The following is a 47,801-nucleotide window of genomic DNA, read 5'->3' on the forward strand; positions in this document are numbered from 1 at the left end:
CATACAGGAACAAGGATATTTCTATGACGGTGAGTACAGCGATTTTGTTATGATGCGAATTCTTCGTGAGGAATGGTAGCACAAATCCCGGTTTGTAAACCTACTCAGAATTGCTTAATCCAAAATTTAAGCAAAGCAAGGAATTAGATAGTATGATGCCTAATAACAAGCAAATTCCATAACAAAAGACAATTACATTTTCATATAACTTTATAGCAGGTGGCAAAGCAAAATGCCGCCTGTTTTTTCTGTATTAAGCCTTATCAAATCTATATTTATTTGGTAAAATAAAAGCATTGGTTCAGACCTTATAACGATACCCCCTCAAATTGAAACCCCTTTAACGATACTACCGTTAAAAAGTGAGTAGTCAACACCCCTATCGTTGACTACGATTTGACTACGAATGACTACTACATTTTGCTACGATTTGCCTTATTTTGCTGATTAGCCAAAATATATGTAGATTTAACCCTATTTTATAGACCTGTCAAAACCTTGCAAATTAGGGCAATTCACTGCATTTTAGGAGGAAAAATTTAATGACTAGCGTACTTTTTATCTGCCATGGCAACATCTGCCGCAGCACAATGGCACATTTCGTATTCCAGGACCTTGTTAATAAAGCAGGTCTTGCAGACAGTTTCTTCATAGACTCAAAAGCCACTAGCACAGAGGCTCTCGGAGAATCCACTCACTATGGCACAGTGAAGAAGCTGAGAGAAGTCGGAGTTCCTGTCCTGCCTCATACATCTACACAGATAACTAAAGCAGACTATGGGAAATTTGACTACATTATAGCCATGGACACAAACAACATCAGAAACCTCGACAGAATCTTAAAAAGTGATCCTCAAAATAAGATAAGCAAACTTCTGTCTTTTGCAGGAAAGTCAGGAGACATAGCCGATCCTTGGTATACAGGAGACTTTGATATAACCTATAGAGATGTGCTTGAAGGCTGTCAGGGACTGTTAAGTGAGTTAACCTCAAAAAATAAGATCTAACCATTGTTAAGTTTCGCTACAATATACTCCGTAGGTGTACAACCAAACTCCTTTTTGAAGCATCTGTTAAAATAGGTTGCATCAGAGAAACCGCAGGAATAGGCAATATCACCTATGCTTCTGCCTTCAAGGCTGTAAAATGCCTCAACTGCTTTTTGTAGACGATATTTAATCAGATATTGTATTGGAGTAGTTTTAATATCTCTTTAAACAAACGAAGGCAGGAACTTATACTTATATCTCCACTCTTTGCAATGTCAACTATTGTAATCGTTGTGGGATAATTATTCTCAATAAAAAGCAATATTTTTTTGATACGGAGTTCATCCTGCTTGGCTTTGTCGGTGAACTCTGTTTCATTTTCAAGCAAGTATATATGACTTTTAATAAGACTGAAAATTCTGGTCAGGTTATGACGGACTATGATTGGATAGTCGGTTTTCTCATAAGCACCATTAAGCCAAGTATCGTTAGACAGCTGTAGAATATTGTTCTGCCATGAAATGTTAGGGCTTAGCTTTATAAAGGGCAAAGCCTGTTTTTTAAGTATTGGTTTTATATAAGTTTTCCATACCATGTCCTCGCAATGAGCTGCAATTTCAGGAGAAAATATCAGAGCACGCTGATGTCCGTTAGGGGATAAAAGCTTTGCAGAGTGAAGAATTCCACTATTTAAAAAATATCCCTCACCTTTATTTAATACAAAGCTGCTGTTTGCTATTTGTACAGAGACAGAACCTTCTGTTATTATTATAATTTCAAGTTCATCATGCCAATGCCAGGGAACCTTGACCTTAGTCAGGTCATCGTCAAAAAATGCTATGGGAAAGTCCGAGGTTCCATAGGTAAGAAGTTCTCTTCCACTACTATCTGTTTTATCAACTGAATATGATAATGCCATAAATGTTTCTCCTTAAATTTGACGAAATAATCCTATAGTATATCTCAAATTTGGTGATAAAATGCTATGTACTTATTAGTATTATACGATATAATCCTAAGAGGTCAAGAAAATCATTGCCCAATTATTCTGAAATAAGTTACAAATCTTTTTTTGTGAATAATTTGGACTAAATAAATATGGAGGAAATTTATGGTTTCATTACTTTTAGTAGTTATTTATCTAATCTTTATAAGTCTCGGATTGCCTGACTCCCTACTTGGTTCAGGTTGGCCACAGATGCAGAAGGCATTTTTAGTACCTTCGTCTTATGCAGGTTATGTATCTATGACAATATCTTTTATGACAATAATTTCAGCTCTTTTGAGTCCAAGAATGATAAAGAAGTTTCATACAAAATGGATTACTATAGTGTCGATTGGTTTAACAATAATCGGACTATTAGGATTTTCTGTCTGTGGAGAATACTGGATGCTGTTTTTATTTGCAGTTCCATACGGACTTGGAGCAGGAGCTATTGATGCTTCTGTTAATCACTATGTAGCCAATAATTTTTCAGGTTCAGTTATGAATTTCCTGCATTGTTTTTATGGAGTAGGTGCAGTTATAAGCCCTTATATTATGGCACTTGCACTTAAATATGCAAGGTGGAATGAAGGCTATAGCTGTACATCCTATATTCAGATGTTAATTTTGCTTATATGTATATTTTCTCTCCCTCTTTGGAAAGCAAATGGTAAAGATGAGGAAGAAGACCATAGCGATAGTGTCGGCATAAGAGAAGCACTTAAGGTACCTGCAATCATTTTCACCTTGGTGGCATTTTATGCCTATTGTGCAGGTGAAGCTACCTGTTTTCTTTGGACACCGAGTTACTTTGCAGGCACAAAGGAAGGACTTAGTGCAGAGACGATTGCCTCATTTGGCTCATTGATTTTTGGTGGGTTAATGCTTGGAAGGCTGATTTCAGGTTTTATTTCTAATAAGATTGGCGACAGAAAACTTATCCGTATAGGAATTTTTATAGAATTACTCGGAATAATTATGGTATTTTTGCCTGCATCAAACTATATGGTTGCAGCGGTCGGCTTTGTTGTAATCGGTACAGGTATGGGACCTGTATATCCTGCCATCCAACATATGGCTCCTATAAATTTTGGCAAGAAATACAGTGCGGCGGCAATCGGACTTCAGATGGCCTCAGCTTATGTCGGAAGCACCTTTATGCCCATGGTATTTGGTGTGTTACAGGAAAAAACAGGTATAAGCATAATGCCGGTTTATCTGTTGATTTTCGCAATAATAAATTTCGTAATGCTTGAAATGGCATATTATAAACTGAGGAAGGCGGAGGTAAAATGATATGAAAATAGAACATATAGCAATGTATGTAAATGACCTTGAGGGAGTAAAGGAATTTTTTATAAAATATCTTGACGGGAAGGCTAATGACATTTATTATAATAAAAAAACCGATTTTAAGTCATATTTCATAAGCTTTGAAGATGGAGCACGGCTTGAGATTATGAATAGACCTGATATGGAAGATGTGGGCAAGGGAGTTAACAGAACAGGTTATATTCACTTAGCATTTTCTGCCGGAAGTAAAGAAAAGGTAGACGAAATTACAAATAGGCTTCATGAAGATGGATATGAAGTTTTGAGTGGTCCAAGGACTACAGGGGATGGCTATTATGAAAGCTGTATTTTGGGAATAGAGGGGAATCAGATTGAAATTACAGTTTGATAAATGTTGAAAATAAACATTTAAAGTTATTGAAATTTAGATGGAATTGTAATTTGTAATTATGGTAAGAGTTGTCAATAATTGGGAACAAGGAGGTAAAGATGAGTATAAGAGTAGGAATATTGGGATATGGCAATCTTTCTAAGGGAGTAGAAAGTGCCATAGCTCAGAATAAGGATATGGAGTTGGTTGCAGTATTTACCAGGAGAAATCCTGAAAGCATTAAAACACATAGCGGAGTGCAGGTTCTTAGTACGGCAGAACTTATGGAGTATAAGGATAAGATTGATGTATTGGTACTTGGAGGAGGAAGTGCAACAGATTTGCCGGAGCAAACCCCAGAGTATGTCAAGTATTTTAATGTGGTGGACAGTTTTGATACACATGCAAGGATACCTGAGCATTTTGCAAATGTTGATAAGGCAGCTAAGGAAGCAGGTAAGGTAGGAATTATCTCAGTAGGTTGGGATCCGGGGATGTTTTCTTTGCTTAGGATGATTTCTACATCAGTGTTGCCTGAAGGAGAGAACTATACATTTTGGGGTAAGGGTGTAAGTCAGGGACATTCTGATGCTATCAGAAGGATAGATGGAGTAAAAGATGCAAGACAGTATACCATTCCTGTGGAAGAAGCGGTAAATCGTGTAAGAAGCGGTGAGAATCCGTCTCTTTTAGTTAGGGATAAGCATACAAGAGAATGTTTTGTAGTAGTGGAAGAGGGTGCGGATAAGGCAGCTATTGAGAGTGAAATTATTAATATGCCTAATTATTTTGCAGATTACTATACTACAGTACATTTTATTTCTGAAGAGGAAATGAAGAGAGATCACTCAGGACTTCCACATGGTGGTTTTGTAGTTAGAAGCGGTGTGACAGGATTTGACAGGGAGCATAAGCACATAGTTGAGTACAGCCTCAAGCTGGATTCAAATCCTGAGTTTACAGGGTCAGTGATTACGGCATATGTAAGAGCGGCTTATAAACTTGCAGCAGAAGGTGTGAGCGGATGCAAGACGGTATTTGATATTGCACCTGCTTATCTTAGTGCGTTAAGTCCTGAAGAGCTAAGAAAGACAATGTTATAATAAAGACTCCTGTAAATGTGGAGATTTCTACATTTACAGGAGTCTATTTTATTCGCATAAAAATTTCAGTAAAAATTAGTTTAGTCAGGTATTGCATTATTCATTAAATATTCGCACCAGGAACTATAATTTGAACTATTCAAATGGAGTCCATCTGAGGAACATTCACGGCTCAGATATCCTTCAGCATCAGCAAAAGCCGAAAATACATTTAGATATATAAGTTTATCACCATCACATTTAGATTTTAATAGAGCATTTCTTTCAAGTACCCGTTCATTGTTATAATGATAAGGATCATTTATTTCTTTGTTTTTAGTAACCCCCAGTATGGACTGGATGTAAATCCTTGCATCCGGCTGTATTTCTCTGATTTTTTCAATAGCATCAAAAAATTCGGATTCGAATTCCGTTAAAGGTACTTGAGCTGCATCATTTACCCCTATCATAATGTAGATTTTTTTATATTGGCGAAGAAAAAGAGTTCTTTCCAAGCTAAGTCCCGTTTCTTCGTCTAAGGCGGGGTACATAAAAAATGAATTCACACTTATTCCGGTCTTTGCAAAATAAGATGAGTTAGTAAAGTTTCCGAATGCCCTAAGTCCTACTGTACGGCTATCTCCCAAAAAGAGGGCATCATCAAAATATGAAATATCTACAGTGCCAAGTTCAAGATTTTTGTCTTCATTTTGAGCAGGTTTATCAGAGGAAGAGGAGATGTTTTTTGATGAAACAATGGTATCTGTAGTTTCTTTTTTTTGTGATTTTTGTAAAACTATTTCTCTATTATTTATTTTTGCAGTTTCCATAATTAGTTGATAGGCTTTAATTGAGATAATTACTCCCAATTCAATTATTATAGCGATTATTAGTGCGATTAGTATAAATTTAATTTTCTTTTTCTTCTTCATATCTATTTTTTAGAATTTTCAATTAGCTCCTTACTATATTCCGGTTCTGCTCCGGTTTGACTTTCATGGTACATGGTTGCTTGATTTCTGCCGTTTTTCTTGGAAGTGTATAGTGCAATATCAGCTTTTTCTACTTCTTTATTGAGGGGCAAGCCGGCTTCTATAGGTGCAATTCCTACACTGAGAGTAAGATGGAGCCTTTTACCTGTCTCCGATTCGTCAAGCTCAGCGGATAGGGCTCTTATTTGTGCGAGAGGGTCTTTTATTGTAGAAAAGAATATTCCTATAAATTCATCTCCACCCCACCTTGCTATGAATCCGTCCTTGCCAATGCAGGCTGTGAGTTTTTCGGCTAAGAATGAAAGAGCCTCATCACCTGCAGCATGCCCCAAGGTATCATTTATAGTCTTAAAAAAGTCTATGTCAATGAGGAAAAGATGACCGCCTTCCAGTAAGTGTTGTTTTGAAAAGTATTCAAATCTTGCCATAAATGATTTGCGATTCATAATTTTTGTAAGTTCATCCATTGTAGCAAGAGATATAATACGGTTTCGGTACTGAGAAATTGTATTAATTATAACAGCAATCATGAGTAAAAGCAAAAGGGCAAGCAAACCGAGCTGTAAGAATAGCTGATTTCTATTTGCAAGCATTATGGCTTCGCCGCTTCCATACACTACCAGATACCAGTTAAAAGCTTTGATATATCTTAGTTCACAGAATTGCTTATTTATATTAAATATATCATTCTGACCTATCCATTTCACAGTGAATGCACCTTCAACAGGCATAAGTTGAGTGTTATCAATATCACCAAAAAGTCCGTCTTTGGCAAAGATATTTGAACCTTCCGGCAGGGAATATTCTTTGGAAATAAGAACATTACCATCCAAATCTGTAAAGGCTATACCGACATTATAGTAATTTCCAAGCTCTAAAATACTATTTTCCATCATTGCAAGATTGATGCTTATGCCAATGGTTCCAAGAGTCTTTTTTGAACCGTCTGTGAGCTTGTAGATAATTAGCAGTGTTGCATCGCCGGAGCTTGCTTTGAAAGGATTGAGTGTGAACCGGTATTGAAGGTTCGAGGACATAAAGTCATAAAGCCATCTATCCTCTGTATTATAATTTGACATCTTGAGACTTATACCATCTTGATAGTAGATAGTACCGGTCTCTTTGGATGCATAAAACACAAAGTTATAATTATTCTCCTGATAAGAAGTTTTAAGATAGTCATAAAGTTTTTTTGTATATTCAGGGTCACTTGCATGAGAGTTTTCTTTTTTTGCCCAGTCTACAACAAAAGAATTTTCAGCCATCGCCTTTGCAGTCCGTACTGATGAGGCCATTCCCATATCAAGTTCTCTTATTATATTCATGGCAGTCATATCTGTAGTATGCTCTACATAGGCACCGGTGTTTTTAATACTTGATATTGCGAACATGAGGGCACTTGCAGCAAAGGCTACAATAATGACAAGGCAGATAAGTGCAATCTGCTTGGAGGATTTTAGTTTAGTATTATCCATGTATTTACCCCTTTTATGGTATTGTATAACTATATGATGCCATAATTTATCGGGATTGTAAACAAAAAAGTGTACATATCTTTAGGAGCAGGTTTTCTTCAAGGGGAATTTCGAAGCAATTTCTTATTCAAAAAGAAAAGCACTGAGCCACAAATGACCCAGTGCCTTCTTAATAATAATTTATTCCTGAAAAATAGCTCCTGTTGGGCAAGATTCCTCGCAAGCGCCACAATCTACACAAGCAGAACCATCTACTTCATAATGTTCAGCACCTTCTGAAATACACTCTACAGGACAGACAGAAGCACAAGCGCCACAGCTGATACACTCGTCATTAATTACATGTGCCATTGGTATTTACCTCCTTAAATATTAATATACTTCAAGGATAGTATACATAGTTTAAGCAAGTTTTACAAGTAAATTTTACCAAAAAACACAACAATTTATTAAAAAATCAGTCAATTTAGAAAATGAGTATTATTTTCAAATGTGAGCCAAAACGGACGGTATTATTGAATCTGTCCATATTTCTTAAGTATGCTCTTAATTCTCTCTGTTGGACTTAAAAGCTCGCTGATTGAAGAATCATGATTAAGTTTATCTATTATAAGAGCAACATACTTACTCATGTCTGCACTTATATAGTATGGACGGGAAAGAAGCTCAGGTGTCTGATATACGAGGTTGGTTGTAATAACCTTGTGGATGAGACCGTCTTCATAAGCCTTGTCAAATTTTTCAAGTCCGTTAGTAAAGAGACCGAAAGTAGAAGCTACAAAGATGCGACCTGCATTTCTTTTCTTAAGCTCTGTTGCTACATCAAGCATACTTTCACCTGAAGAAATCATATCATCTACGATGATTACATCTTTTCCATCAAGTTTTCTACCAAGATATTCATGAGCTACAATAGGGTTTTTACCATTTACTATAGTAGCATAATCACGACGCTTGTAGAACATACCTACATCTACTCCGAGTACGCCTGCAAAATATACAGCTCTATTCATAGCACCTTCATCCGGACTTATTATCATCATATTATCAGCGTTCATCTTTACATCAGGCACATTTTTAAGTATACCCTTAATGAACTGGTAAGTAGGCATAATAGTATCAAAGTTGTTAAGAGGGATTGCATTCTGCACTCTTGGGTCATGTGCATCAAAAGTGATTATACTATCCACACCCATGTGTATAAGTTCCTGAAGAGCAACTGCACAATCAAGGGATTCTCTGCCGGAACGCTTATGCTGGCGACCTTCATAGAGGAAAGGCATGATTACAGTTATCCTATGTGCTTTGCCGGCACAAGCCATTATCACTCTTTTTAAATCCTGATAATGGTCATCAGGTGACATATGGTTTTCATATCCGTTCATATTGTAGGTAATACTATAATTACATACATCTACAAGAATGTAGAGATCCAAGCCTCTTACGGTGCTGGTAATAGTACATTTTGCCTCTCCACTTCCAAAACGAGGACACTTTGCCTCGACATGATAGGATTTTTTCTGATAACCGGAAAAAGCAAGTGTAGAGGTGTGTTCATTATTTCTACCATCCCTCCAGCTAACTATGTAATCTTCAACAGCGCTGCCTAATTTAGAGCAGCCTTTCAGTGAAATGATACCAAGAGGTCCCACAGGAATAGTCTCGATATAATCTTCTTTTGGCATTGTTCTTCTCCTTATCTTGAAGGTAATTTGTATTTATGATTATCACCCCTTAGGTGAATAACCCTTGTCAAAATGTCCTTATGTCTTCCCCGGTCAGCTTTAAAAATTTGTAATGCTTTGCAAGTCTTGAAAAGATACGGTCGCCATAATTTGCTTTTATTTGAGCAGGATTCCAGTTCGAGGATAATATTGTAGGTCTGTTATACAATATCCTTTCGTTTATGCAGTCAAAAAGTCTTGAAATAGTAAACGCATTGGCAACTTCAGTTCCTATATCATCAATAACCAGTAAATCACAAGTAAAGATAGGATCGGTAGAAGGTATTATTTTCCCATCTTCTGTATCATTATAGTGAAAGGTATTATCCTCGAATATTTTGACAAATTTGAAAGCAGTTAAAAATACAACTGAATAACCGTTTTTTATAAGTGAATTTGTAAGACAGGAGGCGAGGAAAGTTTTTCCAACTCCAACTCCACCATATATTACAAAACTATGTGCATTATTATCAAAATCATCAGCCATGTTTTTCAAATTTGCCAATGCATTAAGAGCATTTCCTCTTGAACTAAGCTTAGTATTTTTGTCAAAGTCATCATCAGGGTAATAAGTTTCAACAAATCGGCTGAAGTTTGCGTCTTCATCTGCCATCATATAAATACCGGATTGAGAATAGGCTAATTTTGATACTATAGCTTTAAAACATTCACACTTAGCTCCGTCTATAAAACCGGTATCTTTGCAAACAGGGCAGTTATATATATGGTTTAAGTAGTCTTTTGGAAAACCATTTTGGACGAGAAGTTCCTGTTTTTTTACATTAAACCTTGTTATTTTTTTATCAATATTTTCCTTGGCCACAAGATAATCATTATGTGTAAGGAATAAAGCATCTTTAGCAAGATTTGTAAAATCGGTTATTATTTCATCTTCCAGTTTTTTAATCTCAGGCACTTTATTAAAAACTTCGTCAGTATGCCGTTGTCGAAGTTCTGCTGTTTTATATCGTATGTTATCATACTCACGCATTACAGCTTCATATTCAGAATTAGTAAGTCCCATAAAACCACCTTAATATTATAAAAGATTTGTCAAAATATTCAAGTAAAAATGATTAAAAAAATACAAGTTCATATTAAAATTTCTTACGAATAATAGTAATTATTTGAATAATTTGGGTTAAATTATGCTTTTCTCAAGTAATTTATTTGTAAGGTCTTCCATTTTTTCGTTGCTGTATTCTCTTTGCACAAAATTATTAAAACGGTTATAAACAGGCTTAGGATTTGAGCTGTTTACAACTTTGAGATTCTGTTTTGCAGCATAATGTGCCTTATCTCCATTTTTCACATCATCAAGATTGGCCAGTCCGCTTTTGAACCAGTTTTTCAGTATTCCGTCAGTGTATTTAAAGTCGGGTTTTGAAAGCTGTATAAGGGTGCGGCTGCAAGCTTCAGCTACCATTTCAACAGACATATTATATGAATGAAACCATTTAGTAATATATTGCTTTTCGGATGCTCCGGGAAGGCGTGAAAGACCGAAAGCTTTCATAACTGTAGCATTTTCAGTATTGAACACTTCTGCCTCAGACTTAGCGGCATCTACAGTGAGAAGATCTTTATCAGCCCAAGCGAGGGCTACACTTTCTATATATTTAAAGCGATTGATTCCTTTAGTTATGCAACAGTATTCATAAAGGTAAATGATCAGTTCTGTTGTAAACTTAAGTCTTTCATTTAATTCACAAATAAAGTCTATTTCTGAACTGGACAAGGGTCTGCCGGCAAGTTCTCCTGCCTTGTATAGCACCTGAGTAAGGTCTAATTCAGTTATGTTGACCGGTTGGGGATTAGTGAAAATGGTTTCATCCTCATCACCGTCATCATACAAAGATGTTTCAGACTGAATATCTGATGACATTGTAGAGTTTTCATCAGGGATACCTGATACATCTGAGATGCGTATGGCAGTTATGGTATTTTCATCTGCTCTGGTGACTTTAAAGAGCCCCTGCTTTTCCCAATAATTGATGGAACGGATTATATCCTTTTCACTGTCCTCAAGGAAATCACAGGCAGAACTGATAGAAAAGCTTCTGTGATTCTGAGAATAGTACATAAGGTATAAGTAGAACCTGATATGCGAGGCATTTGCCTCATTTATAAAACGCTCGATGAAAGCATTTGAAATTACAGTAACTCCTGTATTGATAGCCATGCTTAAGTTTATCTCTGACATAATATCCCTCCCGGTCTGCTGTTACAAGGAGTATATCACAAGATTCTTAAAAATAAAATAGATGGCAGTTTTGATGGGATATAGTTAAAAAATGTGGATAATGTGGATAAGTTTGTGGATTGTTATAAAAATTATAAGTTTTGGAGCAGAAAAACATGTGGATAAAATTGTGAAGAAAACGAATAAAAATCCACAGTAAAAAAATTTATAATAAATTTTTACTGTGGATATTGTGGATAAGATTTATTTTAACATATTTTCCCCTACTTTTACTATATCTCCGGCTCCCATGGTTATCAACAGATCATCAGGTTTACAGGTGTGGATAAGAAAATTTTCTATTTCTTCAAAAGTTTTGAAAAAATACGCCTCATGTCCATTTTCGGACATTATTTTTCTTATGTTATCGGAGGAGATATTTCCGGGATTTTCTTCTCTTGCTGCATAGATTTCTGCAAAGACAACTATGTCGGCAAGGGAAAGTACATCTGCAAATTCCCTGAGAAAGGTTTTAGTCCTTGAGTAGAGGTGTGGCTGGAAGGCTATAATAAGGCGATTATGCTTGACTCGTTTTGCAGCTTCAAGGGTAGCTCTGATTTCGGTAGGATGGTGTGCATAGTCATCTACTATTGTGTAACCGTCTCTTTTTCCTTTGTACTGGAAACGGCGGTCAGTTCCGGTGTATTTTTTAATGCCCTGCCTTATTTTATCAAGAGAAATTCCGGCTTTATAAATTTCTGACGGTTCAAGGCTTGCAGCAATTACTGCCAGTGAATTTGATACATTATGTTCTCCTGTGACGGAGAGTTCTATAAGACCTTTGTTTTCACCTCTTACAATCAGTTCATAACAGGCACAGCCAAAATCGTTATAGATTATATTCTTAGCTGTATAATCAGGCTCTTTTGCATTAAAGGCTTTTAGTCCATAAGTTACTACTCTTATACCGGTATTTTTAACGAGATTTTCGCTATCTTCTATTTCGTTGTTTATAACAAGCAGTCCATTTGCGGGGAGCAGATCTATGAACTTAGTGAAAGAGAGTCTTTCGTTTTCCAGTGTGCCAAAAAAGTCCAAATGTTCAGCTTCAACATTTAATACTACGGCTGTAGTAGGTGTGAAGCTTAAGAAACTGTTAGCATATTCGCAGGCTTCCATAATGAAGTTTTCAGACTTGCCAAGACGCATATTGCCATGAATACCGCTAAGTATTCCTCCGACAGATACGGTAGGGTCAAGATCCGCTTCAAGATAAACATAGGAAAGCATTGAGGTAGTAGTAGTCTTGCCATGAGTACCGGCAACTGCAACTGCATTTTTATAGTGGCTCATTATCTGTCCAAGACACTCAGCCCTTTCCATCATAGGTATGCCAAGCTCTTTTGCCTTTACAAGCTCGGGATTATCCTCGTGAATAGCTGCTGTATATATAGCCAGACCAATGTCGGGTGTAATATTTTTAGCCTCCTGCGAATAATAAACTGTAATTCCAAGCTGCTCAAGTCTTTTGGTAACAGCAGATTCGTGAAGATCTGAACCGGACACTTTAAAGCCCTTGTCAAGAAAAAGCTCAGCTATTCCACTCATACTGATTCCTCCAATGCCTATGAAGTAAACCGGAGTAGAGTTAATATTCAAGTCTAATTTATGCATAATTATACCTCTTTTATAAATATATATTCTAATATGCTTATATTATAGCATAAATGAGCTTTAATGGCAAAATAAAGCTGAGAATTTATTAAGTGTAATCAAGATTAAATATGCATGGATAGTAAGTCTATCGACAATATTCATTAAAAGACCATATGGTCATTTTTATGATAAGAAAATGCCAAAATTACAATAAAAATAAACAAAACAATGTTAAAAAACTCATAATTAATGCATATTTATATCAATAGTAATTTTTGCTAAAGCATGCTATAATATAATTCAAATTAGAAAGTGCTAAGGCTAAGGCTAAGGCTAAGGCTAAGGCTAAGGCTAAGGCTAAGGCTAAGGGGCAGATTCTGGTTTGCAGCTTAGACGCAGTGGCAGGGAAGCATTACTGTCAGACAGAATCAGGAGGTCACAGTATGAATATTACAGATATTAGAATCAGAAAAGTTGCTAAGGAAGGTAAGTTGAAAGCAGTTGCTTCTATCACAATTGATGGTGAGTTCGTTGTTCATGACATTAAGATTATTGATGGTGATAAAGGTCTTTTCATAGCAATGCCTAGCAGGAAGACAAATGACGGTGAGTATCATGATATTGCTCATCCAATTAATTCAGAGACAAGGGAAAGACTTCAGAAGTCAATTGTCACAGAGTATGAAAATGGAAATTGGATGGAATTTCCGGTTAAGGAAGAAGCGGTATAAAGGTTGATTGAGAAATAGTAATGAATCGGGAGGTCTTGAGGCCTCCTTTTTTTAATGCAAAAAAATATATTATGGTGTATAATTATTATGAAATTATAGCGATTCTAAGAAAGAAGGGAATTATGTATATAGTAGCAGGCTTAGGCAATCCGGATAGGAAGTATGCAGGAACAAGGCACAATATAGGATTTGATGTGATTACTTATTTATCTGATAAATATAATGTAGGAATTTCAAAGACAGGTTTTAAGTCAAAACTCGGACAGGGGTTTATAGAGGGGGAGAAGGTGCTTCTTATGAAACCGCAGACCTACATGAACCTTTCCGGAGAGGCGATAGGAGAGGCGGTAAATTTTTATAAGGCGGATGCAAGCGAAGAGGTGATAATCATACAGGATGATATAGACCTGGCACCCGGGAATATAAGGATAAGAGTTAAGGGAAGTGCAGGCGGGCATAATGGAATTAAGAGTATTATTTCGCATCTTGGCAGTAATGAATTTATTCGTATCAAAATCGGTGTAGGAGGGAAGCCTGAGGGGGCTGATCTTGCCAATCATGTGCTTTCAGGTTTTGACCGAGACACGGAACCGCTCATAAGAAAGGTTATAGAAGTTGCAGGGGCAGCAGTTGTAACTATAATGAAAGAGGGGGCAGAGGCAGCTATGAATAAGTACAATGGGATAAAGATAGAGCTGTAACAGAAGTATAGAAGTAGCCGAAATTAAATAACGCAGTAAAATATAAGCTCCCTCTGCTTTGGCAGGGGGAGTAGTTTAATAACGAGAAAAATCTATTTTATCTTTAATTTAAGATTTGTAACTGCTTTGTTACTTAGCTTCTTTCCGTCAATACTTATTGTTACGCTAAATTTACCTGATTTAAGCTTATTTGCCTTTTTCTTTATCTTTTTCAATGGCTTTTTCAAATATAGCCTTAGCTTTGGTTAAATCGGCTCTCTTTTGAAGCCCTTTAATGGCAGCTTCTATCTCAGACGCATATTCTTCAAGTTTTTCTTTTGGCTCTTTATTAGCTAAACCTTCTTTAGCCTTTGTGATAATTTCGGCAAGTTTTTTATAAGAACTCTTGGTATAGCGTTCTTCACTTATAGCTTCAGCTTTTTGGAGCTGTTCCTTAAATGCGAAACTTCCTACATAAGCGTTAGGTATAACATAAGATAAATTGTAGGTTTTATAGGTCATTGTAAAGTATTTATCATCTCCTGAACCCCAGCCGTTTTGGTGGTTTTCATACAATAAAGCTATGTTTCCGTCATTAAGTTCAGTCAGGCAGGAATACATAAATTCTGAGTTAAGTTCACCTACTCTCATAGGATTAGGAAGCCATTCGACAGTATTGTCGTTATCATCATTTAAGAATCCTACAAATATCTTTCCGTTAAGACGCTGACCACCTTTTGAGTACGGCTCACCCTTTGATAAAGTTGATCCATTTTCATTAGGACCGGTAGGACAGGTTAAGAGAAAGGCAGTTTTGTTATTTATAGGCGATGAATATACTATAGCGGACATCTGTGTATTGGAGTTTACGGTAATATCGGTCTGTACCTCACTCTTCCAGTTATATGTTAAGGTATCCTGTGAAAATTCTGCATCAATATATTTAAGTTTTGTATTGGAGTAATGACGATAGAAGAACCTTAGGTTACCGTTAGGAAGTTCTATTACGGTACTTTCAGAACTGTTGGTACCTACCGGCATATCTTCACTTCTATGCCAATTTTCTCCATTATCTGTGGAGTATACAAAACTTGTTTTTTCTACTGTTCTACCGGAAGTACGGTTAAAATAATAACAAGGGAAGATGATATTGCCGTTTTTGGTATATAAGCCTCTGCCCGGACCTGCCAAATAAGCTTCTTCAGCATCTTTTTTCAGTGGAAGTAATTTAGGTGCGGAGAAAGTTTTACATCCGTCATCAGAGCTTACAAGATAAAGATAACTTGTTCTTTGTACCTTATAAGGTGAATCCTTAAAAAATAAATTTGTATCTACTGTACCATCTGCATTTTTTATATTAAAATATGTATCTACGGTATAGTCATTTACAGCTTCCTTTGTATCGTTTTTGTATATTTTTAAATCTTTGAGGTTTAGATGGTAATTATAGTTTTTATGATTATCGTTACTAAGCAGGAGGTTTCCTTCGCTGTCAAACCCTGATTTTCTCTGAGGAGGGGTTTCTATATTGCCGTTTAATGCAACTCCATAAGGATACAAATCGCAAAGCATCCATACTTTTTTTCCGTCAGTAGCAAGGGCAGGATCGATAAAGCAAGTGGAATTTTTCCCGTTATATATGTTACCGTTGTCTCCGAGGTAGTTTACAAATGAATAGTTCCAGTTTTTGCCATTATCATCCGAATAGCTTACCATAGTATCAAGACCACCACCATCATAAGTAGTATTCCATCTTACATCGGCAGCGGCTACTATCCTTCCGTCATAAGCACCACCCTCAAGGGTAATCATAGCAGGTATGCGGTAACTGTTGCTGCCGGCCAGATCTTTACTAAATGGTTGATTATGTGAAGTTCCGTCAGCAGGTTTTGTAGAGTAATGTTTATATGCGGCATAAGTTGATATTCCGCTTGAGGAAGTTAAGGTTAACGCAAGGGGAAAGATGAAGGGCTTTTTGAAAATAAATTTTTTCATACATATTCTCCTTTCGATTTTGCTTGTTATTAATGTCTGTATTCAAGATAACAGGGATATGGCTGCATTTGCAATATAAATTGAGGAAACAGAAAGAAGAAACTGAAATGCTGTAGAATATACACATATAAATTGTGAGGGAGGGATAAGAATATGCATAATATATACAAGGGAATGAAAGAATTTTCAAGTATTTATTGAAGCTGGAAAATACTTACATCATTAATAAATAAATGTAAAAGTTCGAAACTTTTAAATATTTTGGTAAACTTATAGTATTTGATAAAATATATTATGATACAAGTGTCAAAAGTATAAAAATTCGATGCAAGCTTGCTTGCAAGAGAATTTATTATCTTTTGACACGCAAAAAATATGAGTAAGTAGCCATTTTTTGCAAAAAAATGAGCGGATTACGAATATTTTTGCAAGGATTGCGAGAGGTGAAGCCGAAGCAATCCTGTATCATTGGGTGTCAAATACTTTTGACACCCACATCATATTATGAGGAGATCAGACATGAAAATGACAGACATACTGCTTCCTACAAAAGCACAAATCAAAAAATATGAAGATTATCTAAGAATAAGTCAGGAATGTGCAGATAATACAATAGAAAAGTATATAAGGGAACTGAAGATATTTATTGATTATTTAAAAAATGAGACTGAATATATTTCTAAAGCTGCCCTGATTACTTGGAAAAGTAAAATGGAACTTAAATATAAAGCTTCAAGCATAAATAGCAAAATAGCTGCTATAAACAAATATCTTACTTATGTCGGACTAGACGAATTGAAAATAAAATCAATAAAGGTACAAAAAAGGATATTTTGTGATGAAAGTGAAGAATTAGACAAAAAAGAATATATAAAGCTTATAAAAACTGCAGATTTGTGTAAAAAGTATAGACTTTCTTTAATGCTTCAGACTATATGTTCAACAGGAATAAGAGTATCAGAACTAAAATATATAACTGTTGACGCATTAGCTAAAGGAATGGCAGAAGTGGAAGGTAAGAGAAAAAGAAGGATTATATTTTTGCCAAGGGCATTATGTGAGAAATTAAAAAAATATGCAGAAGAAAACAATAAAATACATACAGATGATATGATTTTTTCAACAAAAGCCGGAAAGGAAATAGACCGGTCAAATATATGGAGAGATATGAAAGTGCTCTGTAAAAAAGCAGAAATTGATGAAAGAAAAGCATATCCACATAATTTAAGGCACTTATTTGCAAGGACATTTTATGAAATAGACAAGGATATTTCAAAGCTTGCTGATGTACTTGGGCATACAAACATAAATACAACAAGAATATATCTGACACAGAGTATGGTGAATTATATGAAACAGATAGATAAGATGGAATTGATAACAACATAATAATTCTTATGTTGTTTAGAAAGACACAATTAAGGAATTCTAGCTTATAAACTGTATAAAAAGCTTATAAAAAAATACTATAAATCTAAAATTTTATTGATAAAAATCTAGAATGGTGTTATTATTTTAAATAAATTCATGATTTAAATAAATTTTGTTAAACAGAATTACAACATAAGAATTATTATGTTGTTTAGGCAACTTATAATAAGAGAGGGAAGGAGTTATAATGCGCTATGACAAAAATATTTACAGACTCAGGCTATGGGAATTTAAATACAGATGATTTTGAAGTAAAAAATCTTAATTATAAGTCAGATAAAATTGGTATTATAGGCTTTTCGCTCAATGGATTACGGATTATAAATGAGACAAAAGGAAGGGGATACGGGGATAGATTTCTTAAAGTTATAGTAGATACAATATTTAAAAATCTGGATGGCAAAATATATCTTTATAAGATTGAAGGAGTGAAATTTTTAGCTTTAGTTGATGAAAAACACATAAATGATACCGAGAATATAGCTAATAAAATAAAAAATCTTGTTACTAACCTATATTTTGAAAATAATTTTGTTTTCCCTAAAAGCATAAAGGTAGGAATTTATGTTGGAAATAAGGGAAATATTTTACAGGAAAATTTGTTAGATATTTTTGACAAACTGATGTCTAAGATTAAAAATAATAGTTTTTTTGAAAATATATGCGTATTATGTGATGATGACATTGTATATAGGAGCTACTTAAATAATATAGAATCGGAATTACATAGATGTGTGCATTCACAATTTGAGAATTTTAAAATAGTGATACAGCCGATAATAAATAATGCAGATCAAATGGTATCAGCAGAAATACTTTTAAGATGGAAATATAATAAAAAACTGATTTCTCCTGAGATTTTCATACCGATTTTAGAGCGTACAGGCTTAATCTGGCAGGTAGGGAGATTCGTATTTGAGGAAGCAGCCAAAATCAGCAGGGAAATAAAAAGTTATAGAAAAAATTTTACGGTGAATGTTAATATAAGCTATATCCAGATATTGGATGATGAATTTATAAATTTTATAGAAGAAACATTAAAGCGATATAAACTTTCAGGGAATGAGCTGATATTAGAACTTACAGAAAATAATTATGATGAGGATAAAGAAAGAGTGCTTGACTTTGCACGAAGGTGTAAAAGTATGGGTATGCTTACGGCAATAGATGATTTCGGCACAGGATATTCATCAGTTTCATTTTTGATAAGGTATCATGCAAATGAAGTTAAAATTGATAAGAGTCTTGTAAAAGAAAGTACTAAATCGGAGGAGAACAAGCAGTTTTTAAAAGGAATTATATGTTCCTGCAGGAACTTTGGTATGTTAGTATGTACTGAGGGAGTGGAAAACGAAGAAGAACTGGAAGTTGTCAGAAGCTTAGGCTGTGATTATGTACAAGGATTTTATTTTTTTAAACCAATGGAATTAGCTGATTTTAATAATCTTTTAAATCAGGAATATCGCATAAATCTTGAAAAAGTGAAGTGGTGTAAAGCTGTAACTCCAGTAAAATACTAATTAAAGGGAGAGTCTGCAATGAAAATTAAAAACAACAAGTTTCAAAGTCTTGAAAAAGATTTCTTCCGGTTTGGCGAGATCTCTATTGCTTAATTCAGCCAATTAAAGCTTATAATATAGGATACTGATAAAAGTACTAAACTAGAGAAAAAACTTTGGTTTAGTACTTTTTTGTTGTATAATATGAAAAGTAAGATTGGTAAGAACAGTAAGAATGAATGTAAGGAGATAAAATGAACTTAATAACCAAACCGGTTTTAGAATTGGATGAAATAAATAAGGCAGTAAGCTACATAAATAAGAAAAAATTACCTATACTTATTACAGGCTGCATGGATGCTGAAAAAAGCAATATTATAGAAACATTGTCAAAGGCTGCAGGGAAAAGGCATAAAGTCATTATAACCTATGATGAAATAAGAGCCAGAGAAATCGTAACTGATATGAAGCTTTACGATAAAAAAGCTATGCTTTATCCGGCAAAGGACATAATGTTTTTTGCAGCAGATGTACATGGCAATGCTATAGTAAGTGGAAGACTTGAGGTATTAAAAAGGCTGGTTGAAGATGAGCCATCGACTATAGTGCTAAGTTTAGAGGCAGGGCTTGACAGAGTGCTGCCGCTTTCCTATGTAAAAGAAAAGATTGTAAGGCTGGCAGTAGGAGATAGTTTTGATATTACTAAATTAAAAGAAAGGCTTGTAGAGCTTGGCTTTGAAAAGACTTCTCAGGTTTCAGGTAAAGGTCAGTTTGCAGTAAGGGGGGATATCTTTGATGTATTTCCTTTAACCGAGGAAACACCTTTCAGACTTGAATTTTGGGGTGATGAAATTGATACTATCAGAGCCTTTGATGTAGAGAGTCAGCGTTCCATAGAAAATGTAGAAGAACTCCTGGTATATCCTGCCACAGAAATAATTATAGATGAGGAGAGAAAACTTAAGGGACTTAAGAAGCTTGGAAAAGAAAAGGAGGAAGTTTATAAAAGGCTTAGGGCTGAAATGAAGACGGAGGAAGCTGCAAGGCTGAACAACAATATTGAAGAATTCAAAGATAATTTGGAGATATATGGCGGCTCTTTCGGTATAGACAGCTACATAAACTATTTTTTTGAGAATACGGAGAGTTTTTTTGATTATTTTAATGAGGAAGATATATTTTTCATAGATGAACCTATAAGAATAGAAGAAAAGGGTAAGGCTGTTTCATTTGAATGGCGGGAGAGCATGACAAACAGGCTTGAGAAGGGATACATACTTTCCGGTCAGGCTGATACAGTCTGGGATTATAAGACCATACTTGCAAAACTGGCGGGCAGATGTACGGTTTTGCTTTCACTCATTGAAACGAGAACCGGTGATATTGAGATAAAAGAGCGGTTTGACATTACTGCACGAAATATAAATCCATATAACAATAGTTTTGAAAGTCTTGTTAAAGATTTATCAAAGTATAAAAAAGATGGTTACAGAGTTGTGGTTGTAAGTTCATCCACACATAGGGCTGAGAGGCTCTCTGAGGATTTAAGGGAAAGTGATATTGTAGCAGCCTTTCTTGATGTGGACAAGAGAGAGCAGTTAAGTGGAGAGATTGTAATAGTAAAGGGGAATCTAAGAAGGGGATTTGAATATCCTAAAATAAAGTTTGCAGTTATTTCTGAAAGTGATATTTTTGGGGCGGAAAGGAGAAGGTTAAACAAAAAGAAGAAAAAGATAGACGGAGCTTCGATTTCAAGCTTTTCAGAACTTCATGAGGGTGATTATGTAATACATGAAACTCATGGAGTAGGCATTTACAGGGGAATTGAACAGTCTACTGTTGGAGGGGTTACCAGAGATTATGTAAAAGTAGAGTATGGTAATGAGGTCAGTGTATTCGTACCAACTACTGAACTGGATATTTTGCAGAAATATGCAAGCAAGGATGGGGCAAATCCTAAGATAGATAAGATAGGAAGCCAAAAATGGAAGAATACGAAGTCGAAGGTAAGGCAGTCTATTAGTGAAATTGCCAAGGATTTAGTAGAACTCTATGCAAAGAGGAGGGAAGAGCAGGGTTTTGCTTATGGCAAGGATACGGTATGGCAGCAGGAGTTTGAGGAAATGTTTCCTTATGAGGAAACTGAAGATCAGCTGAATGCTATAAGAGATGTTAAGGCGGACATGGAGAGCATGAAGATTATGGATAGGCTGGTATGTGGAGATGTGGGCTTTGGCAAGACGGAAGTGGCAATCAGGGCGGCTTTTAAGGCAGTTTCGGAGGGTAAGCAGGTGGTAATGCTTGTACCGACCACCATACTTGCAGGACAACATTATTCGACATTTTTAAAGAGGATGCAGAACTTTCCTATAACCATAGAATTTCTCTCAAGATTTAAGTCGGCAGCGGAAACTAAGAAGATAAAAGAGAAGCTGAAGGCAGGACTTATTGACATAATTATAGGTACTCATAAGGTACTTTCATCAGAAATTAAATATAAGGACTTGGGGCTTCTTATTATAGATGAGGAGCAGAGGTTTGGAGTAAGTCATAAGGAGAAGATAAAAAAGCTGCGAGAAAATATAGATGTACTTACCCTATCTGCAACTCCTATTCCGAGAACTCTGCATATGAGTCTTGTAGGAATAAGGGATATGTCGGTTTTGGAGGAGCCTCCGACAGACAGGATTCCGATACAGACCTATGTATTGGAACATGATGACGAAATTATGAGGGAGGCAATAAATAGGGAACTTGCTAGAAACGGTCAGGTTTACTATGTGTACAACAGGGTGAACGGTATAGATGAGAGGGCTGCAAAGCTTTCAGAAATGATTCCTCATGCGAGAGTTGCTTTTGCTCATGGGCAGATGAATGAGAGAGAGCTTGAGAGAATAATGTTTGATTTCATCAATGGAGAGATAGATGTCCTAGTGTCTACTACAATTATAGAAACGGGTCTTGATATATCCAATGTAAACACTATTATCATTGATGATGCTGATAAAATGGGACTTTCACAGCTTTACCAGCTTAGAGGACGAGTGGGCAGAAGTGCCAGGACTTCATTTGCGTTTCTTATGTACAGGCGTGACAGGATGTTAAAAGAAATAGCTGAAAAACGGCTTGCAGCTATAAAAGAGTTCACAGACCTCGGTTCAGGATTTAAAATAGCAATGAAAGACCTTGAGATAAGGGGGGCAGGTAATCTCTTGGGAAAGAGTCAGTCAGGACATATGGAAGCTGTAGGTTATGACCTATACTGTAAAATGTTAAATGAAGAGGTTAAAAGACTCAAAGGTGAGGCAGTCTCCGTTGATGAGTTTGTCACAGTTATAAGCATAGATGCGTCAGCTTTTATTCCTACAGGTTATATAAGAAATGAGGTATCAAGGCTTGAAATGTATAAGAGAATTGCTACGGTGTTTACGGAAGAAGACTTGTCGGAGTTGAAGGATGAGCTGATAGACAGATATGGTGAAATGCCGTCTGAAGTAAATAACCTCATTGATATTTCTTTTATAAGACATCTGGCACATGAAGCGGGGGTGACAAGAGTCGACTGTAAAGGAGAAACTGTTAAAATTATATTATATAATGAAGTAAAACCTGATATAGACAAAGTAGGAGAATTTATAGAAAATAATAAGGGACAGGTTAAAATGCGGACTGGTAAAGAAACCTATTTTGAATATAAGTTTGGAAACGGACTGAATAAAACTAAGATGGAGGAAAAACTTAGGGTGCTTATGGGAGTCGTTGCTGAATTAGTGTCTTGCAGGCAGAAAGAGATAGTAAAGGAGGATGAATGACAAAAAAATATTTGATGAAGCCTCTGGTGTTTGTGACTTTATTTTTTGGTATTGCAACAGTTATTTTTTGTGTGGAGCAGAGAATTGCAATTAATTTCAGAGAAGAAAAGAGGATGGAGGTAAAGATAGAAAGCTTACAGACTCCGTTGAAAATTATTAGTGCCGATATTCCTATAATTAAAATAGGTGATGAGACGGTATATTATCCTGAATTTGAATTTTATCTGCTGGCTACTAAGAAAGATTATGAAATTATGCTTGGAAGAGATGTATGGAGTGTGACTAGAAATGGAAGAAGCATAGAGGAACTGTTAAAAACTGATATAATAGAAGAAATTGCACGGATTAAAATATTGGTGAATGAGGCAAAAAAGGAAGGCTGCAGTCTTACTAAGGCTGAGGAAGAAGAGATAAGAAAGACGGCGAAGACACAGATTAAAGGGATTGACCCTTTGCTTAAGGCTAAGTATTATCTGGATGAAAGCCTGATAACAGGAATATATATGGAAAATTTTTTGGCTACAAAGTTTTTTAGAGAATACTCTAAAAAGAAAGGAGTTGAGGGGGAGAAAGCGAAACTTTTGTTCAATATGGCTTATAACAATTGGGAAAGCATATATACGGCAGAAATCTATTGGGAGAATATAGATAGGATTGATATTGACGGTCTATAGTATGCGGTTTGGTAAACTTAGCCTAAATATGCTTAAAATCAAGTATTTTCACTCAAAATTACTTGACAAATCGTTATAATAAGTTTATAAGTATTCTGTAAAGATATTGTTATGAGCGGGGGCGTACTCGCAATAGAAAATTATAGGAGGATTTATTCCATGAATAAGGCAGAACTTGTATCAGCTATCGCTGAAAAAACTGAGTTAAAGAAAGTTGACGCAGAGAAGGCTGTTAAGGCTTTTGTAGATGTTGTTACCGAGGAATTAAAGAAGGGTGAGAAGATTCAGTTAGTAGGATTTGGTACTTTTGAAGTATCAGAGAGAGCTGAAAGAGAAGGAAGAAACCCTGTTACCGGTGAGACAATCAAAATTTCTGCATCAAAGGCAGCTAAGTTTAAGGCCGGTAAGGCTCTTAAAGATGCTATAAACGAGTAGTTAAATTCTAAACATAAGACGAGGGGCTGTCTGTGAAGATGGTCTCTCTTTTATTATATAATATAGGAGAATTATGAGATTAGATAAATACATTAAGGTATCTCGCCTTATAAAAAGGCGTACAGTAGCTAAGTCAGCCTGTGATGCAGGCAGGGTATCTGTGAATGACAAGCAGGCTAAGGCAGGGACTGAAATAAAAATCGGTGACATAATAACCATAGGATTTGGCGACAAACAGCTCAAGGTAAGGGTTACAGAGATTGCAGAAACTGTGAAAAAGGACGAGGCAAAAGAGATGTATGAGTTTGTGGAATAATGCATCTGTTTCAAAATTATAAAAAATTCAAATTATATTGAAAAAGTTAATAATAATTACAAAGAGATTGGCGAGTGGCCAGTCTTTTTAATTTTAAAATTTACAATATATTATAGCTAAAAATTGATATATATACCTAATTGAATTTAATATAGGATATTAAAAAAATGAAAACTTTACAAGAAATAACCTATAATAGGACTTGTATTTATTAAATTTTGCTTAAATAATAATGATATTAGTTTACAAGATGACTTGTATATGTTAACATAAAACTTAAATTAAAGTAAATAAAAGTTGATATTTATTTTAACAAAAAGTAAACAATTTAATGAAAAAAGGAGATTGTTATGAAGCAAAAGATGTTAAGGACAGCTGCGGCTATCCTTATGGCAGCTGTAACGCTGACAAGTAATCCGGTTGGAGGGTTATTTAAAACCGAAAAAGTGATTGCTGCTGAGAAAAAAGTAAAGTTTCCAAAGGAAACATTAAACAAAACTTCTGTTACCTTGAAAAAAGGAAAGAAAGTAAAGCTGAAAGTTAAAAATCTTTCCAAAAAGGCAAATGTAAAGTGGGTTTCAAGCAATAAATTGATTGTTACTGTGAGTAGAGGTAATGTAAAGGCTAAGAAGGCAGGTAAGGCAAAGATTACAGCCATTATAACTGAAAAAGGAAAAAAGAAATTAAAGCTTAGCTGTAAAGTTACTGTTAAAAACTTAACAAAAAAGAAGAAAATAGTAAAAGAGAAGGTAACGAGTGTAGTTGTTTCTAATCAGGCGGAGCTTGATAAAGTATTAAAGAATAATTATCTTGAAGAATTAAAAATAAAGAGTGATGCAGAAACTTCCTTTGATATACCTGAAGGAAATTATGAGAAAGTAAAACTTCAGGTTGAAACTCCAAAGGCAGATGTTGTAAACTCCGGAAAGTTTGCATCTATCCTTATTAATGAAATAAAAAATGACACTTGGTATGAAAAGGTTAGTGGCAATAAAATTGAAATAAAAGCAAAAGAAGGAAGGATTGTAGTTGCTTCTGAGGCTGTTCTTAATGATGTTATTGTGGCAGAAGGCAGCGAGAAAGTAAAGGTTGAAGTTGAAGGAAAACTTACCAATCTTTTAGTTAAGGCTGAAACAAAGCTTGATGTAAATGTAAAAGGAAAGCTTGATAGTTTAGACCTTGCCAATAAGTCAGAAGTGAATCTGACTTCTGAAGGAACTGTAAGTAAGGTAAATATTCAGGCGGCGGCTAAACTGAATATCAAAGGAAAACAAGAAAAAATTGAACTGGAAATAAAAAAGGAGGCAAAAGGAAGCTCTATTACCACAGAGATTCCGGTTGACTTAAAAACTTCTGCTGAGGTTTCGGTTACTCTTGAAAAGGGAGCGGAAGGAAGTAAGCTTGAAGTTCTTGAAAAAGAAGTAGAGGTAAAGGTTGAGAATAAAACCAAAAAGAAAGTAGAAGTAAAAACACCGGAAGGAACAAAAGAGATTGAAAGCAGTAATAACCAGCCGGCTCCAATTTTAGGGGGGTATTATGGTGGAAGCGTTCCTAGTGAAACACCTAATAGTCCAAGCGTTTCTGGTGAAACACCAAATAGTCAAAACGTTCCTTTAAGAGATAGAGGACCTCTTATGGGTGCTTATTTTAGAACTTGGCATGATGCGGCATCTACAGGAGATGATGGACAGCCACATGGCGGACTGAATAAGATGTCTGAAATACCGGCAGAAGTAGACCTTGCGTTTATATTTACTGACTGGACTGCAAAAGGCAGTATTTTTTGGACTACATTAAAAGATACCTATGTACCTAAATTAAAGAAACAGGGAACTAGAGTTATCCGCACTATTGGAATAAGAGAACTTACCAGTGAGCGTGGTGTGCTTTATGACAATAATCATGAGTTGATTCCTACAGCAGGACAAAGTGAGGAAGCTTTATCTGCAAGGTATGCGGAATATGCAAAAATTATTTTTGATGAATATGTAAACAAGCATAATTTAGATGGTCTTGATATTGACCTTGAACAGCATGATGAGCCGAAGAATGCGGCTAAAAGGAAGGCTGGACAAGGAGAAGATCCAAAATGCCACAAACAGTCTGATGAAATAGAAGAAGATAAATTTCTTCAGGCTATAGGTATTGTAAAGGAATTGAGAAAGATAGCAGGAAATGATGGACATGGAGTAGGTAAACTTCTGATTCTTGATACAACAATTCCGGCTGAAATGTCTAGGATATTCCAAGAAACAGCAACCTTATGGGATTATATTCTAGTTCAGAAATATGGTCAGCATCTTGCAGAGAAGAAGGATAGCGAAGAAGATAACTATGGTCAGTTAAACTGGAAGCATTTTGGGCGTTATGGAGTTAAACCTGAGCATTTTATGTATGGTTTCAGCTTCTATGAGGAAGATGGAGATAAGAATAATAATGTTTGGGCAGATACTGTTTCCTTAAAAGGAACCGGAGAAACAAAAGAAAACAATTCTCCATTAGATCCTAAAAATAAGAATAAGTCTGAATGGAAATGGCATCTTGCTAATAAATTATTAGAAACAAGAAATCCGGGAACGCCGGAAGATTCTAATGCTTACCGTCATGCAAAGTGGCAGCCAAAGGAAGGAATGAAAGGCGGTATTTTCTCCTATGCAGTTGATAGGGATGGAGTAGAAGAAGGTATTGATGCTACGAAAGGAAAGTGTGGAAGGCGTAATGAAAATGATCCACTTTCTATTTCTGAACAGTCTGACTACTATGGAAAATGGGGAAATAATACAAAGCATCTTCATACAGAGTACAGCTGGACAAAGGCTTTGAAGAAAATTATGCTTGAGGATGAGGATTATAAGGGAATTACAGAAGCTGAAATTCCGGATGCTGCCCTTAGAAATACCATAATCAAGCAGATTAGGAAAAACTGGAAAGGTAATATTGAAAGATTTGGAGGAGAACTCATCCTTGATGATCCTGCTATTGCAAGCTTAGAGGGACTGAATAAATTTAAGAGTCTTAAGAAGCTGACACTTAAGAATTTACCTAATGTTAAAGAATTAACAAAGGAGATGTTGCCTGATTCTTTGAAGCCAAGCTATGTGAATGCACCTTATGAGCAGACAGCAGAAACCTTAGTTTTAGAAAATCTGTCCGGTCTTGAGAAACTTGATTTAAGTGGCTTTGATTTAGAGCATCTTCCTATCAAAAATGCAGCTACATTTACTAACTTAAAGAGCTTTGATGTTTCTGGGAATAAGATTGATTTTTCTACCGGAGAAGATAAGACAGTGCTTGAGGCTCTTTATGCATTAGTTAAAGCTAAAGAAGGACACGCATTTGAAATTGGTTCACAGAAACCTCAGGGTTATATGCCAAAGGTGTATAAGACGGCTAAACTTGATGATTCAGCAAATGATGAGAAAATTCCTGTAGGAAGTCTTTTTGCCTTTGGTGTTGGAACAGCGAATGGAGAAGTGATTGCAGCGAATGGCTTTGATGCATATAAAGCTAAAACAGTACTTGAGTCTGCAAAGACCTTTATTGACCAGAGTTACACATGGGAAGCTTTTAAAACTTTTGAAAATGCTGACAATCAGATTGGACAGGTTTCATTTACAAACGAAGATGCAAAAGACAAGGTAGAGATTCTTGACCATTCCTCTGCAAATGTGACAGCCGCACAGCAGAATGGAATCAGCAGAAAGGTGCAGGAAACTTATTTCCTTACCTATAGTAAATATTATCAGAGTATGAAGCAGTATGATGAAAAAGGAAATTATACAGGAGAGGGTGCCGGATATCGTAAGCTTCATAGCTGTAAGATAGTGGTTGGAGAAGAACTTGAAAAACTTGCTAACTTTGCTTTGAATGCAAAAGTGATAGGGATGTCTTTTAAAGACTCTGGTTTTTGGGGTGTTTTTCCAACAAGGATAATTGGTAATCTTTTTAACGGCAAGCTCCTTGAAGAAAAGAATGATTCAATGTTGGCTATATCAAATTCGCCAGAAGATCATTGGCTGGTATTTGATATTAAAAAAGTGGAAAAAGTTTCTTCATGGTTTGTAAATAATAGTTATATTGATCCGGCATCAACTACTCCGATGAAAAATATTAAAAAAGGAGAACTTTGGTATTTTACCGGAGAAGGAGAGCCTACAAAGGAAAATATGACAGATAATTCTAAATGGCAGAAAGCTGATGCGTTTGATGAGGATTCGCCGGTGGGAGAGTATTCTAAAAATTTTGATACTCCTATTGCTGCAAGATACTGGAAATATCAGATAAAAGAACAGGCAGGAATGTTATGTATTTCTGAAATCCAGTTAAAAGGAAAAGGCAGCGAGGATTAAATAAATAGTAAATCTAAGAGAACATTTGTTGTAAATAATATGTAAACAAAGTCACAGGTGATATAAAATGTTGCCTGTGACTTTGTCTAATATGTAACTGTTTATCCTGCTGTACTATGCAGAATAAGAGGTCTGTGACCTATGGCGTGAATAAATTGGGTTTATTTTGACATTCAAGATGGGGAAAAAATTAAGAAATTTCTGTTTGACATAGTTGCTAAAATGTAATATAATAAGGATTACGCATGTCTAACAGGCGTAAAAATTATGCACAAGTAAGTGCAAAAGGTATTAAAAATAAGAAAATAGGAGGTGAAAATTAATGCCAACTTTTAATCAGCTCGTAAGAAAGGGTAGACAGACAGCTGCTAAGAAGTCTAACTCTCCTGCACTCCAGAAGTCAGTTAACTCCTTAAGAAAGACTACTGTTGAGCATTCTTCTCCACAGAAGAGAGGTGTGTGTACAGCAGTTAGAACAGCTACACCTAAGAAGCCTAACTCAGCGCTTAGAAAGATTGCCAGAGTGCGTCTTTCAAACGGTATCGAGGTAACAAGCTATATCCCTGGTGAAGGACATAACCTTCAGGAGCATAGCGTTGTTCTTATCCGTGGTGGAAGAGTAAAGGACCTTCCAGGTACAAGATATCATATTGTTCGTGGTACCCTTGATACAGCAGGTGTTGCTAAGAGACGCCAGGCTCGTAGTAAATACGGTGCTAAGAGACCAAAGGATGCTAAATAATCAGATTAGCAGAAACAATCGAACAAGGATTTTAGGATTAAAAGTGCGGGATTAAGATTTGCCCAGCACGGACACTAATAATGATAGTGAGTACCTAAGAATCTGTAATCAGAATTCTATGTTAGGAGGGAAGAATCGTGCCACGTAAAGGACATATAGTAAAAAGAGATGTGCTTGCAGACCCAATTTACGATAGCAAACTTGTTACTAAATTAGTTAACAATATCATGCTTGACGGTAAAAAGGGAGTAGCACAGAAAATAGTATATGGCGCTTTTGCTCGTGTTGAAGAGAAGAGCGGCAAGAAAGCAGTAGATGCTTTTGAAGAGGCTATGAACAATATCATGCCTGTACTTGAGGTTAAGGCTCGTCGTATCGGCGGTGCTACTTATCAGGTACCTGTAGAGGTAAGACCGGAAAGAAGACAGGCGTTAGCACTCAGATGGCTTACTACATTTTCTCGCGCCAGAAGTGAGAAAACACAGGAAGAAAGACTTGCTAACGAAATATTAGATGCAATCAACAATACTGGTTCAGCGGTTAAGAGAAAAGAGGATATGCACAAGATGGCTGAGGCCAACAAGGCATTTGCTCATTATCGCTGGTAATTGGAGGAAAAATCGTTGGCTAAAAGAGAATATCCACTTGAGAGAACCAGAAATATCGGTATTATGGCTCATATCGATGCAGGTAAGACCACTCTTACAGAGCGTATCTTATTCTATACTGGTGTAAATTATAAAATTGGTGATACCCATGAAGGTACTGCTACTATGGACTGGATGGAGCAGGAGCAGGAAAGAGGTATAACCATTACTTCCGCAGCTACAACCTGTCATTGGACTCTTGAAAAAGAGGGTAAGCCAATGCCGGGAGCAGAGGAACATCGTATCAACATCATTGATACACCGGGACACGTAGACTTCACTGTTGAGGTTGAGCGTTCACTTCGTGTACTTGATGGTGCTGTAGGTGTATTCTGTGCAAAGGGCGGAGTTGAGCCTCAGTCTGAAAATGTATGGAGACAGGCTGATCAGTACAATGTACCTCGTATGGCTTATATCAATAAGATGGACATACTTGGTGCAAACTTCTACGGAGCAGTAGATCAGATTAAGACAAAGCTTGGCAAGAACCCTGTGCTTCTTCAGCTTCCAATCGGAAAAGAAGATACTTTCGTAGGTGTTGTTGACTTGTTTGAAATGAAGGCTTACATCTTCGAGGGTGACAAGGGAGAGAATATCAAAGTTGCAGATATTCCTGATGATTTAAAAGATGATGCAGCAATCTATCATGATGAGCTTGTTGAAAAATGCTGTGAGCTTGATGATGATCTTATGATGGAGTACCTTGACGGCAACATTCCTGAAGTTCCGGCTCTTAAGGCGGCTCTTCGTAAGGGAACAATTGCTTGTAAGGCCATCCCTGTTTGCTGCGGTACAGCATATAGAAATAAGGGTGTTCAGAAGCTTCTTGATGCAGTTATAGAGTTTATGCCGGCTCCTACAGACATTCCTGATATTACAGGTGTCGATATGGATGGCAATGAAATCGTAAAGCATTCATCTGATGATGAGCCTTTCGCAGCTCTTGCATTCAAGATTATGACAGACCCATTCGTAGGAAAACTTGCTTTCTTTAGAGTTTACTCAGGTATTCTTAACTCAGGTTCCTATGTGCTTAATGCCAGCAAGGGCAAGAAGGAAAGAGTAGGTCGTATCTTACAGATGCACGCTAATAAGCGTTCTGAAATAGAGCAGGTATTCTCAGGAGATATAGCAGCAGCTGTAGGTCTTAAGATAACAGCTACAGGTGATACACTCTGTGATGAACAGCATCCTGTAATCCTCGAGTCTATGGAATTCCCAGAGCCTGTTATTGAGCTTGCTATTGAGCCTAAGACAAAGGCAGGACAGGGTAAACTTGGTGAGGCTCTCGCTAAGCTTGCTGAAGAGGATCCTACATTTAAGGCACATACAGATACAGAGACCGGACAGACAATTATCGCAGGTATGGGTGAGCTTCACCTTGAGGTTATTGTTGACCGTCTTCTCCGTGAGTTCCATGTTGAGGCTAATGTTGGTGCACCTCAGGTTGCATATAGGGAAGCTCTTACAAAGCCTTGTGAAGTTGAGGCTAAGTACATCAGACAGTCCGGTGGACGTGGTCAGTATGGTCACTGTAAAGTTAAATTTGCTCCACTTGATGTCAATGCAGAAGAGACATTTAAGTGTGAATCTACCGTTGTCGGAGGTGCTATTCCTAAGGAATACATCCAGCCAATCTTCGATGGTATCGAAGAGGCTACAAAGGCAGGTATCCTTGGTGGCTTCCCTGTTATCGGTGTACATGCAAATGTATACGATGGTTCTTACCACGAAGTTGACTCCTCAGAAATGGCCTTCCATGTAGCAGGATCTATGGCTATGAAGGATGCTATGAATAAGGGTGGTTCAGTTCTGGTTGAGCCTATCATGAAGGTTGAAGTAACAATGCCTGAAGAGTACATGGGAGATGTTATTGGAGATATTAACTCTCGCCGTGGTCGTATTGAGGGTATGGAGGACATCGGTGGCGGTAAGATGGTAAAAGGTTTTGTGCCTCTTGCTGAGATGTTCGGATATGCTACAGATCTTCGTTCAAGAACACAGGGTCGTGGTAACTACTCAATGTTCTTCAACAATTATGAGCAGGTACCTAAGAGTGTTCAGGAAAAGGTTCTTTCTGCAAGGAATCAGGAAAAAGCCGGTAAGTAATAACTATAATTTTACTTGCAAATAAGCAGTTTTTAGAATATAATGAATTTTAATATGGTCAGTTCTGATACATTTTATAAAAGGTATGGGACTGACCTGAATAAGAAGGTAGTGATTTAGAATAATCACAATATTTTCCATAATTAAGGAGGAAGTTTCAAAATGGCAAAGGCTAAATTTGAGAGAAGCAAAGTACATTGCAATATTGGTACCATTGGTCACGTAGATCATGGTAAAACAACACTTACAGCTGCTATTACAAAGGTGCTTTCTGAGAGAGTATCAGGAAATGCTGCTGTAGATTTCGCAAACATTGATAAGGCTCCGGAAGAGAGAGAAAGAGGTATTACTATCTCTACAGCTCACGTAGAATATGCTACAGCTAATAGACACTATGCACACGTTGACTGCCCGGGACATGCTGACTACGTTAAGAACATGATTACCGGTGCTGCACAGATGGACGGTGCTATCCTCGTTGTTGCTGCAACTGACGGTGTTATGGCTCAGACAAGAGAGCACATCCTTCTCAGCCGTCAGGTAGGTGTTCCTTACATCGTAGTATTCCTTAACAAGTGTGATATGGTTGATGATGAAGAGCTTATCGATCTCGTAGAGATGGAAGTTACAGAGCAGCTTGAAGAGTATGGTTTCGAAGGCTGCCCAATCGTTAGAGGTTCAGCTCTTAAGGCTCTTGAGGATCCACATGGTCCTTGGGGAGATAAGATTATGGAGCTTATGGATACAGTTGATTCTTATATCCCAGATCCTGAGCGTGATGTAGATAAGCCATTCCTTATGCCTGTTGAGGACGTATTCACAATTACAGGTCGTGGTACCGTTGCTACAGGTAGAGTAGAGCGTGGTACTCTTAAGCTTAATGACGAGCTTGAGATTGTTGGTGGACGTGAAGAGAATAGAAAGACAACAGTTACAGGTATCGAGATGTTCCGTAAGCTTCTTGATTCTGCTGAGGCTGGTGACAACATTGGTGCTCTTCTTCGTGGCGTTAACCGTGACGAGATTGAAAGAGGACAGGTTCTCTGCAAGCCGGGCAGTGTAACTTGCCACAAGAAGTTTACAGCTCAGGTTTATGTTCTTTCAAAAGAAGAGGGTGGACGTCATACTCCATTCTTCAACAACTATCGTCCACAGTTCTATTTCAGAACAACAGACGTTACCGGTGTAGTTACACTTAACGGTGATGCAGAGATGTGTATGCCTGGTGATAACGCAGAGATTACAGTTGAGCTCATCCACCCAGTAGCTATGGAAGCTGGTCTTGGTTTCGCTATCCGTGAGGGTGGTAGAACAGTTGGATCAGGTAAGGTTGCTACTATAGTTGAGTAATATTAGCTGATTGGATAGAAATTAAGTAAAAATAGGCCTCTAGGAGTTTTCCTAGGGGCTTTTCAAAAAGAAATATTTAAAATAAAATTATATGAATTTATATAACTCACTTAAGACATAAAAGAAAATTGAATATATATGGCATAGTATAATAAAGGTTGAAGAATAATATACTTTAATGCAAACATGTATAAGTTGGCATAATTATAATAGAATGTATTCAATAGTTGCTAGATATTAGGAGGAGTAAATGAGGAGTTTTGGACTATGGTATAAAGGGGTTAGTGTAGTTGAGAACATTAATAAAAACGAAAATGGGAATAAGAACATAAAAAAAGTTGAGCCTATTTTTGATATACATATAAATTTTTGGTCAGAATCGGTAAAAAAGGATGGTAAAGTTCCTAATTTAGATGTTGGGATAAAAATAAAAAATTTTAGAGTTATTGATGAGTTAGTATTTCATTGCCCTTTTATTATTGTGAAAAGTGAAGTAAAAGACTTAGTTCCTAAGCTATATAATAGGGATAACGCAAACTTGATTTTTAATGTAAATGGTAACGTTGTTACCAAGGAATCGTATTATATTTATAATTTAGAAAAAAAAGAAAATAATGAAAAAATGTTATTATTTCCATTAAATCAGGATCTTGGAGAAATATATTATTTGAATGAGGTGGATAATAAAACGGATATAATATTTAACTTTACAAAATTTAATGAATATATTAATAATAAGAAGATTGACCTTAATGGAATAGATTATGCATATATTAGATTTAGAATATCCTCTGATGAATTGAAAAATAGTATTTATTTTGATAGTGAGCCATCTAATAAATCATTTGATAGTGCTTTTTCTGGAACCCGTATTTTTGATTTTAAGATTAATGAAGAGAGAAACTTGGGAAAGAAGACAATTGCAAAAATTGCTTCAGAAAAATATGATTTTCCTGAAATTGCTAAATTTCATTTGCTGATTATGGAACCATCTTCTTACGATGTGCAATCATTTACAGAAAAATCAATGACTTGTAGAGAATTAGAAGGTGAACTTTGGAATGACTACTTTGATTCTAATATTGAATCATCAAAAAGTAGAATATTGGCATATCATTGGAAATTTGAAAATGAATATTCATATTCATGCTTAGTAAAAGTAAAATATTCAAAAACTAATTTACTAATATTAATTGCATATATATTTATGGTGTTGGCTTTGGGAATTTTTAGTAGTACTATAGTAGCATTTACACAAAGTGGCTGTATAAACTATTTTCCTCATATTACACTTAGTGTTGGATTTGCTTTTGGAGCTTTAGGTCTATTTTTGGGAAGAAAAAAATAGTAGTATACTCTATTGTAAAGGTAATAAAAATATAGTAATATTACTAAATAGGGAGGAAGAATTATGGAAAGAATGATAAATGGTAAAAGATACTTTTTATATTCGTCGCTTTCTCAAGAATTGAAAGAAATATATTATAATAGGATATATAGATTTTTAAATAAATTAGTGTTTGAATATAGAGGATTTAATAATTGGTATTATTCCTTGTTTTCAGAGAATGCAGAGTTAAAAAGTATTCGTGAAATAATAGTGTGTGAAGATTTATTTCAAATTGCTGGAGTTGCAATAATAAAAAATGATTTAGAAGAGAAAAAAATATGTACTCTTAGAGTAGCAAAAGATTTTCAGCGTCAAGGAATTGGCCATAATTTAATTGAAATGTGCATGAATCAATTGGAGACTGATACTCCGATGATTACATTACATAAGAATAAATTGAATCAATTTGAAAAATTACTGGGTTATTATAATTTTGAATTAGAGCAAACGCAAAAACATTATTATAGTATTTTCAGTACAGAATTAGTGTTTAATGGATTGTTGCCAGAAAAAAAGTTTGTTTTCAATAAGATTGAATTAAAAGGTATAGAAAGAATATGTAAAGCCTTTATCTTGGATGATAAACAGAACTTTGTAGATTATTTGAATGATTATATTAAGTATTGCTATAATCAAGAAAAAATTAGATGGATAAGTATATATTAAGTTTAATTTAAATGAGCTGTTACAATGAGTAAAAGTACAGCAGTATGTAATAATTTGTATTCAAATTACTACTGTATTTTGTGTATTTTATTCTTAATGTGGCAGCTCTTTTTTTTAATACGAGAGGGGTGAAAAATGTGAAATTAGTTTGTGGTATCCATGGGGCAGGAAAAACAGTTTTTGCAAAAAAAATGTGCAAAAAATTGTCGCTCAAATACTATTCTGCAAGTGAACTGATTAGTAATATAGCTAGAGCTCAAATATATGATTATAAAAAGGTTAAAAATATCCCACATAATCAAGAGCTATTGTTAAAGGCATTATCTGAAATTGATGACAATCAATGTGTGTTAGACGGTCATTTGTGCTTAATTAATAATTATAATAAGATAGAAAGAATACCATATGGAATATTCCAGAGAATGAATATAGAAGAGATATATATAGTTGTAGATGAACCTAAGAAAATTAAACAAAGATTAAAAGATAGAGATAAACAAATTTGGAATACTGATTTTATTGATTTGTCTCAACAAGAAGAGTTTGAATACGCAAGATATTTAGCTGAAAAAATGAATATTACATTAAAAATAATTTATGAAGATAATGAAGTTATTGAATGCTCATTTCTAAAAAAACCGAATATTATCTTGCCTATAAAACCAGTATTCGCTAATAAAATATTATCTGGTGAAAAGAAATATGAGTATAGAAAGAAATTGTGTAAGAAAGAAATACATAGTATATATGTATATGCAACTGCTCCAATAAAAATGATTATTGGTGAAGTGGAGGTTATCAGCAAAGTTTGTATTGACAAGGAAGACTTATGGGAGCAGACTCATATGCATTCAGGAATATCTAAAGAGTTCTATGATCAATACTTTGAAAATCAAGACTATGCATGTGCATACAAAATAGGTAAAGTAAAAAGATATGGCAATCCAATTACTTTGAATGAAATAATGATAAAAGCTGTTCCACAATCATATATATATGTTGAAGACTTAAACTTATGTTAAATTTACAATGCAAATTTATTCAAATAAAAGGAACTTTCCATTTTTTTGAAAGGCATTTTAATATTTAAAGTTTACTTAACCCAAAAGAAATACATACATCGTCACAATACGACGATGTATTGTGCTATAATACTATAATAATCCACAGGAGGCAGTAATGGATAAGATAACAAGGCTTTTATTATTGTACTCAAAGCTAACTAAAGGCGAAAAAATTAGCAAAACTATCTTCTGTCTTGAAAATGACTGTTCTCCAAGAACTTTTGACAGAGATATAGAAGATGTAAGGTTACATCTGAGCGAAATATTTAGTGCTAATGAATTAAAATATGACCGAAGTTCCAATAATTATTTTATTGAAGGAGCTGGAAATAAACAGCTTGAGGCCACAGAATATTTGCTGATAGAACAGATATTAAAAGATTCAGAAGTGCTTAGAAAAGATGAATATGATGTTTTGATGGAGCATCTGTTAGATAATACAGAGAAATCAAAAAGTCTTGAAAGTGAAAGAAAATCAATCTCAGAGAGATACAAAACACCACTACATGGCAAAGCCTTATTGAAAATGCATGGTGATTTGATAAGTGTTATAAGGACTAAAAAATGTATAAGGATAAAATATTTTAAGAATAATGGAGAGGAAGTAAAGAGAAAGGTCATACCTTGTGAAATAAAGTACTATTTGGGATATCTTTATTTGATTGCTTACAGAGCGGAAGAAGCAGATACTTATCCGGCATATTATAGATTAGACAGGATTGACTCATTCGAGATATTAAGTGAGCAAAACATAAAAGAGCAAAAGAGAGTGAAAGATTATATGGATAAGTATTCAGATGGAATTGTTTCAATGTATGGAGGGGACTATATTACAGTTAAAATACAGTGCAGAAATGATTTTATTTCATATGTATTTGATATGTTTAGAGATGTAAAGATAATAACTCAGAATGGAGAGGAGGCTGCGCTTGAAATCAAAGCATTTGAGGGAGGATTTATAAAATGGCTTATGAGCCAGTCTGCTGATAATATAAGAGTAATTTCTCCTGTGAGTACGATTGAGAAAATTAAAGAAGAAGCAAAAAAGATTATGATTAAATACGGAGGTATGAACTGATGGCAAAGAAAATAAGATTTCCGTTGGAGATGGAAAACGGAGTTGAAGTTCGAAGCACGGAAGAGCTTAGAGAGAACTTTTCTATATCAAGAGTGCTGAATTATCTAAAAGACGGTAAACTGGAAGTTTGGCTGAGGGACAGATTTGAAACAGATATTGTAGACAAAATAGGACAATTAGACTTGCAAGCTGAAGATTTGGCTAAAAAACTATGTGAAATATTTGATATAACCTATAATGAAGAAGCTGAAGATGAACTTAAGAAGGCAGAAGAAAGGACTGAACGGATTTTACTGTTAAAGAAGTATACTGATGATAAGCAATTTGAAGAGGTTATAGATAGCATAGCCTTTAATCAGGACGAATTATATGATTTTTTAGATGAAGATGCAGATACTATATACCTGTGCGGAGAGAAATTTTCTATTCCACTGGCAAAAGAAGGAGTAAGCTACATAGGAATAAATCAGCCGATGGTTGTAATTGATTCAAAGGTGGAAGTTAACTGGGTGAAGAAAAACATTTCGGTAGATAATGTAGTGTTTGACCAGAAGTATCAGGAAGTGGTGGATAACACTAATAAGGAAAGAGAAAAAGCAAGTAAGAAATCCATTATTGGTGATTACTCAGATAAAAGTTATATAAATTTTTTGCTTTCACCAGAAGATAAAGAGCAAGCAAAGGAACTGTATCAAATGGCAAAGAAGGAAATTAATGAGATAGAGTTTGATATAGATGCTGATATAAAGAGCCTGCAAAATATAGCTACGGAAAATGGAATAATAGGCTTGGCTGAGAAGTTTATTGAACAGTTGTAGAGATTATTAAAGATAGAAAGAGGGATAAAATTATGAACGAAATAAAATTATTAAAATTTGAAACAATGGTTGAGGATGTTGATAAAAAAATTAAAAGTGGTCAGTCTCATGAAAGTATGAATATTGCCTTAAAACTAATATTTGATTATGACAAGTGTAATGAATATGCTAGAAAAATTATTGAAAAGTCAAGTTTATTTTTTGAATATAGAAAGGGAATTGATGCTCGTTATTGGCTTAATGTATATAGTGCCGGTGAATATATGAGTAAATTTCATGATTATGACGATGACTTTAAAATTGATGCTTCCAAAGCATTTATATACGATTGTAGAAATTGTAATAAATGTGAAAAGTATAAATTTATTTTTTGGTCACTTATGATTCTTACAGTGGACAATTTTAATGCAGATGAATATCTATCTACAATTTGTGATTTTGTGGCAATGCTAGAAATAACTACAGAAGAGTTTAAAGATATTGTTTCTATTATAAAATGGATTTATAGTGAAGAAGGATATTTTAAATTAACTGAATATCCTTATGATATTTCAGAAAATGTTAAATATGCTTTTAATATACATTAGAATAACAGCTATATAAAAAGAGGTAGATTATGGAAAACAAAACTCTTAAATCAAAATTAGCACGATACATAGATGCAGGATTTCCTATCATTTACATAAATACCTTTGAAGAAGACAAGGTAGACAATATCATATCTGAAATAAGTTCAGGCAAGGAAGTGTATGAATGGAACGAAACAAATGGCTACATAGATTTTGAAAATAAAGCAGCAATGCTGGAGGATTGCACGCTTTCCTCTATGCTTGACCAGTTAAAAACAAAGGATTTGCTTGAAGAAAAAATAATAGTGCTTAAAGATATTACTTCCTATCTTGAAGAGCCTAAAATAGTGTCAAAGATAAAAGGACTTGCAAGGATGATAAATCAAGGTGTTGATGCTACAGTTATTATAGTATCATCTATTCTGGTAATCCCAAAAGATTTAGAAAAGTATATTACTATCCTTGAAATGGAATACTTAAATACTGATGAAATCAAGCAGATAATAAGGAATTTCATTCAGGAAAATTTAAGCATACAGGAAAAAGATGAAAAGCTGATTGATGAATTTGCCCTTGCTTTCAAAGGACTTACTGAATTTGAAATAACAAATCTCCTTGCATTGTCTTATGCTGATGATGGTGCACTTACAAGGAAGGATTTGAGGCTGATTTTTGACCAGAAACAGCAGATGATTAAAAAAGCCGGAATCTTAGAGATGATACCGCTTAAGGAAACCATTGATGATATCGGAGGTCTTGAAAATCTCAAGGAGTGGTTTGAAAGAAAAGCTAAAGTTTATAAAAATATAAACAAAGCTAAGAAATACGGTGTAGATATGCCAAAAGGTGTACTCATAGCTGGAGTACCGGGATGTGGAAAGTCCTTAAATGCAAAAGCAGCAGCTAATTTATTTGAAGTACCTTTGTTAAGACTTGATATGGGTAGGTTAATGGGGAAATATGTAGGAGAATCTGAAAGCAATCTTAGGAAAGCAATAGCACTGGCAGAAGCAATTTCTCCTTGTGTTCTCTGGATTGACGAGCTTGAAAAAGCCTTTGCAGGGATTGGCGGTGCTGGTGGAGGAGCAGAAGTTACCACAAGGTTATTTGGTAATTTTCTTACCTGGATGCAGGAAAAAGAAAGCCTTACCTTTGTAGTTGCCACAGCTAATGATATAACCAAACTTCCTCCTGAACTGCTTAGAAAAGGCCGATTTGATGAGATATTCTATGTCGGTTTACCTAGCAGGGCTGAACGCGAAAAGATATTTAAGATTCATATTACTAAAAGAAGGGCTATGGACTTAAATAATATAGATATTAGTAAATTAGTTGATAAGACTGAAGGTTTTAGCGGAGCTGATATTGAAGGCGTTGTTAAAGATGCTATAGAAACAGCATTTTCCGATGATAAGGTATCTATACAGACTGCTGACATTATAGAAGCTATCCAGAATACACACTCATTATCAGAAATCATGAAAGATGCCCTTGAAAAGATGAAGAAAGAGTATGAAACACGCAAGTTCAAGAACTCATCCAGGAGGTAAGATTTATGCCGAACGAAATAGTGGATAAGAAAGATAAGGAATACTTGACAGAATCCGAAGCAAGAGCTGTCAAGGATATGTTCAAAAAATATCTTAAGCTTTATAAAGAAAAAGATGATAAGACAAGTGATGAAGAATGGCTTGCAGAACTCTTTAAGAAAGAACTGCCTGAAATAACCAATGAAGAGGCTAAAAAGGATTCTAAAGACATAGCCAGGTCTATAAAAACATTTGATAAAAACCTGTCTTCTTGCAATGAAGCTGCTACAAAGGGCATTTCAAAAGAAACTTGGCTCTCTGATAAATTGCAGGAAGCTTCAGTCGGAATGTCTGTAAATGATTTTGGCAGGGAATTACAGAAAATTGATGATATTTTATATGCTAAAAATGTTGAATTAGCAGCTGCGCTTTCCAGAAATGTAGATGGGCATATAATGATGAGTCCGAATTTAGACGGAAATATCGCTGAAAATATGATTGCCAAAACCGCAGGACTGAATGCTTCTTTGCAGGGTAAGAATATAGCTGTAGAAGTGCTTGAGTCACATACAGCCAATTCAGTAGATGTGCGTGCAATAAATTATGATACAGGGCATTACCAGAACTATCAGTTAAAATTTGGAAAGGATGCAAAGGCTACAATAGAGTTGCTTGAAAGAGGCAACTATAATAACCAGAGAGTTATTGTGCCTTCTGAGCAGTTAGATGAAGTAAAGGCATATTTTAAAGATAAAGGTTCTTCAAAATCTATAACTGACCACATTGAAGCCTGGGGAGTAAAGGGAAAGTCATTTACCAAAGAAGAAATGAAAAACCTTCAGGAAAAAGCTCAAAATGATGGTATAATGCCTGAAATGGACTACAGCCATTACCAGACAAAAGAACTTACAATGCATATAAGCAAAAATGCAGGAGCAATGGCTTTGCAGTCAATGGCAATTACAACTGGATTAAATTGGGCTGCGAAAGTATTTAACGGAGAAAAGGTTGATGCTGATGAACTCGTTGAAGTGGCAATAAAAACAGGTGCTGATACATCTATAAAAACTGTTACTGCCGGTACACTTCAAATTGCTATAAGAAAAGGAATAATTTCATTCATTCCTAAAGCAACACCAGCAGGTGTTATTGCTAATATTGCCTGTGTAGGAATTGAAAATGTTAAAATATTAGCAAAAATAGCATCAGGTGATATGTCCGTTACAAAGGGGCTTGACCAAATGGGTAGAGTGACTACCTCTATGGTAGGAGGTCTGATTGGAATGGCAAAAGGAGCTGCATTTGGAGCATCATTAACAGGCTGGATACCAGTTGTGGGAGTTCCACTTGGAATTGCAACCGGGTTTATAGGAGGAATGGTAGGATATTTTGGTGGTTCAAAACTTGGAGAAACCGTATATAATACTGGAAAAAGAGTTGCAAGTGCTGCAAGAACAGTAGCTAAGGCAGCCTGGAATGGGATTAAGTCGGCTGGAAGAGCTGTGAGCAGTGGGGTTAAGGCAGTTGCAAGAGGGGTTGCAAAGATATTTGGATTTTAGCTATTAAAAATCTTGAATGGTTATGCTTATCATAAACAAAGGGGAGAATTGTAAACATGTTTAATAATCTTGATAATAATATAAATGGGATGAAACTACCTATTGTGGTGAAAGATAAAGAAAACTATATTAGCGTATTAGAAAATATGTTTAATCAGCTTAAAGAAAGTATGAATAAACCAGCATTTAAATATGAAGCAGGGTTACGCAAAGAAGTTGAGCATGATTGTAATTTAATAATTAATGCGCTGAAAAAGTTTACCCCAAATAATATAGATGAGTTTGATGAGGTGGTTGAGATTATATTAAAGAGATATCTTAATAGCAAGTTAGCTGTTTCAGAATTAGACAAATGTTATGCATTTAAGGGTGTAGCTGCGTATGATAATCTACATTCTAAATGTGTAGGAGAAAATTTTTATAACGATATGTTACAAGAAGAAATAAGCTTTTTTAGGGCAAGGTTAGTGGGTAAAACTGAAAAATTATGTGATATAAAAGAAATTATTTCTTTACCATTTAGTAAATGTGAATTAGTAGGTAATTCACGATTTAGTTCTAAAAATAAAATTTGCCTTTACTTAGGGGTAACCTCTTATGTATGTGCAGAAGAATGTGGCTATAATAATAATGTAATAAAAAATGAGAAAGATATATATATGTCAGCATTAAAATTTAATTCAGAGGGCAAAAAATTAAAAATATTAAATTTAGTTATTTCAGAGGATCTAATTAATGGTATATATGATAAAAATTTAGATAATTCAGATAGGAAAACTCTGCAAAATGATTTAATTAAAATATTTCCTCTAATATTAGCGACTTCATTTGTTATAGAAGATAAAGATAGTAATATAGAAAAATATGAATATTTATTAAGCCAAAGTATTGTCAGAACCATGAAAAAAGTTGGGATTGATGGAGTTGCCTATTTATCAATGCGTATTAATGGATGTTCTAGACATTCTCATGGAGTAAATTTGGCAATTCCGATGCTTGATGACGGGAAATCAGGAGAATATAGTTATTTATACAAATATATTAGTTGTACAAAACCAGTAAAAATGGATGAATGTATTCAAACATATGAATATAATAAAAAAAGTTATGTAAATAAGTTTTATCCTGAATATTTATTAGATATTGTTAAGGACGAGTGTGCTAAAATATTGTATGAAGATAAACATGTATTTTACGGAAATACATTATTTTCAAAATTTGATGATTATTTATGGAATCAGCAGTTTTATGATACTAAATATTTGGTAGAGTAAAGATGTGTTTGCTGAATACACAGAATTAATTGATTTTTAATAGAGTAGGGTATAGTTAAGTCTACGCCCTTTTTTTGTGTAGAATTAAGCTGAAGACAAAAGTTAACAAAGTGAGTGAACTATAAGTAGAATATTTATTTTATGTCCTAAAGTTTTATGGGGGTATATGGTTTTCATCATATAACCCTCTGGCTCTAAAAATTCTCAAAAAATAAATTAATGCTGAAAAAATAGCGATATATACACAAAAACCACCTAAAACTACCCTACCACCCTTTTCCCCTACCGTAGAACCGTAAGGGTGGTAGAACAGCCCGTTCAGGTAAGGTTGCTACTATCGCCCTGTAATATTAGCTGATTGGCTATAAATATAGTAAAATGAAGCCCTCCGGGGGATAACCCTGGAGGGCTTTTTGTGAGTGTGCCTTGCGATGTACGTTTCTAAAGGGTTAAAGTCCAAAATCTGTCTGGCAGTGGTTGAGATGAGATAGAGAATTGAAAGTTTAAAACTATGAATCATAGTTAACTTTATTTATATTATTTTCACACAATTAGATTGAGAATTGACAAAAATTATGATAAAATTTTAAAAGGGAAGGAGGCAATTTTATGGAGAAAAATAAATTTCTTATTACGAAAGTCTTTACTGTTCCGTATTTTGACAGTTTAGTTGAGAAAAGAAATGTGCCTGATTCTTTCCTAAAGTGTATATCAAGATATGTAAAAGAAGATGATGAACTTACATTTGGTAAGGCGATTAGTCAGATATACCAGTATATGAACAGTGAGTATAGAAATGAATACTATTATAAGAACACTATTTTTAACCAGTTATTAATACAAAAGCATGATTTATAAGTATAATATACAGGCGAAATATTAGGTGAAATAACGGTGTTGTATTTTCAAATAATATTACTTCTTAATAGGTGTGAAATAGTGAGGAAATAAATAATGGATAAAAAGGAAAGAATATTAGAAGCCTGGATTATGGTTGAACATTTATCTGAGGGTGATTTAAAACTTAGCGATAAGTATTTGAAAAAAATTGAAATTTTAGAGGATTGTAACTATTATTCATTGCTTAATCTGGAAATACAACGCAAGAAATTACAAAAATATCAAAAAGGTGGAATTGTTTTGTATTTCAATATTTTTCCATTTTCAGAAGTTATTAAATTACTTAGAGAAAAATACAAGCTTCCAGAGATATATGAAGAGGTATCGGTAGGAGATAAATTTTCATTTGCATTATATTTTGATAAAGAACTAAAGCTTGAAGAAGAAATGACTTTTTTCACTGCTAGCTATTATATTTTACAAAATGGCAATATTCCTAAAGAAAAAGAATTTTTGGATTTTGAAAATAGAAACAAAGAATATATAAACAGTATTTTTGCGTGCACTGATGACGAAGAATATAGTGAATTTTTTAACGAAGCTTTTGTAAAGCTTTTAAACAAATACTCGATACGGATTGAAAAAAGTATAATGAAAGTATTAAACAACTTAGAAACAGATGCTACTAATTTACATTCTTTTTTCATAGAGGATTTAGAAAAAGCAAAGAGTATTAAAACAAGAAATTTAGATTTGTATCTTTTAGGTGAAAATAAGAAAAGAATAAATCTTAATAGTAAAGTAAATACTCCGAATTTCAATCCAACTGCTTTTAAAGAAGTTTTACAGCCTAAGAATTATCCAGTTTCACGTTTTCCAAGTAATCCCCAATATTCACTTTCTTTGATGCAACAAGTTGCTGTAAATTTGGCAATAGATAATAATAATGAACAAATTCTAAGCGTAAACGGACCACCAGGAACAGGTAAGACTACATTACTGAAAGATATATTTGCAGAACTGGTTGTTGAACAGGCATATGAGATGACTAAATTAACAAATAAGGAAGTAAGTAAAAGTGATAAGTTGAAATATTACGAAAATGCTTATATTGGTGTGCTGCCAAACTCAATAGTAGACAAGGGAATTATTTTCACTAGAGGGTGGCAAGAAAGATAATATAGATGGGATTATTACAACATTAAAACATATAATTAAATATTTAAATGATGAGTATGAACCCAATAACGATGTTTATGTTCGTTTTTTGGAAAGATATCAAAAACAATGTAAGTATAAATCTGAAAGACAGAATATTGCAGAGAACTATGCAAGACTTTTGAAACTACAAAAACAAATAGAAGATAAATGTATAAAACACGAGGAAAAGAAGAAAAAACTTGAAAAAGAATTAAAAATTTTTATTGAAAAGAATACTGTTGACAATATTAAGATAAAACAAGAATTATCCAAGATGGAAGAACTGATGAATATCTGTATTAATGATATTGAAAAAGATACAAAAGAGAAGGATAATATCAATCAAGCTATCCAAGCATTACAACTACAAAAACCATCTTGGTTTAGATTAAAAGCAAAAAAAGAATATAAAGAGCGAATGTGCTGTTTTTCTGAGAAACTATTAGAAATATTGGCAAAGGAAAAAGATCTAAACATAAAATGTGCTAATTTACAGGAAGACAAGAAATGTATTACAGAAATGCTTAAAGAAAATGAAGAAAAGGTGTTGTGTAAGAAAAAAGAGAATGAAGAGATTATTAAATTAAGCGTAAATGAGCTTCAAGAACTTTCATATAAGATTAATGAACTTTCTTTGGAATTGGAGAGTAATCCGATACAGGAACTTAACATGCATACAGAATATGATTCACTCCAACTTAGTAATCCATGGTTTGATGAAGAATACAGGATATTGCAGTCACAACTTTTTATTGATGCTTTAAATGTTAGAAAGCAATTTTTATATGAAAATCGAAGAAGTATAAAAGCAGCATGTATTATATGGAGTAAGCAGAAGGAGTATGCAGAGAATAAACAAGTAATAACCCAAGCATGGAATTGGATAAATATGGTGATACCGGTAATTGGCTCAACTTTTGCAAGTTTTTCAAGAATGTGCACTAATCTTGGAAAAGATTCTTTGGGTTATTTATTTGTGGATGAGGCAGGGCAAGCACTTCCTCAAGCGGCTGTTGGATCAATTTTTAGAAGTAAACAGGTAATGGTTGTAGGTGATCCTGCCCAGATTAAACCAGTGCTTTCGTTGGACTCATCAATACTAAGTATGATAGGAATGTATTATGGGGTGTCAAACAAATATTTATCTGATTCTGCATCAGTTCAAACACTTGTAGATGATATCAGCAAATTCGGATTCTATAAGAATGCAGATGAATGGATTGGAATACCTCTTTGGGTACATAGAAGATGTAAAAATCCAATGTTCGATATCTCTAATGCCATCTCGTATGGTGGAAATATGGTTCAGAGTACTGATATCCCCGGAAAAGCTTACTGGTATGATGTTGATGGCAGCGCATCTGATAAATATGTTAAAGAACAGGGAAATTTTCTTAAAGAGAAAATATTGGAGTTAATAAAGTGTAATCCTAATATCATAAATAAATCTGAAAAGGATATTATTTATGTAATTTCTCCGTTTAGAAATGTGGCATTTTGTTTATCGCAAGAATTGAACAAGATTGGGTTTACAAGATATAGTAATGATGGAAAACCTACTAATGTTGGAACAGTTCATACTTTTCAAGGTAAAGAGGCAGATATAGTTTTTTTGGTATTGGGATGTGATGAAAAAAGTCGAGGTGCAGCAAGCTGGGCATTTGGTTCGAATGCTCCAAATATTATGAATGTGGCTGCCACGAGGGCAAAAGAAGAATTCTATATTATAGGAGCTCGTAAGCTGTATAAGAGTATAAATAGTGAGGTGATTAACCAAACATATAGTATTCTTAAAAAGTTTAATGGCATATAAATGAAAGTGACTAGAAATGGTTGAAAGGTCAGGTAGGACTGTTAACACATAGATACTGTCCGCTTAAAGCTACTGAAGATTGCTGCAAAGGTAATTCATTCAGCGAGATATATAACATTCAAACTGTATAGCAGCTGTTCTTATGAAGATGAGTTCTATGATACGCTTTATAAATATAAATAAGCTGTGTGTGCAGTTAGAATAGCAGTTATTAACGAACATTGACAGTTTGATAACCTTCAAAAATCTGATATAGGGGATACTATACCCTTTTTTCAGTAAAAATGATTGGTTTTAGCTACAAGGATCATTTTTTTAAAATTCATGGTGTGGATTTTCATTATAAAAATTGTTACATGAATAATTTGAACTAAATAATTTTTTTGACTATTTTCTAAATTACTAAATTGTGATAGAATAAGAGTTGTTTAATAAAGGATAATTGTTTATTATCAAAGAAAGTGGGTTACTTATGTTTAATGA

General features: G+C 34.8%; 39 protein-coding genes and 1 pseudogene. 30 read left to right on the forward strand and 10 right to left on the reverse strand.

Annotation, left to right across the window (positions count from 1 at the left end; all coding sequences use genetic code 11):
- The first annotated feature begins 542 nt into the window (after positions 1–542).
- Positions 543–1,007: a low molecular weight protein-tyrosine-phosphatase gene (locus tag ACTTKP_RS02870; protein ID WP_442552399.1), complete on the forward strand. Its 465-nt coding sequence runs from the start codon at positions 543–545 to the stop codon at positions 1,005–1,007.
- On the opposite strand, the gene ACTTKP_RS02875 is transcribed toward ACTTKP_RS02870, so the two are convergent.
- Both ACTTKP_RS02875 and ACTTKP_RS02880 read right to left on the reverse strand, forming a co-directional pair.
- Complete coding sequence (locus tag ACTTKP_RS02875) at positions 1,004–1,207, reverse strand: helix-turn-helix domain-containing protein (RefSeq protein WP_442552437.1); 204 nt, start codon at positions 1,205–1,207, stop codon at positions 1,004–1,006. The two genes, ACTTKP_RS02870 and ACTTKP_RS02875, sit on opposite strands and share 4 nt — an antisense overlap.
- Positions 1,180–1,908, reverse strand: coding sequence for a cupin domain-containing protein (locus ACTTKP_RS02880; protein WP_442552400.1), 729 nt, complete (start codon positions 1,906–1,908; stop codon positions 1,180–1,182). The genes ACTTKP_RS02875 and ACTTKP_RS02880 overlap by 28 nt, the downstream gene beginning before the upstream one ends.
- 192 nt (positions 1,909–2,100) lie before the next feature.
- Here ACTTKP_RS02880 and ACTTKP_RS02885 point away from each other — a divergent pair, with 192 nt between their 5' ends.
- The 3 genes from ACTTKP_RS02885 (at position 2,101) to ACTTKP_RS02895 (ending at position 4,740) form a co-directional block, all read left to right on the forward strand.
- On the forward strand, positions 2,101–3,270 hold the full coding sequence (locus tag ACTTKP_RS02885; RefSeq protein WP_442552401.1) for an MFS transporter: 1,170 nt from the start codon (positions 2,101–2,103) through the stop codon (positions 3,268–3,270).
- A 1-nt stretch (position 3,271) separates the two neighbouring features.
- Entirely contained in the window at positions 3,272–3,655 is a 384-nt protein-coding gene (locus ACTTKP_RS02890) for a VOC family protein (protein WP_442552402.1), read from the forward strand.
- Between the two features lie 101 nt (positions 3,656–3,756).
- On the forward strand, positions 3,757–4,740 hold the full coding sequence (locus ACTTKP_RS02895; protein WP_442552403.1) for a diaminopimelate dehydrogenase: 984 nt from the start codon (positions 3,757–3,759) through the stop codon (positions 4,738–4,740).
- Between the two features lie 80 nt (positions 4,741–4,820).
- Here ACTTKP_RS02895 and ACTTKP_RS02900 read toward each other — a convergent pair whose 3' ends face one another.
- From ACTTKP_RS02900 to murC, 7 genes are all read right to left on the reverse strand, one after another.
- Positions 4,821–5,651: a GDSL-type esterase/lipase family protein gene (locus ACTTKP_RS02900; RefSeq protein WP_442552404.1), complete on the reverse strand. Its 831-nt coding sequence runs from the start codon at positions 5,649–5,651 to the stop codon at positions 4,821–4,823.
- 2 nt (positions 5,652–5,653) lie between these two features.
- A complete protein-coding gene (locus ACTTKP_RS02905) occupies positions 5,654–7,186 on the reverse strand; it encodes a sensor domain-containing diguanylate cyclase (RefSeq protein ID WP_442552405.1) in 1,533 nt (510 codons plus the stop codon).
- Positions 7,187–7,366: 180 nt separating this feature from the next.
- Positions 7,367–7,537, reverse strand: a complete 171-nt coding sequence (locus ACTTKP_RS02910; RefSeq protein WP_442552406.1) for a DUF362 domain-containing protein — start codon at positions 7,535–7,537, stop codon at positions 7,367–7,369.
- Positions 7,538–7,698: 161 nt separating this feature from the next.
- On the reverse strand, positions 7,699–8,871 hold the full coding sequence (locus tag ACTTKP_RS02915; protein WP_442552407.1) for a ribose-phosphate pyrophosphokinase: 1,173 nt from the start codon (positions 8,869–8,871) through the stop codon (positions 7,699–7,701).
- Positions 8,872–8,938: 67 nt separating this feature from the next.
- A complete protein-coding gene (locus tag ACTTKP_RS02920) occupies positions 8,939–9,934 on the reverse strand; it encodes an ATP-binding protein (RefSeq protein ID WP_442552408.1) in 996 nt (331 codons plus the stop codon).
- A 117-nt stretch (positions 9,935–10,051) separates the two neighbouring features.
- Positions 10,052–11,113 carry a DnaD domain protein gene (locus ACTTKP_RS02925; RefSeq protein ID WP_442552409.1) on the reverse strand — a complete coding sequence of 354 codons (1,062 nt, stop codon included), beginning with the start codon at positions 11,111–11,113 and terminating at the stop codon, positions 10,052–10,054.
- Positions 11,114–11,356: 243 nt separating this feature from the next.
- On the reverse strand, positions 11,357–12,766 hold the full coding sequence (murC, locus tag ACTTKP_RS02930; protein WP_442552410.1) for a UDP-N-acetylmuramate--L-alanine ligase: 1,410 nt from the start codon (positions 12,764–12,766) through the stop codon (positions 11,357–11,359).
- A 425-nt stretch (positions 12,767–13,191) separates the two neighbouring features.
- On the opposite strand from murC, the gene spoVG reads away from it, so the two are divergent.
- Both spoVG and pth read left to right on the forward strand, forming a co-directional pair.
- Positions 13,192–13,479, forward strand: coding sequence for a septation regulator SpoVG (spoVG, locus tag ACTTKP_RS02935; RefSeq protein WP_442552411.1), 288 nt, complete (start codon positions 13,192–13,194; stop codon positions 13,477–13,479).
- A 122-nt stretch (positions 13,480–13,601) separates the two neighbouring features.
- Complete coding sequence (pth, locus tag ACTTKP_RS02940; RefSeq protein WP_442552412.1) at positions 13,602–14,180, forward strand: aminoacyl-tRNA hydrolase; 579 nt, start codon at positions 13,602–13,604, stop codon at positions 14,178–14,180.
- Positions 14,181–14,366: 186 nt separating this feature from the next.
- Here the strand turns inward: pth and ACTTKP_RS02945 are convergent, their stop codons facing one another.
- Positions 14,367–16,154 carry a sialidase family protein gene (locus tag ACTTKP_RS02945; protein WP_442552413.1) on the reverse strand — a complete coding sequence of 596 codons (1,788 nt, stop codon included), beginning with the start codon at positions 16,152–16,154 and terminating at the stop codon, positions 14,367–14,369.
- A 519-nt stretch (positions 16,155–16,673) separates the two neighbouring features.
- Between ACTTKP_RS02945 and ACTTKP_RS02950 the strand changes: the two genes are divergently transcribed.
- The 24 genes and pseudogenes from ACTTKP_RS02950 to ACTTKP_RS03065 form a co-directional block, all read left to right on the forward strand.
- Positions 16,674–17,543, forward strand: a complete 870-nt coding sequence (locus ACTTKP_RS02950; RefSeq protein ID WP_442552414.1) for a tyrosine-type recombinase/integrase — start codon at positions 16,674–16,676, stop codon at positions 17,541–17,543.
- Positions 17,544–17,779: 236 nt separating this feature from the next.
- Positions 17,780–19,105, forward strand: a complete 1,326-nt coding sequence (locus tag ACTTKP_RS02955) for an EAL domain-containing protein (protein WP_442552415.1) — start codon at positions 17,780–17,782, stop codon at positions 19,103–19,105.
- Positions 19,106–19,338: 233 nt separating this feature from the next.
- Positions 19,339–22,896 carry a transcription-repair coupling factor gene (gene mfd, locus ACTTKP_RS02960; RefSeq protein WP_442552416.1) on the forward strand — a complete coding sequence of 1,186 codons (3,558 nt, stop codon included), beginning with the start codon at positions 19,339–19,341 and terminating at the stop codon, positions 22,894–22,896.
- Positions 22,893–23,570, forward strand: a complete 678-nt coding sequence (locus ACTTKP_RS02965) for a hypothetical protein (protein WP_442552417.1) — start codon at positions 22,893–22,895, stop codon at positions 23,568–23,570. Before mfd ends, ACTTKP_RS02965 begins: the two co-directional genes overlap by 4 nt.
- Positions 23,571–23,729: 159 nt before the next feature.
- On the forward strand, positions 23,730–24,005 hold the full coding sequence (locus ACTTKP_RS02970; protein ID WP_442552418.1) for an HU family DNA-binding protein: 276 nt from the start codon (positions 23,730–23,732) through the stop codon (positions 24,003–24,005).
- Positions 24,006–24,078: 73 nt separating this feature from the next.
- Entirely contained in the window at positions 24,079–24,321 is a 243-nt protein-coding gene (locus ACTTKP_RS02975; RefSeq protein WP_442552419.1) for an RNA-binding S4 domain-containing protein, read from the forward strand.
- Positions 24,322–24,671: 350 nt separating this feature from the next.
- A complete protein-coding gene (locus ACTTKP_RS02980) occupies positions 24,672–28,670 on the forward strand; it encodes an EndoS/ChiA family endoglycosidase (RefSeq protein WP_442552420.1) in 3,999 nt (1,332 codons plus the stop codon).
- 322 nt (positions 28,671–28,992) lie between these two features.
- Positions 28,993–29,412, forward strand: coding sequence for a 30S ribosomal protein S12 (gene rpsL / locus ACTTKP_RS02985; RefSeq protein WP_442552421.1), 420 nt, complete (start codon positions 28,993–28,995; stop codon positions 29,410–29,412).
- A 137-nt stretch (positions 29,413–29,549) separates the two neighbouring features.
- Positions 29,550–30,020: a 30S ribosomal protein S7 gene (rpsG, locus tag ACTTKP_RS02990; protein ID WP_442552422.1), complete on the forward strand. Its 471-nt coding sequence runs from the start codon at positions 29,550–29,552 to the stop codon at positions 30,018–30,020.
- Between the two features lie 15 nt (positions 30,021–30,035).
- Positions 30,036–32,168 carry an elongation factor G gene (gene fusA, locus ACTTKP_RS02995; protein WP_442552423.1) on the forward strand — a complete coding sequence of 711 codons (2,133 nt, stop codon included), beginning with the start codon at positions 30,036–30,038 and terminating at the stop codon, positions 32,166–32,168.
- A 162-nt stretch (positions 32,169–32,330) separates the two neighbouring features.
- A complete protein-coding gene (gene tuf / locus ACTTKP_RS03000; RefSeq protein WP_442552424.1) occupies positions 32,331–33,518 on the forward strand; it encodes an elongation factor Tu in 1,188 nt (395 codons plus the stop codon).
- Positions 33,519–33,768: 250 nt separating this feature from the next.
- Positions 33,769–34,866, forward strand: coding sequence for a hypothetical protein (locus tag ACTTKP_RS03005; RefSeq protein WP_442552425.1), 1,098 nt, complete (start codon positions 33,769–33,771; stop codon positions 34,864–34,866).
- A gap of 63 nt (positions 34,867–34,929) precedes the next feature.
- Complete coding sequence (locus ACTTKP_RS03010; RefSeq protein ID WP_442552426.1) at positions 34,930–35,574, forward strand: GNAT family N-acetyltransferase; 645 nt, start codon at positions 34,930–34,932, stop codon at positions 35,572–35,574.
- A gap of 137 nt (positions 35,575–35,711) precedes the next feature.
- A complete protein-coding gene (locus ACTTKP_RS03015; protein ID WP_442552427.1) occupies positions 35,712–36,596 on the forward strand; it encodes an AAA family ATPase in 885 nt (294 codons plus the stop codon).
- Between the two features lie 157 nt (positions 36,597–36,753).
- Positions 36,754–37,716, forward strand: coding sequence for a helix-turn-helix transcriptional regulator (locus tag ACTTKP_RS03020; RefSeq protein WP_442552428.1), 963 nt, complete (start codon positions 36,754–36,756; stop codon positions 37,714–37,716).
- Complete coding sequence (locus ACTTKP_RS03025; RefSeq protein WP_442552429.1) at positions 37,716–38,534, forward strand: hypothetical protein; 819 nt, start codon at positions 37,716–37,718, stop codon at positions 38,532–38,534. Before ACTTKP_RS03020 ends, ACTTKP_RS03025 begins: the two co-directional genes overlap by 1 nt.
- Positions 38,535–38,566: 32 nt before the next feature.
- Positions 38,567–39,121 (forward strand): hypothetical protein, encoded by a 555-nt coding sequence (locus ACTTKP_RS03030; protein WP_442552430.1) that lies wholly within the window; start codon positions 38,567–38,569, stop codon positions 39,119–39,121.
- A gap of 29 nt (positions 39,122–39,150) precedes the next feature.
- On the forward strand, positions 39,151–40,653 hold the full coding sequence (locus ACTTKP_RS03035) for an AAA family ATPase (RefSeq protein ID WP_442552431.1): 1,503 nt from the start codon (positions 39,151–39,153) through the stop codon (positions 40,651–40,653).
- A gap of 5 nt (positions 40,654–40,658) precedes the next feature.
- On the forward strand, positions 40,659–42,191 hold the full coding sequence (locus tag ACTTKP_RS03040; protein ID WP_442552432.1) for a hypothetical protein: 1,533 nt from the start codon (positions 40,659–40,661) through the stop codon (positions 42,189–42,191).
- Between the two features lie 56 nt (positions 42,192–42,247).
- Complete coding sequence (locus ACTTKP_RS03045; protein ID WP_442552433.1) at positions 42,248–43,465, forward strand: hypothetical protein; 1,218 nt, start codon at positions 42,248–42,250, stop codon at positions 43,463–43,465.
- A gap of 609 nt (positions 43,466–44,074) precedes the next feature.
- Positions 44,075–44,323: a hypothetical protein gene (locus ACTTKP_RS03050; RefSeq protein WP_442552434.1), complete on the forward strand. Its 249-nt coding sequence runs from the start codon at positions 44,075–44,077 to the stop codon at positions 44,321–44,323.
- 96 nt (positions 44,324–44,419) lie between these two features.
- Positions 44,420–45,484: an NB-ARC domain-containing protein gene (locus ACTTKP_RS03055; protein WP_442552435.1), complete on the forward strand. Its 1,065-nt coding sequence runs from the start codon at positions 44,420–44,422 to the stop codon at positions 45,482–45,484.
- Between the two features lie 88 nt (positions 45,485–45,572).
- Positions 45,573–47,318 (forward strand): AAA domain-containing protein, encoded by a 1,746-nt coding sequence (locus ACTTKP_RS03060; protein ID WP_442552436.1) that lies wholly within the window; start codon positions 45,573–45,575, stop codon positions 47,316–47,318.
- Between the two features lie 48 nt (positions 47,319–47,366).
- Positions 47,367–47,523 (forward strand): annotated as a pseudogene (locus tag ACTTKP_RS03065) (transposase); the annotation flags it as partial.
- Positions 47,524–47,801 lie beyond the last annotated feature (278 nt).

The sequence above is a fragment of the Catonella sp. genome (genome assembly GCF_052169795.1).
GTDB lineage: Bacteria > Bacillota > Clostridia > Lachnospirales > Lachnospiraceae > Catonella.

Excerpts from the sequence above, each read along its gene's own strand:
- ACTTKP_RS02980 (WP_442552420.1), top strand. The coding sequence starts at position 24,672 with ATGAAGCAAAAGATGTTAAGGACAGCTGCGGCTATCCTTATGGCAGCT.
- ACTTKP_RS03040 (WP_442552432.1), top strand. The coding sequence starts at position 40,659 with ATGCCGAACGAAATAGTGGATAAGAAAGATAAGGAATACTTGACAGAA.
- ACTTKP_RS03010 (WP_442552426.1), top strand. The coding sequence starts at position 34,930 with ATGGAAAGAATGATAAATGGTAAAAGATACTTTTTATATTCGTCGCTT.
- ACTTKP_RS02900 (WP_442552404.1), bottom strand. The coding sequence starts at position 5,651 with ATGAAGAAGAAAAAGAAAATTAAATTTATACTAATCGCACTAATAATC.
- ACTTKP_RS02905 (WP_442552405.1), bottom strand. The coding sequence starts at position 7,186 with ATGGATAATACTAAACTAAAATCCTCCAAGCAGATTGCACTTATCTGC.
- ACTTKP_RS02880 (WP_442552400.1), bottom strand. The coding sequence starts at position 1,908 with ATGGCATTATCATATTCAGTTGATAAAACAGATAGTAGTGGAAGAGAA.
- ACTTKP_RS02915 (WP_442552407.1), bottom strand. The coding sequence starts at position 8,871 with ATGCCAAAAGAAGATTATATCGAGACTATTCCTGTGGGACCTCTTGGT.
- ACTTKP_RS02885 (WP_442552401.1), top strand. The coding sequence starts at position 2,101 with ATGGTTTCATTACTTTTAGTAGTTATTTATCTAATCTTTATAAGTCTC.
- murC (WP_442552410.1), bottom strand. The coding sequence starts at position 12,766 with ATGCATAAATTAGACTTGAATATTAACTCTACTCCGGTTTACTTCATA.
- pth (WP_442552412.1), top strand. The coding sequence starts at position 13,602 with ATGTATATAGTAGCAGGCTTAGGCAATCCGGATAGGAAGTATGCAGGA.
- ACTTKP_RS03025 (WP_442552429.1), top strand. The coding sequence starts at position 37,716 with ATGGCAAAGAAAATAAGATTTCCGTTGGAGATGGAAAACGGAGTTGAA.
- ACTTKP_RS03020 (WP_442552428.1), top strand. The coding sequence starts at position 36,754 with ATGGATAAGATAACAAGGCTTTTATTATTGTACTCAAAGCTAACTAAA.
- ACTTKP_RS02945 (WP_442552413.1), bottom strand. The coding sequence starts at position 16,154 with ATGAAAAAATTTATTTTCAAAAAGCCCTTCATCTTTCCCCTTGCGTTA.
- ACTTKP_RS03035 (WP_442552431.1), top strand. The coding sequence starts at position 39,151 with ATGGAAAACAAAACTCTTAAATCAAAATTAGCACGATACATAGATGCA.
- ACTTKP_RS03055 (WP_442552435.1), top strand. The coding sequence starts at position 44,420 with ATGGATAAAAAGGAAAGAATATTAGAAGCCTGGATTATGGTTGAACAT.
- ACTTKP_RS02920 (WP_442552408.1), bottom strand. The coding sequence starts at position 9,934 with ATGGGACTTACTAATTCTGAATATGAAGCTGTAATGCGTGAGTATGAT.
- ACTTKP_RS03005 (WP_442552425.1), top strand. The coding sequence starts at position 33,769 with ATGAGGAGTTTTGGACTATGGTATAAAGGGGTTAGTGTAGTTGAGAAC.
- ACTTKP_RS02910 (WP_442552406.1), bottom strand. The coding sequence starts at position 7,537 with ATGGCACATGTAATTAATGACGAGTGTATCAGCTGTGGCGCTTGTGCT.
- ACTTKP_RS02975 (WP_442552419.1), top strand. The coding sequence starts at position 24,079 with ATGAGATTAGATAAATACATTAAGGTATCTCGCCTTATAAAAAGGCGT.
- ACTTKP_RS03045 (WP_442552433.1), top strand. The coding sequence starts at position 42,248 with ATGTTTAATAATCTTGATAATAATATAAATGGGATGAAACTACCTATT.
- ACTTKP_RS03030 (WP_442552430.1), top strand. The coding sequence starts at position 38,567 with ATGAACGAAATAAAATTATTAAAATTTGAAACAATGGTTGAGGATGTT.
- spoVG (WP_442552411.1), top strand. The coding sequence starts at position 13,192 with ATGAATATTACAGATATTAGAATCAGAAAAGTTGCTAAGGAAGGTAAG.
- ACTTKP_RS02955 (WP_442552415.1), top strand. The coding sequence starts at position 17,780 with ATGACAAAAATATTTACAGACTCAGGCTATGGGAATTTAAATACAGAT.
- ACTTKP_RS02925 (WP_442552409.1), bottom strand. The coding sequence starts at position 11,113 with ATGTCAGAGATAAACTTAAGCATGGCTATCAATACAGGAGTTACTGTA.
- ACTTKP_RS02870 (WP_442552399.1), top strand. The coding sequence starts at position 543 with ATGACTAGCGTACTTTTTATCTGCCATGGCAACATCTGCCGCAGCACA.
- ACTTKP_RS02970 (WP_442552418.1), top strand. The coding sequence starts at position 23,730 with ATGAATAAGGCAGAACTTGTATCAGCTATCGCTGAAAAAACTGAGTTA.
- ACTTKP_RS02965 (WP_442552417.1), top strand. The coding sequence starts at position 22,893 with ATGACAAAAAAATATTTGATGAAGCCTCTGGTGTTTGTGACTTTATTT.
- rpsL (WP_442552421.1), top strand. The coding sequence starts at position 28,993 with ATGCCAACTTTTAATCAGCTCGTAAGAAAGGGTAGACAGACAGCTGCT.
- ACTTKP_RS03050 (WP_442552434.1), top strand. The coding sequence starts at position 44,075 with ATGGAGAAAAATAAATTTCTTATTACGAAAGTCTTTACTGTTCCGTAT.
- tuf (WP_442552424.1), top strand. The coding sequence starts at position 32,331 with ATGGCAAAGGCTAAATTTGAGAGAAGCAAAGTACATTGCAATATTGGT.
- ACTTKP_RS02895 (WP_442552403.1), top strand. The coding sequence starts at position 3,757 with ATGAGTATAAGAGTAGGAATATTGGGATATGGCAATCTTTCTAAGGGA.
- mfd (WP_442552416.1), top strand. The coding sequence starts at position 19,339 with ATGAACTTAATAACCAAACCGGTTTTAGAATTGGATGAAATAAATAAG.
- ACTTKP_RS02950 (WP_442552414.1), top strand. The coding sequence starts at position 16,674 with ATGAAAATGACAGACATACTGCTTCCTACAAAAGCACAAATCAAAAAA.
- ACTTKP_RS02890 (WP_442552402.1), top strand. The coding sequence starts at position 3,272 with ATGAAAATAGAACATATAGCAATGTATGTAAATGACCTTGAGGGAGTA.